Annotated in this window: 40 protein-coding genes; 29 read left to right on the forward strand and 11 right to left on the reverse strand. The window is 67.0% G+C overall.

From position 1 onward, the window contains the following. Positions 1–353: 353 nt before the first annotated feature. A complete protein-coding gene (locus ASD86_RS14185; protein WP_056111550.1) occupies positions 354–2,423 on the reverse strand; it encodes a 3-hydroxyacyl-CoA dehydrogenase NAD-binding domain-containing protein in 2,070 nt (689 codons plus the stop codon). Between the two features lie 288 nt (positions 2,424–2,711). Here ASD86_RS14185 and rpoE point away from each other — a divergent pair, with 288 nt between their 5' ends. The 10 genes from rpoE (at position 2,712) to recO (ending at position 13,354) form a co-directional block, all read left to right on the forward strand. Continuing rightward, positions 2,712–3,332: an RNA polymerase sigma factor RpoE gene (gene rpoE, locus ASD86_RS14190; RefSeq protein ID WP_046657182.1), complete on the forward strand. Its 621-nt coding sequence runs from the start codon at positions 2,712–2,714 to the stop codon at positions 3,330–3,332. After that, positions 3,332–4,309: a sigma-E factor negative regulatory protein gene (locus ASD86_RS14195; protein ID WP_056111553.1), complete on the forward strand. Its 978-nt coding sequence runs from the start codon at positions 3,332–3,334 to the stop codon at positions 4,307–4,309. The genes rpoE and ASD86_RS14195 overlap by 1 nt, the downstream gene beginning before the upstream one ends. 202 nt (positions 4,310–4,511) lie before the next feature. Beyond that, the gene (locus tag ASD86_RS14200; protein WP_082578344.1) at positions 4,512–6,080 is read left to right on the forward strand and encodes a Do family serine endopeptidase; all 1,569 of its coding nucleotides are present in this window, start codon (positions 4,512–4,514) and stop codon (positions 6,078–6,080) included. 244 nt (positions 6,081–6,324) lie between these two features. Further along, on the forward strand, positions 6,325–8,118 hold the full coding sequence (gene lepA, locus ASD86_RS14205; RefSeq protein ID WP_056111556.1) for a translation elongation factor 4: 1,794 nt from the start codon (positions 6,325–6,327) through the stop codon (positions 8,116–8,118). A gap of 193 nt (positions 8,119–8,311) precedes the next feature. Further along, positions 8,312–9,097 carry a signal peptidase I gene (gene lepB / locus ASD86_RS14210; protein WP_056111559.1) on the forward strand — a complete coding sequence of 262 codons (786 nt, stop codon included), beginning with the start codon at positions 8,312–8,314 and terminating at the stop codon, positions 9,095–9,097. A 99-nt stretch (positions 9,098–9,196) separates the two neighbouring features. Then, positions 9,197–9,571: a DUF4845 domain-containing protein gene (locus ASD86_RS14215; RefSeq protein ID WP_056111562.1), complete on the forward strand. Its 375-nt coding sequence runs from the start codon at positions 9,197–9,199 to the stop codon at positions 9,569–9,571. 1 nt (position 9,572) lies between these two features. Further along, positions 9,573–10,226, forward strand: coding sequence for a ribonuclease III (gene rnc, locus ASD86_RS14220; protein ID WP_235567779.1), 654 nt, complete (start codon positions 9,573–9,575; stop codon positions 10,224–10,226). Between the two features lie 238 nt (positions 10,227–10,464). After that, positions 10,465–11,361, forward strand: coding sequence for a GTPase Era (gene era, locus ASD86_RS14225; protein WP_036112168.1), 897 nt, complete (start codon positions 10,465–10,467; stop codon positions 11,359–11,361). A gap of 88 nt (positions 11,362–11,449) precedes the next feature. Then, positions 11,450–12,508, forward strand: coding sequence for a hypothetical protein (locus ASD86_RS14230; protein WP_056111567.1), 1,059 nt, complete (start codon positions 11,450–11,452; stop codon positions 12,506–12,508). Positions 12,509–12,580: 72 nt separating this feature from the next. After that, positions 12,581–13,354 carry a DNA repair protein RecO gene (recO, locus tag ASD86_RS14235; protein ID WP_056111570.1) on the forward strand — a complete coding sequence of 258 codons (774 nt, stop codon included), beginning with the start codon at positions 12,581–12,583 and terminating at the stop codon, positions 13,352–13,354. A 197-nt stretch (positions 13,355–13,551) separates the two neighbouring features. Here the strand turns inward: recO and ASD86_RS14240 are convergent, their stop codons facing one another. Next, a complete protein-coding gene (locus ASD86_RS14240; protein WP_082578345.1) occupies positions 13,552–14,277 on the reverse strand; it encodes a response regulator in 726 nt (241 codons plus the stop codon). Positions 14,278–14,322: 45 nt separating this feature from the next. On the opposite strand from ASD86_RS14240, the gene ASD86_RS14245 reads away from it, so the two are divergent. The 3 genes from ASD86_RS14245 to rlmD all read left to right on the forward strand — a co-directional run bounded on the left by ASD86_RS14245 (position 14,323) and on the right by rlmD (position 18,659). Next, positions 14,323–16,356 carry a hypothetical protein gene (locus tag ASD86_RS14245; RefSeq protein WP_157476631.1) on the forward strand — a complete coding sequence of 678 codons (2,034 nt, stop codon included), beginning with the start codon at positions 14,323–14,325 and terminating at the stop codon, positions 16,354–16,356. 122 nt (positions 16,357–16,478) lie between these two features. Further along, complete coding sequence (locus ASD86_RS14250) at positions 16,479–17,117, forward strand: DUF1318 domain-containing protein (protein WP_056111579.1); 639 nt, start codon at positions 16,479–16,481, stop codon at positions 17,115–17,117. Between the two features lie 192 nt (positions 17,118–17,309). Next, complete coding sequence (gene rlmD, locus ASD86_RS14255; protein ID WP_056111582.1) at positions 17,310–18,659, forward strand: 23S rRNA (uracil(1939)-C(5))-methyltransferase RlmD; 1,350 nt, start codon at positions 17,310–17,312, stop codon at positions 18,657–18,659. Positions 18,660–18,917: 258 nt separating this feature from the next. Here the strand turns inward: rlmD and ASD86_RS14260 are convergent, their stop codons facing one another. Then, positions 18,918–19,541, reverse strand: a complete 624-nt coding sequence (locus ASD86_RS14260; RefSeq protein WP_056111585.1) for a hypothetical protein — start codon at positions 19,539–19,541, stop codon at positions 18,918–18,920. A gap of 93 nt (positions 19,542–19,634) precedes the next feature. Between ASD86_RS14260 and ASD86_RS14265 the strand changes: the two genes are divergently transcribed. The 9 genes from ASD86_RS14265 to ASD86_RS14305 all read left to right on the forward strand — a co-directional run bounded on the left by ASD86_RS14265 (position 19,635) and on the right by ASD86_RS14305 (position 27,307). Then, positions 19,635–20,162: a CYTH domain-containing protein gene (locus ASD86_RS14265; protein ID WP_056111589.1), complete on the forward strand. Its 528-nt coding sequence runs from the start codon at positions 19,635–19,637 to the stop codon at positions 20,160–20,162. Positions 20,163–20,435: 273 nt separating this feature from the next. Beyond that, positions 20,436–21,431, forward strand: a complete 996-nt coding sequence (gene nagZ / locus ASD86_RS14270) for a beta-N-acetylhexosaminidase (RefSeq protein WP_056111592.1) — start codon at positions 20,436–20,438, stop codon at positions 21,429–21,431. After that, a complete protein-coding gene (locus tag ASD86_RS14275; protein WP_056111595.1) occupies positions 21,431–21,997 on the forward strand; it encodes a hypoxanthine-guanine phosphoribosyltransferase in 567 nt (188 codons plus the stop codon). The genes nagZ and ASD86_RS14275 overlap by 1 nt, the downstream gene beginning before the upstream one ends. A 140-nt stretch (positions 21,998–22,137) precedes the next feature. After that, positions 22,138–22,920: an S-methyl-5'-thioinosine phosphorylase gene (locus ASD86_RS14280; protein WP_056111600.1), complete on the forward strand. Its 783-nt coding sequence runs from the start codon at positions 22,138–22,140 to the stop codon at positions 22,918–22,920. A gap of 172 nt (positions 22,921–23,092) precedes the next feature. Continuing rightward, positions 23,093–23,299, forward strand: a complete 207-nt coding sequence (locus ASD86_RS14285) for a cold-shock protein (protein WP_031373678.1) — start codon at positions 23,093–23,095, stop codon at positions 23,297–23,299. Between the two features lie 814 nt (positions 23,300–24,113). Beyond that, the gene (locus ASD86_RS14290; protein WP_157476633.1) at positions 24,114–25,751 is read left to right on the forward strand and encodes an acyl-CoA dehydrogenase family protein; all 1,638 of its coding nucleotides are present in this window, start codon (positions 24,114–24,116) and stop codon (positions 25,749–25,751) included. Next, entirely contained in the window at positions 25,748–26,254 is a 507-nt protein-coding gene (locus tag ASD86_RS14295; RefSeq protein WP_056111605.1) for a L,D-transpeptidase family protein, read from the forward strand. The genes ASD86_RS14290 and ASD86_RS14295 overlap by 4 nt, the downstream gene beginning before the upstream one ends. Before the next feature lie 172 nt (positions 26,255–26,426). Next, entirely contained in the window at positions 26,427–26,618 is a 192-nt protein-coding gene (locus tag ASD86_RS14300; RefSeq protein ID WP_056111608.1) for a hypothetical protein, read from the forward strand. Positions 26,619–26,806: 188 nt separating this feature from the next. Continuing rightward, positions 26,807–27,307, forward strand: coding sequence for a YfbM family protein (locus ASD86_RS14305; RefSeq protein WP_056111611.1), 501 nt, complete (start codon positions 26,807–26,809; stop codon positions 27,305–27,307). Between the two features lie 35 nt (positions 27,308–27,342). Here the strand turns inward: ASD86_RS14305 and ASD86_RS14310 are convergent, their stop codons facing one another. Further along, positions 27,343–27,570, reverse strand: a complete 228-nt coding sequence (locus tag ASD86_RS14310; RefSeq protein WP_056112745.1) for a hypothetical protein — start codon at positions 27,568–27,570, stop codon at positions 27,343–27,345. Between the two features lie 157 nt (positions 27,571–27,727). On the opposite strand from ASD86_RS14310, the gene ASD86_RS14315 reads away from it, so the two are divergent. The 5 genes from ASD86_RS14315 to ASD86_RS14335 all read left to right on the forward strand — a co-directional run bounded on the left by ASD86_RS14315 (position 27,728) and on the right by ASD86_RS14335 (position 32,359). Continuing rightward, positions 27,728–27,928 carry a hypothetical protein gene (locus ASD86_RS14315; RefSeq protein ID WP_056111614.1) on the forward strand — a complete coding sequence of 67 codons (201 nt, stop codon included), beginning with the start codon at positions 27,728–27,730 and terminating at the stop codon, positions 27,926–27,928. A 151-nt stretch (positions 27,929–28,079) separates the two neighbouring features. Continuing rightward, a complete protein-coding gene (locus ASD86_RS14320) occupies positions 28,080–28,496 on the forward strand; it encodes a DUF4279 domain-containing protein (RefSeq protein ID WP_056111619.1) in 417 nt (138 codons plus the stop codon). A 200-nt stretch (positions 28,497–28,696) separates the two neighbouring features. Beyond that, on the forward strand, positions 28,697–29,134 hold the full coding sequence (locus tag ASD86_RS14325) for a DUF4279 domain-containing protein (RefSeq protein ID WP_056112747.1): 438 nt from the start codon (positions 28,697–28,699) through the stop codon (positions 29,132–29,134). A gap of 377 nt (positions 29,135–29,511) precedes the next feature. Next, positions 29,512–30,708, forward strand: a complete 1,197-nt coding sequence (locus tag ASD86_RS14330) for a S1 family peptidase (protein WP_056111622.1) — start codon at positions 29,512–29,514, stop codon at positions 30,706–30,708. Positions 30,709–31,165: 457 nt separating this feature from the next. Further along, positions 31,166–32,359, forward strand: coding sequence for a S1 family peptidase (locus ASD86_RS14335; RefSeq protein WP_162253668.1), 1,194 nt, complete (start codon positions 31,166–31,168; stop codon positions 32,357–32,359). Between the two features lie 3 nt (positions 32,360–32,362). Here ASD86_RS14335 and ASD86_RS26810 read toward each other — a convergent pair whose 3' ends face one another. Next, positions 32,363–32,809 carry a hypothetical protein gene (locus ASD86_RS26810; protein ID WP_157476637.1) on the reverse strand — a complete coding sequence of 149 codons (447 nt, stop codon included), beginning with the start codon at positions 32,807–32,809 and terminating at the stop codon, positions 32,363–32,365. Between the two features lie 152 nt (positions 32,810–32,961). On the opposite strand from ASD86_RS26810, the gene ASD86_RS14345 reads away from it, so the two are divergent. After that, complete coding sequence (locus tag ASD86_RS14345; RefSeq protein ID WP_056111633.1) at positions 32,962–34,161, forward strand: S1 family peptidase; 1,200 nt, start codon at positions 32,962–32,964, stop codon at positions 34,159–34,161. Positions 34,162–34,322: 161 nt separating this feature from the next. Here ASD86_RS14345 and ASD86_RS14350 read toward each other — a convergent pair whose 3' ends face one another. From ASD86_RS14350 to ASD86_RS14370, 5 genes are all read right to left on the reverse strand, one after another. Further along, a complete protein-coding gene (locus tag ASD86_RS14350; RefSeq protein ID WP_056111636.1) occupies positions 34,323–34,913 on the reverse strand; it encodes a hypothetical protein in 591 nt (196 codons plus the stop codon). A gap of 265 nt (positions 34,914–35,178) precedes the next feature. Continuing rightward, positions 35,179–36,981 carry an ABC transporter transmembrane domain-containing protein gene (locus ASD86_RS14355; protein WP_056111638.1) on the reverse strand — a complete coding sequence of 601 codons (1,803 nt, stop codon included), beginning with the start codon at positions 36,979–36,981 and terminating at the stop codon, positions 35,179–35,181. 10 nt (positions 36,982–36,991) lie between these two features. Further along, positions 36,992–37,612, reverse strand: coding sequence for a YigZ family protein (locus tag ASD86_RS14360; protein WP_056111640.1), 621 nt, complete (start codon positions 37,610–37,612; stop codon positions 36,992–36,994). An 89-nt stretch (positions 37,613–37,701) separates the two neighbouring features. Then, positions 37,702–38,862, reverse strand: a complete 1,161-nt coding sequence (locus tag ASD86_RS14365) for a hypothetical protein (protein ID WP_056111642.1) — start codon at positions 38,860–38,862, stop codon at positions 37,702–37,704. After that, complete coding sequence (locus tag ASD86_RS14370) at positions 38,859–39,413, reverse strand: RNA polymerase sigma factor (RefSeq protein ID WP_036112363.1); 555 nt, start codon at positions 39,411–39,413, stop codon at positions 38,859–38,861. The genes ASD86_RS14365 and ASD86_RS14370 overlap by 4 nt, the downstream gene beginning before the upstream one ends. Before the next feature lie 216 nt (positions 39,414–39,629). Between ASD86_RS14370 and ASD86_RS14375 the strand changes: the two genes are divergently transcribed. Beyond that, positions 39,630–42,686, forward strand: a complete 3,057-nt coding sequence (locus tag ASD86_RS14375; protein WP_082578349.1) for an EAL domain-containing protein — start codon at positions 39,630–39,632, stop codon at positions 42,684–42,686. Here the strand turns inward: ASD86_RS14375 and ASD86_RS14380 are convergent. Then, the coding region (locus tag ASD86_RS14380; RefSeq protein ID WP_235567761.1) for a YfbK domain-containing protein at positions 42,676–43,842 on the reverse strand (1,167 nt) is incomplete at its 5' end. The genes ASD86_RS14375 and ASD86_RS14380 overlap by 11 nt on opposite strands.

Genomic DNA, 43,842 nt, shown 5'->3' on the forward strand with positions numbered 1-43,842 from the left:
CGACGCAGGCACGCGCCACACGGGACATCCATGTCCCGGTGGCGCGCGACGCGCATCCATGCGCGTCGCCCTTCGGGTGTGCGTTTGCTAACGCGAGTCCGTGGTTTCGCAGCGCTGGATGAACTGCGCGGCTTCAAGCCCAATCAAAAGCCGAATGGCCTACCTGTAGGAGCGGCGCAAGCCGCGACCGCGGGAGTGCGGTTACGGCATAGGTTTCGACGCTGCCGTAATGGCGCGGTCGCGGCTTGCACCGCTCCTACAGGCAGGCTATGTCGCTACGTTAGCTGGCAGCACTCAAAAACGAAGAAGCCGCGCAATGCGCGGCTTCTTCGTCTGCGATTCGCCTGGCGCGCCTACTTGCGCAACGCCGCCGAATCCCAACCCGGTCGCGGCGCGAACCGATCGCCGTAACGCGCCTGCAACTGCTGCAGACGCGCGAGCACGTTCTCCACGCCGGTCTCGCGCACGTATTGAATCGGACCGCCGCGGAAAGGAGCGAAACCGGTGCCGAAGATCACCCCGGCGTCGAGCAGGTCGCCGTCGCTGACCACGCCATCGTGCAGGCAGGCCACCGCTTCGTTGATCAACGGCAGGATCAGGCGATCTTCCAGATCGGTCGGCGCCTTGTAGTCCTTCGGCAACTCGGGCTTCTGCGCGCGGCCGTTTTCCCACTTGTACAAACCCTGGCCGTCCTTCTTGCCGCGCTTGCCCGGCTCGACCGTGCTCAGCGCGGCCGGTACGGTCAGGCCGAGGAACGGCGCCAATTCCGCGCCGACCCCGGCGGCGACGTCGAGGCCGACGGTGTCGATCAACTCGATCGGACCCATCGGCATGCCGAACTTGATCGCGGCCTTGTCGATCGCCGGGCCCGGGATGCCTTCGGCGAAGGCATTGCCGGCTTCGAGCAGATACGGGAACAGCACGCGGTTGACCAGGAAGCCCGGGGTACCGGCGACCGGTACCGGCAGCTTGTCGATCGCCTTGCAGAACGCCGCGAGACGTTGCTCGGTTTCTGGTGCGATCTGATCGTGGCGGATGATCTCGACCAGCGGCATCAACGCGACCGGATTGAAGTAATGCAGGCCGCCGAACTGGGCCGGACGGCGGATGTGTTCGCGCAGTTCGTCGAGCGGAATCGAGGAGGTGTTGGTGGTCAGCAGCGCATCGGCTTTCAAACGCGGTTCGACCTGGTCGTACAACTCGCGCTTGGCTTCGGGTTTTTCGATGATCGCTTCGATCACCAGGTCGGCGATGTCGGCGCCGGCTCCGCCCAGATCGCCTTTCAAGCGCGCAGCCACGGCCGGGCGCTTGGTTTCGTCTTTCACCTTCTTGGCGAACAGTTCCTGCGCGCGTTCCAAGGCACCGTCGATGAAACGCTGCTCGCGATCGGCCAGGGTGACTTCGAAACCCTTGTAGGCCGACCACGCGGCGATGTCGCCGCCCATCACGCCGGCGCCGACGACATGCACGTTCTTGATCCCGTGCTCCTTGCCGCCCTGGCCCTTGAGCCGTTCCTGCAGGAAGAACACGCGAATAAGGTTGCGCGCGGTCGGGGTGCCCGACAGTTTCACTACCGACTTGCGTTCGGCCGCGAGCTTGGCCTGAATGCCGCCGCCGGTACGCTCCCAGGTCGAGATCAGCGCGTACGGCGCGGGGTAGTGATCTTTCTTGGCTTTGCGCGCGACCTGCTTGACCAGCATCGGCGCGAGGATCTTGCGCGCGAGCCAGGTGTTGGTCGCCCAGCCCATGAAGCGCTGCTTGAACGGACGGTCCGCACCGCGCAGGGCGAGGCCGGCGGCGGTGTCGACCAGCACCGCCGGTTCGGCGATCTTGTCGACAAGACCGATCGCGCGCGCGGCCGAGGCCGACAGGGTGCGGCCGGTCAGCATCATGTCGAACGCGGCCGGTGCGCCGACCAAGCGCGGCAGACGCACGCTGCCGCCCCAGCCCGGGTAGATACCCAGCTTCACTTCCGGCAGGCCGATCCGGGTCGACGGGTCGCTGCTGGCGACGCGGTAGCGGCAGGCCAGCGAGATCTCGGTGCCGCCGCCCATGCAGAAGCCGTGGATCGCCGCGACCGTGGGGCAGGGCAGTTCGGCCAGACGTTGGAACACCTGCTGGCCGCGACGGATCGCATCGCCGACCGTGCCCTTTTCGTCGAAGGTCTGGAATTCCTTGATGTCGGCGCCGGCGATGAAGCCGCTGCTCTTGGCCGAGCGCAGCACCAGGCCCTTGGGCGGGTCCAGCGCGAGGCGCTCGAGCAGGCCGTCGAGTTCGATCAGCACGTCCTGCGCGAAGGTGTTGACCGGCGATCCCTCACGGTCGAAAGAAAGCACCAGTACGCCGTCCTCGCGCAGTTGGGTGTGCCAGTGCCGGGCACGGAGCCCGGCAAACGCGGGGAGGCCGTCGAGGGCTGCAGTCATGCCGCACCATCCGTTCAGGTATGGAATAGGTCGCTATCATCCCGATCTTGTTTCGTCGCCGTCAAATCGGCACCGCCGAAGTGACCCGGGAACCCGACAAGACCGCGACGCAAACGAGGGGATTGGCGACCACAATGGACCGTCCCGGCCGGCGGCGCATCGCCTATGTGACACTTGGCGGTTGCGCGAGGTCGCCGGTGGCCCCATTAATCCAGCGATTGAACTTTCCCCCGACAGGGTTGTCCCATTGTTCGGCCATGGCCGAGCTGACAGGAGTGCCGGCGCGGTATGGCCGAAAATGAGTTGTTGGACCAGGAGCTGGTCAGGCGTGTCCAGCGCGGCGACAGCACGGCCTTCGATGTATTGGTGCGCAAGTACCAGCATCGGATCACCGCGTTGATCGGGCGCTACATTCCCGACTGGAGCGAATGCCAGGACGTGGCCCAGGAAACCTTCATCCGCGCGTACCGCGCGATGGCGAATTTCCGCGGCGACGCCCAGTTCTATACGTGGTTGCACCGGATTGCCGTGAATACCGCCAAAAACTACCTGGTAGCGCAGAACCGGCGGCCGCCGACCGACGATATCGACGCCGGCGACGCCGAGCAGTTCGATACCGGCATCCGTTTGCGCGACACCGATACGCCGGAACACGAACTGCTGCGGCAGGAAATCGAACGCACCGTGATGAAGGTGGTCGATTCGCTGCCGGAGGAATTGCGGGCCGCGATCACCCTGCGCGAGGTGGACGGCCTGAGCTACGAAGAGATCGCGCAGAAGATGGCTTGCCCGATCGGTACCGTGCGTTCGCGGATTTTCCGCGCCCGCGAGGCGATCGATACGGAACTTCGGCCCCTGTTGGACAATCAAGACCAGGGTAACCACCGCCCCCGGGAGCGCGCCCACTGATGACTTCGACCCCATTCCATAGCGATGCCCACCGCGACGAGCGCGAGAACCTCAGCGCCTTGTTCGACGGCGAGCTCGATGCCGACGCGGCGCGTTTCGCGCTCAGGCGGCTCGGTCACGACGTGCAATGGCGCGACACCTGCGGTCGCTGGCAGCTGTGCGGCGACCTGCTGCGCCGCCAGGCCGGCGCGGGCGTGACGCCCGGTTTCGCCGATCCGGGTTTCGCCGATCGCGTCGCCGCGGCGATCGCCGCCGATGCGGCCTTGCAGAACGTGCGCGATACCGCCGCGGCTCAGGACGTCGGGATCAAGCCGCGCCGGGCCGCCGGTTCGCGGCGTGGCTGGATCGGGGGCGCGGCCCTGGCGGCTTCGGTCGCGGTCGCGGCCTTGTTCGTGGCGCGGCCGTTCTCCGACGAGGCCGGCGGCAACGCCGACCCGGCCCAGATCGCGGCCCAGACCACCACGGTAACGCCGGCGCAGAACACCCAGCCCACCCAGCAGCCCGCCCCGCAGCCCATTCCGGCCGAGCCGGCGCAGGCGCTCGCGACGGCGGCCGAGGCCGAGCCGTCGCTGACCTCGGCCGACGCCTCCGGGCTCGCCGCCGGTGCGGTCGCGGTCGCGGAAATTCCGCGTCGCCTGGCCGAGCGCCGTTCGCGCGGCCAGAGCCAGCGCGCCGCGCTGCGCGCTTCCGAGCGCCAGGCCGATGCGCCGTTGCAGGTCGCCGCGGCCGGCGGCGCCAGTTCGCCGGTGCTCGCCGACGCGACCCACGCCAACCCGTTCCGTCCGCAGCCGCAGAACGAATCGCCGGCGGCGCGTCCGTGGCCGCGCGCGGCATTGCCGAACTATCAGACCGCGGGCAGCGGTTACACCGCCAGTTACGGCAACTCGCCGTCGTTCTATCCCTTCGAGCCCGCGACCCAGGCCGAAGAGGCGCGAACCCGGCCGCCGGTCCAGGAACGGCCGCAGCCCTCGCCGTAAGCTGGTCCGGTCGAGGTCGGCCTTGGCTGCTCCGTCAGCGCCAGGTCGACCCGCGCCGCAGCCGAACGCGTCGGGCCGGCCCCTCGCTCCAACCTCCAACGCAATGCGCGGCGTCGCCGCGCAACGGGTTCTTGTTGTCTTTTCCCAGCCTTTTTCCCGAACTCCACGTCGTATCGAGGCCGCTTCCATGACCCCATCGCCGATGAATCGCTCCTCCATCCGCACTGCGCCGGCCCATCCGCGGCGCGCGCGTCCCCTGCAGTCGCTGGCCTTGTTCGGCGCGATCATCGCCGCGTTGCCGGTCGCCTGCACCGCGCAGGCGCCGACCACCCCGATCGCGCCGCCGCCGGCGGCGACCCCGGCCGCGCCGCTGGTCGCCGGCCTGCCGGACTTCACCAACCTGGTCCAGCGGGTCGGGCCGGCAGTGGTCAATATCAGCGCCGAAGTCACGCCCAAGCGTGAGCGCGCGACCGCCCGCGGCGGCATGCCCGACGAAGACCAGATTCCCGAATTCTTCCGCCGCTTCTTCGGTCCCGACGGCATGCCGGGCGGTCCAGGCCAGCAGGGCCCGCGCCAGCCGCGCGGCGGCGGCCGCTCGATCGGCAGCGGCTTCCTGATTTCGCAGGACGGCTATGTGCTGACCAATCACCACGTGGTCGACGGCGCCGACACGGTCACGGTCAAGCTGACCGACCGGCGCGAGTTCAAGGCCAAGGTGATCGGCAGCGACGAGCAGTCCGACGTGGCCCTGCTCAAGATCGAGGCCAAGGGCCTGCCGTTCCTGCGCGCCGCCGCGGCCGGACAAACCAAGGCCGGGCAGTGGGTGGTCGCGATCGGCTCGCCGTTCGGCCTGGATCACTCGGTCACCGCCGGCATCGTCAGCGCGGTCGGGCGTAGCAACCCGTATGCCGATCAGCGCTACGTGCCGTTCATCCAGACCGACGTGGCGATCAACCAGGGCAATTCCGGCGGTCCGCTGCTCAATACCAGCGGCGAGGTGGTCGGCATCAACTCGCAGATCTTCTCCAACTCCGGCGGCTACATGGGCGTGAGCTTCGCCATTCCGATCGATGTGGCGATGAATTCGGCCGAACAGTTGCGCGCCAGCGGCAAGGTCAGTCGCGGGCAGTTGGGCGTGGTCGTGCAGGTGCTCGACAGCAAGGGCGCGCAGGCCTTGGGCCTGCCCGACAGCAACGGCGCGCTGGTCAATCAGGTGCTGCCGGGCGGTCCGGCCGACAAGGCCGGCATCCAGTTGGGCGATGTGATCCGCACGGTCAATGGCACCCAGATCCGCGAATCCAGCGACCTGCCGCCGCTGATCGGCAACATGGCGCCGGGCTCGAAGGCCAAGGTCGGGCTGTTCCGCGACGGCAAGACCATCGAGATCAACGTGGCGGTCAGCGAACTCGACACCGATGCCGCCGCCGGCCTGGCCGGCGATCCATCGGCGCGTCCGGGCGAGAAGGCGGTGCCGCGCGCCAACGGCAATCCCTTGAACCTGATCGCGCAGGACGTCGATGCCGCCGCGCGTCAGCGCCTGGGCCTGAAGCCGGGCGAGGGCGTGGTCGTGCGCGATCCGGGCGATGCCGCCGGCGACGCGGGCGTGCGCCCAGGCGATGTGATCCTGTCGGTCGGACGCAGTCAGGTCGGTAATGTGGCCGCCCTGGACCGGGCCCTGGCCGGGGTCAAGCCCGGTCAGACCGTGATGCTGCTGGTCCGGCGCGGCGCGACGACCCAGTTCATCGCGGTCGAAGCCGGTGAGGACAAATAAGCCACTGCGCGGACCGGCCCGGGCCGTCTAACCCACCCGGGCCGGATCGGTGACGCTTATGGAGGTTGCATGCGACGCCCGCCGCTGCCACGGCGGGCGTCGCCGCATCCCNNGTGCCCTGGTCGACCGGCGCTTCAGCTGCGTGGCGAAGATTCGCCGTCGAGGGCGGGGGCTATGCGATAATCCGCCGTTAATTTTCCTGTCCGCTCACTCATTGGAGCCGGCGAGCTTCAAGTCGCCCCGCATGCACCTGATCCGAAACTTCTCCATCATTGCCCACGTCGACCATGGCAAGTCGACGCTCGCCGACCGCATCATCCAACTGTGCGGAGGTCTCGAAGCGCGCGAGATGGAAGCGCAAGTGCTCGACTCGAATCCGATCGAGCGCGAGCGCGGCATCACCATCAAGGCTCAGTCCGTCTCGCTGCCGTACAAGGCGAAGGACGGCAATACCTATCAGCTCAACTTCATCGACACCCCGGGCCACGTCGACTTCAGCTACGAAGTCAGCCGTTCGCTCGCCGCCTGCGAAGGCGCGCTGCTGGTGGTCGACGCGGCCCAGGGCGTGGAAGCGCAGTCGGTCGCCAACTGCTACACCGCGGTCGAGCAGGGCCTGGAAGTGGTGCCGGTGCTCAACAAGATCGACCTGCCGACCGCCGACATCGAACGCGCCAAGGCCGAGATCGAAGCGGTCATCGGCATCGACGCCGAGGACGCGGTCGCGATCAGCGCCAAGACCGGCCTCAACGTCGATCTGGTGCTCGAAGCGATCGTCAAGCGCATTCCGCCGCCGAAGCCGCGCGACACCGACAAGCTGCAGGCGCTGATCATCGACTCGTGGTTCGACAACTACCTCGGCGTGGTCTCGCTGGTGCGGGTCATGCAGGGCGAGATCGTGCCGGGCAGCAAGATCCTGGTCATGTCGACCGGCCGCACCCATCTGGTCGACAAGGTCGGCGTGTTCACGCCCAAGCGCAAGGATCTGGCGCGGCTGGGTCCGGGCGAGGTGGGCTGGATCAATGCCTCGATCAAGGACGTGCACGGTGCGCCGGTCGGCGACACCCTGACCCTGGCCAGCGATCCGGCCGCCAAGCCGCTGCCGGGCTTCCAGGAAATGCAGCCGCGCGTGTTCGCCGGCCTGTTCCCGGTCGACGCCGAGGACTATCCGGCGCTGCGCGAAGCGCTCGACAAGTTGCGCCTCAACGACGCCGCGCTGCGTTTCGAGCCGGAAAGCTCCGAGGCGATGGGCTTCGGTTTCCGCTGCGGCTTCCTGGGCATGCTGCACATGGAGATCGTGCAGGAGCGCCTGGAGCGCGAATACGATCTCAACCTGATTTCGACCGCGCCGACGGTGATCTACGAGGTCCTCAAGACCGACGGCACGATCATCCCCATGGACAACCCGGCCAAGCTGCCGCCGGTCAACATGGTGCAGGAAATCCGCGAGCCGGTGATCCGCGCCAACATCCTCACCCCGCCCGATTACATCGGCAGCGTGATCAAGTTGTGCGAGGAAAAGCGCGGCGTGCAGATCGGCATCACCTACATGGCCAGCCAAGTGCAGATCAGCTACGAGCTGCCGATGGCCGAGGTGGTGCTGGACTTCTTCGACAAGCTCAAGTCGGTCTCGCGCGGCTATGCCTCGCTGGACTATCACTTCCTGCGTTTCCAGGAAGGCCCGTTCGTGCGCGTGGACACGCTGATCAACGGCGACAAGGTCGATGCGCTGTCGATCATCGTCCACCGCAGCCACGCCGACCGGCGCGGCCGCGAGCTGTGCGAGAAGATGAAGGACCTGATTCCGCGGCAGATGTTCGACGTCGCGATCCAGGCCGCGGTCGGCTCGCAGATCATCGCCCGCAGCACGGTCAAGGCGATGCGCAAGAACGTTTTGGCCAAATGTTATGGTGGCGACATCAGCCGCAAGAAGAAGCTCCTCGAGAAGCAGAAAGAGGGCAAGAAGCGGATGAAACAGGTCGGCCGGGTCGAGATTCCGCAGGAAGCGTTCCTCGCGGTGTTGTCGACCGACAACAAGTAATTCGGACGGGAATAGGGAATGGAGAATCGGGAATCGTCGACGCGTCGGCCGGGATCCGGGTTTTCTGAAGTTTTCGTCTCCATCAACTAGCGCGGGAGGCGGGTGAGGCAGGTTCGGGAATGGGTGCAGCGGCTTTGGCCGATTCCCGGTTCCCGATCCCGACTCCCGGCCGTTCCCGCCCAAAGGAACAAGCATGCGTTGGTTCGAAATCGCCCTGGTCTCGCTGACCCTGATCACCGGCCTGGTCTGGCTGCTCGACAAGATGGTGCTGGCCAAGCGCCGCGCCGCGCGCGAGGGCCTGCTCGACGACGGCAAGGAGCCGGTCCTGGTCGACTACTCCAAGGCGTTCTTCCCGGTGCTGTTCGTGGTGCTGATCCTGCGCAGCTTCATCGCCGAGCCGTTCCGGATCCCGTCGAACTCGATGATGCCGACCCTGCTGACCGGCGACTTCATCCTGGTCAATAAATTCACCTACGGTCTGCGCCTGCCGATCAGCAACCAGAAGGTGCTGGCGATGGGCGAGCCCGAGCGCGGCGACGTGGTCGTGTTCCGGCCGCCGCACCATCCCGAACAGGATTGGATCAAGCGCATCATCGGCCTGCCGGGCGACAAGGTCAGCTACCGGGACGGCCGCCTGACCGTGAACGGCGAGCCGATCATCTATGCCCCGATCGGGACCTACCAGGGTCGCGGCAATGGCACCGAGATGACCGGCTCACAGGAATTGCGCGAACAGATCGGCAAACATGTGCATCGGATCCTGCTGCGCACCGAATCGCCGCTGCTCGACCAGGGCGAGGGCGATTGGGTCGTGCCCAAGGGCGAGTATTTTGTGATGGGCGACAATCGCGACAACAGCGAAGACAGCCGATACTGGGGCTTCCTGCCGGAGCAGAACCTGCGCGGCCGGGCGTTCCTGATCTGGATGAACTTCGATGGTGGCGTGGACTTTTCGCGCATCGGCAACAGCATTCCGTAACGGCCGGTAGCCGTCGCGGTGGGGACGCGGTTTGGACCTGGGCCAAATCCGGATCGGTAGTGGGATCAACTGCAGTGAGATCAACTGGGGATCGAAGGTATGAAGCGTAAGCAGAGCGGCATTACCCTGATCGGGTTCATCATCATGCTGGGCGTGGGTGGTGTGTTTGTTTACATGGGCATGAAGCTGGTGCCGATGTATTCGGAGTTCTACTCGGTCAAGCGTTCATTAACAGACCTTTCCAATGAGCCCGGCGCAGCTCAGATGGATGCGAACAAAATACGCGATCTTTTTTTCCGGCGGATGGAAATGAGCTACGTCGACAGCGTGAAGCCGACCAATTTTAAGATCATACGTGGCGACTCAGGCATGGAAGTCACCGTGGATTATGAAGTACGCCGTCAGTTGATCGGCAATCTCGACGTGATCGGTCACTTCCGCGCAGAACAACAGTTCCGCAGTAAAACCGATTGATATCGAAGTGCATCGCTTTTCCACCCCCGCACTGCTCGATCAAGCCCTGACCCACCGCAGCGCCGGGGCCCCGCACAACGAGCGGCTGGAGTTTCTCGGCGATGCGCTGGTGAATCTGATCGTGGCCGAAGCGCTGTACCAGCGCTGGCCGCAGGCCGATGAGGGCGCGCTGACCCGCGCCCGCGCCGAGCTGGTCCGCGAATCGGCGCTGGCGCCGATCGCGCGCACCCTGGAGCTGGGCGCGCGCCTGACCCTCGGCCCCGGTGAAATGAAGTCGGGCGGTCACCGCCGCGACTCGATCCTGGCCGACGCGCTCGAAGCGGTGGTCGCGGCGATCTACCTCGATGCCGGGTTCGAAACCTGCCGCGCGCAGGTATTGCCGTGGTTCGTGCCGGCGATGGAAGCGCTGCCGCCCGCGCACAAGGTCGGCAAGGACGCGAAGACCCGCCTGCAGGAATGGCTGCAGGGCCGGCAGAAACCCCTGCCGGTGTACGCGCTGATTTCGGAAAGCGGCGAGGACCACGCCAAGACCTTCCGCGTCAGCTGCACCCTCAGCCAGCCACCGATCAGCGCCGAAGGCGAGGCCGGATCGCGCCGCGCGGCCGAACAGCTCGCCGCCGACGATGCCTTGAGGCAGCTCAAGGCGGATGATTGAGGGGCCGGGATTCGGGAATCGAGAGGGCCGGGAATCGGGAATTGGGAGTCGGGAATCGTTCAAGCAACATCAAAGGCCCGCCACTGGTGGGCCTTTTGCTTAACGGTCTAACTTTCGCTTGACTGCCGACCCTGTGCCGCAATGCTATTCCCGATTCCCGATTCCCGATTCCCGATTCCCGATTCCCGATTCCCGGAATCGTTTGCCCTGCCGCCCCCAGGGGCGGACAATCCGCGCCATGACTTCTTCTTCGTATCGCGCCGGCCACGTCGCCGTCATCGGCCGCCCCAATGTCGGCAAATCCACCCTGGTCAACGCCCTGGTCGGGGCCAAGGTCAGCATCGTCTCGCCACGTCCGCAGACCACCCGTCACCGTTTGCTCGGCATCGCCACCTTTCCCGACGGCCAACTGCTGCTGGTCGACACCCCCGGCATCCACCGCGAACAGAAGCGGGCCATGAACCGGATGATGAATCGCGCCGCGCGCGGTTCGATCGACGGCGTCGACGCCGCCCTGCTGGTGGTGCGCGCGGGGCAGTGGGACGACGAGGACACGCTCGCGTTCGAAGCCCTGCGCAACGCCGGCGTGCCGGTGGTGCTGGTGGTCAATCAGGTCGACCGCATCACCGACAAGACCGCATTGCTGCCGTACCTGGCCAAGGTCAGCGAAGGCCGCGATTTCGCCGCGGTGCATCCGATCTCGGCGCTCAAGAACAAGGGCCTGGACGCGTTGGTCAAGGAGGTGATGGCGCTGTTGCCCGAGCAGCCGGCGCTGTACGGCGAGGACGAGATCACCGACAAGAGCCAGCGCTTCCTCGCCGGCGAGATGGTGCGCGAACAGCTGATGCGCCAGCTCGGCGAAGAACTGCCGTACGCGACCACGGTCGAGATCGAACGTTTCGTCGTCGACGGCGCGCTTCTGCGCATCGGCGCGGTGATCTGGGTCGAGCGCGACGGCCAGAAGGCGATCGTGATCGGCAAGGGCGGCGCGCGCCTGCGCGAAGTCGGCGCCAAGGCGCGCGTGCAGATGGAGCACTTGTTCGGCTCCAAGGTGTTTCTGGAAACCTGGGTGCGCGTGCGCGAAGGCTGGTCGGACGACGAGGCCGCGTTGCGCTCTCTTGGTTACCATGACTGAAACGGCGGTAGGCGCGGCGGCGCGATGTCGATCCGCCGCGCTGGCGCTGCTGCTCGCGCTCCCATGCCTGACGCCGGCCTGGGCGAACATGGGCAAACCCTGGCAGGACGCGCTGGTGAGCGCCGAGCCGCAGGGCTTCGATACGGTGCGAATCGACAGCGAAAGCCTGCACATCGACTTGAACGGTCTGTCCGACAAGTCGTCCGAGGCCAAGGTTTTCGTCGACTATTGGCTCGACAACCCAGGTCCGGCGATCCGACTGCGGCCGGTGTTCGCCACAGGCGCGCCCGATGTCAGCCAATTCGAGGCGACGCTCGACGGTCGCGCGATCACGGCGCGGCCTTTGGATCTGCCGGCGTTGCCGCGCAACTGGCAACCGCCCGAAACCACGCCTTCGCTGACCGGCGAACGACCGTTGTCGTACGAGGTCCAGGCGCCTTCGAGCCTGGCCCTGGATTTCGTGTTGCCGCCGGGACGCCACCGGTTCCGCGCGAGTTACCGCGCCGATGCGATGCAGCGCAAGGGCGATGGCCCGACTTTGCTGTACCAGTTCGCCTATGTGTTGGCGCCGGCGCGCAGCTGGGCCGGTTTCGGCAACCTGCATCTGACGGTCAGCGTGCCTGAAGGATGGCGGATCAAGACCTCGCTGTCCTTGAACGACGAGGACGTACAGCACGCCGATACATCCCGCGACACCTACCATGGCCGTTATCCGGGCTTACCTGCCGACTCCATCGCGATCACCACCCAGGCCCCGCCGGGCATCGTCTACCGCGTACTCATGGTGGCGAGCGTGTCGTGCCTGATCGCGGTGGTGTTCGGCGGCGGCGTGGTCTGCGCGTTGATCGGCGGCGCGATCGCGCGGCGACTGCGTCGCGACGACAAGCGGCAGCGCTATCGCGTATGGCCGTATGCCTTGGCGACGGGCCTCGCTTGGGGCGTGGCGACGCTATGCGCCGGGCTGGCGATGATCTACGGGCCGGACTGTTTTCTGCCGGCCGGGCAGGCATATCGCTACGGCTACGGACAGGCGCTGGGCACCTTGGCGATTTGCGCGCTGTCGTTGTTCCTGATCGGGATCGGCTGGCTGGTGACGCGGATGACCGCGATGCGGCATCTGCGCGACGTCGGCACCGATGCCGCTTGAGCGCGTATGTTTGCGCCGTCGCGATGACGTGGCGCGGTCTCGCGCGAGCAGCTTCTGAGCTAGTGTGAGCGCATGCGTCTGACCGCCGAATCCGCCTACGTCCTGCACACGCGCCCGTGGCGCGAAACCAGCTTGCTGGTCGAAGTGCTGAGCGAGCGGCAGGGCCGGGTCGGCCTGATCGCGCGCGGTGTGCAAGGCCCCAAGCGACAGGTCCTGCGCGCGGCCTTGCAGCCGTTCCAGCACATCCGCTTCGACGCGTTGCTGCGCGGCGAGTTGGCGCGATTGATTTCGGCCGAAGCGCTGGACGCGGCGCCGCGCCTGGACGGCGAAACCTCGCTGGCCGGCTTCTACATCAACGAGTTGTTGCTACGCTTGGTGCCGCGCGGCGATCCCTTGCCGGAGCTGTACGATCTCTACGCCCGCACCCGCGCGCAACTGCGCGGCGGGCAGTTGGCGTGGAGCCTGCGTTGCTTCGAGCGCGATCTGCTCGAAGCGCTGGGTTCGGGTTTCGATTGGAGCGTCGATGCCGACGGCGTCGCGATCGACCCGGCCGCGCGTTACCGCCTCGATCCGGAGCAGGGGCCGCGTCGTTTGCTCAGCGATCGCGGCCATGGCGAGCGCAGCGCGGCGGCGACCGGGCGTGCCTTGCTCGCGCTGACCGGCGACACCGCGCCGGACCCGTCGGACTTGCCCGGATTGCGGCATGCGATGCGCGCGGTGCTGAGCCATCACCTCGGCCCGCGCGGACTGAAATCCTGGGAAATGCTGGCCGAACTGGCGCGCGTCGCGCCCAGGCGTGAAGCCGCGGATTCAGGACCAGATTCGGCTGCCGACAGCGATCGCTGAGGTCACTGCATCGAGCGTGACTTCACGCTCGATGCGAACGCTGTAACCACCATCGATCAAGCGACGTCAGCCCCTGTAGGAGCGGCGCAAGCCGCGACCGCGAACTCCCGGACACCGCGAACCCATCGGTTCATGCCCGCAACCTGCGATCGAAGCGAAGCGGTACAAGACGCCACGCCCACACGCCACGGCAAACCTCAACCCGTCTGCTCAACCGTATCCAACGCCACCTGATCGAACCGCTGCAACAACGCGCTCGAATCCGGCTGCGCCTGCAACGCCTGCACCGCCTGGGCCAGGCGCGCGGCGCCGACGAAGCCGCAACTCGCGCGCAGCTTGTGCAGTTCCCCGCGCAACGCTTCGAGATTGCCGATCTGAGCCGCGGCACAGATCGAACGCCGCGCGTTGGGCAGCTCCTGGGTAAACAAACCGCGCAGGGTGGCGATGTGGACCCGGTTGCCGTTGAGCGCGCGCGCGGCGATATCGTCGTCCCATATCGGCGCTTCTTCCTGCGATGCCGCCGCCGACGACGCGGGCGCATCGTGTTCGGGCAGACCGAGCAGGCGCCGGATCGCGCAACGCACCGCGGCGGCGGGCAAAGGCTTCACCAGCACGTCGGAGAAACCCGAGGCGATCAGGCGGTTGCGTATGTCGCTCTCGCCGGTCGCGGTATGCGCCAGCGCCGGGGTCGCCGGATGCCGTTGGCGCAGGCGTTCGAGCAGATCGATGCCGCTGCCGTCAGGCAGGTGCGCATCGAACAGCCATAACTGGTAATCCTGGGCATCGCCCAGCGCCATCGCCGCGGCCAGGGTGGCGGCGCCGTCGACTTCGGCCGGCATCGCCTCGACCGCGGCGGTGAGAAAAGCTCGGCTGGTCGGGTCGTCCTCGACCAGCAATACGCGTGGGACCTGTGGATTCTTCATTGCCGGTTCGCTTCCGCCCGCTATCCTGCTTCCATGCTGCGGACCATGTTACGCCTCCTGATGCTGTTGTCGCTGCCCGCCTTGTGGGCGGCGCCGACCCATGCTGAAGCGTACACACTGAACGCCAGGATTCAGCGCGTCGCGACCGCGGTGGTGACGCTGGAGCAGGTCAAAGTGCGCCTGTCCTGGCCCGCGCGGGCCGAGCACGGCGAACTGGAATTGCAGGCCGGGCACATCCAGGCGCCGGATCTGGGCTATCGCTTCCGCGATGTGGTCTGGCGTTGCCCGCTGCAGCGCGACGGCCGCGGCGGCTGGCGCTGCGACGGAGAGTTGCGCGGCGCCGGCGGCAAGCCCTTTCGGCTGGCGCTGGACCTCGGCGTGGCCAGCACCGATCTGCGCTTGAGCCAGGGCGCCGCCGCGCTGGCCTTGCAGCGCGCGGCCGCCAGTCCCGATCTGACCCGGATCGACCTGACCCGCGTGCCGCTGGCCTGGGCCCAGGCGCTGGTCTCGCAGGCGTGGCCGGCCGGACGGATCAAGGCCGGCACGCTCGACGGCCGGCTCGACATCGCCGCGCCGCAACACAAACCGTTGAGCATCACCGGTCCGCTGCGCCTGCAAGGCGGCGCGCTCGACACGCCCGACGGATTGATCGCGGCCGAGAACCTCGGCGCGCAGCTGAACCTTTCAGCTCAGCTCGACCGTGCCGATACGGTCGCGATTGACGGACAGGTGCAAGGCGGCGAGCTGCTGTTCGGCAACGCCTACGTTTCATTGCACAAACGAGCGGTCGACTTGCGTGTGCAGGCCGAGCAGCGCGAAGGCGAGGGCTGGCGACTGCCGCAATTGATGTGGCGCGACGACGGCATCCTCGCGCTCGAAGGCAGCGCCGCGTTGACGCCGGACGCGAGTCTGGCCGCGCTCGATCTGGACCTGCGCAGCGCCGACCTCGCGCCGCTGCGCGACGGCTATCTGTCGGGTTTCCTAGGTCTCGCCGGCCTGGGGCAATTGGAGCTTTCCGGCGCGGCGCAGGCGCGCGTGCGCATGAGCGGCGACGAATTGCAGCTGGCCGAAGCCAGCCTGCAACAGGTGTCGACGAAGGACCCGCAGGGCCGGTTCCGCTTCGACGGTCTCGATGGCCAGGTGCGCTATTCGGCCGATGCGCCGGTCGCCAGCGAACTGGGCTGGCGCGGCGGCGCGCTGTACGGTCTGGAATTCGGCGCGGTGACCTTGCCGTTCTCCAGCGGTGGCGGCGAACTGCGGCTGCTGCGCGCGGTGAATTTTCCGATGCTCGGCGGCCGCGCCGGTTTCGACGGCTTGCGGCTGCGCCCGCCCGCGGGCGGCAAGGGTCTGGACGTGCGGTTCGGCCTCAATCTCGACCGCCTCGATGTGGGCCAATTGTCCAAGGCGCTGGACTGGCCGGCGTTCACCGGCGAACTCAGCGGGCGCATTCCGCAAGCGCATTACGCCGACGATCGGCTCGAACTCGATGGCGGCCTGACCATGCAGTTGTTCGGCGGCACCGTGGCGGTGTCGTCGCTGGCGATGGAGCGCCCGTTCGGGGTCGCGCCGACCCTGAGTTCGGACCTGGCGCTGGAAAATCTCGATCTGGAATCGCTGACCGGCGTGTTCGGTTTCGGCAGCATCACCGGGCGCTTGTACGGACGCATCGATCAAGTACGTCTGGTCGACTGGCAGCCGACCGCGTTCAACGCCGAACTGCACACGCGCAAGACCCCGGGCGTGCGCCAACGGATCAGCCAGCGCGCGGTGCAGGACTTGTCCAGCGTCGGCGATTCGTCCTTCGTCGGCAGCCTGCAGGATCGGCTGATCGGCTTTTTCGACGACTTCGGTTACGCCCGCATCGGCATCGCCTGCCGCCTGGCCGACGAGGTCTGCCACATGGACGGCCTGGGCCCGGCCAAGGCCGCGCCCGACGGCAGCCGCGGCTTCACCATCGTGCAGGGCTCGGGCGTGCCGCACCTGGACGTGGTCGGCTACAACCGCCGGGTCGACTGGGCGACCTTGCTCGAGCGCATGGAGGCGGTCAGCAAGGGCGAGGTGAAGCCGGTGGTGCAATAGCCTTGTCGTTCAACAGCGCCGTGGTTCAATAGGCGCCGTGCTTCAACAAACGTCGTTCGATCAACCCCCGCCCGGACCCGGCGGAACCCGCGCAGGACGCGCACAACCAGAAGGATTCGCTCATGCGCCGTTGGATGGGAATACCGGTCGCCGCCGTGATGTTGACGGCGTGCGTGACCATCAATGTCTATTTCCCGGCCGCCGAGGCCAAGGAAGCGGCCAAGGAGTTCGTCGAGAAGGTCATCGGCGATCAAGCCCCCGCGGCCACGCCGCAGGCCCAGCCCAGCGACGGTGGCAAGCCCGGCGGCAGTGCCTCGGTATCGCGCCCGGGTCTCGAATGGGGCCAACTGGCCAGCCGCATCGACTGGCTGTCGCTGGCCGGCATCGGCAGCGCCCATGCGCAGTCGCCGGACATCTCGATCAAGACCCCGGCGATCCAGGCGATCCAGTCGCGCATGGCGCAGCGCTTCGACAGCCAGTTGCGCGCGCATTTCGATTCCGGCGCGCTCGGTTTCGCCAGCAACGGCACGGTCGCGGTGCGCGACGCCTCGAAGATCCCGCTGTCCGACCGGGTCGGCGTCAACCAGGCCGTGGCCGACCAGGGCCGCGATTCGGCCGCGGTCTACCGCGAGATCGCGGTCGCCAACAACCACCCCGAATGGGAAGCGCAGATCCGCCAGGTGTTCGCGCGCCAGTGGGTCGACAGCGCCAAGGGCGGCTGGTGGTATCAGGATGCCGGCGGCGGTTGGAAGCAGAAGTGAGTAGCCGGGATTAGGGATTCGGGATTAGGGATTGGCAAGAGCAAAAGCCCGCGCAAGCGGGCTTTTGCGTTCCTGAAGCCCGGGTGCGGGATCGCTATGGAGCCAGCCCGCGGCGGCGGTTTTTTAGCCCTTGCCAATCCCGAATCCCCAATCCCCAATCCCGGCCATGCCACAATGCGCCCCCTTTGATTCCTGCCAGCAGCTGTGGCCCGCATCGATCAAACTCCCTTCGAGGCCGCCATCACCGGCCTCACTCACGATGGCCGTGGTGTCGCCCGGCGTCCGGACGGCAAGGCGGTGTTCGTCGCCGGCGCGCTGCCCGGCGAACGGGTCATGGCCAAGCAGACTTCGCGTTCGCGCAGCTTCGATGAAGCGGTGACGCTGGAGGTGCTCGAAGCCGCGGCCGATCGCGTCGCTCCGCGTTGCGCGCATTTCGGTGTGTGCGGCGGCTGCGCGCTGCAGCACATGGCCGAGGATCGGCAGATCCTCGCCAAGCAGAACGTGCTGATGGAAAACTTCGAACGCATCGGCCATGTCGCGCCCGAGCGGATCCTGCCGGCGCTGACCGATTCGGCCTGGGGCTATCGCCGCAAGGGCCGGTTCTCGGTGCGCCGGGTCGAGAAGAAGGACAAGACCCTGGTCGGGTTCCGCGAAACCGATCCGCGCTTCGTCGCCGAGATCGCGCGCTGCGAAACGGTGATCCCCGAAGTCGGCGATGCGATCGGCGCGCTCGCGCAGCTGATCGACGGCCTGCAGGCGCGCCGCGAAATTCCGCAGGTCGAGTTCATCGGCGGCGACCGCATGCATGGCGACAACGCGCACGGCGGCATCGCCTTGACCTTCCGCCATCTGTCGCCGCTGTCGCAATCCGATCGCGACGCGATCGTCGCCTTCGCCCAGCAGCACGAGTTCGCGGTATTCCTGCAGCCCGGCGGGATCGAGAGCGTGCATCCGCTGTGGCCGGCCGATCCCAGGCTCGCGTTTACCCTGCCGCAGTGGAATCTGGAACTGAAGTTCCGTCCGCTCGATTTCATCCAGGTCAACGCCGGCCTCAACGGCCACATGATCCAGCACGCGATCGATCTGCTGCAGCCGCAGCCGGAGGATCGGGTGCTCGATCTGTTCGCCGGCCTGGGCAATTTCACCTTGCCGCTGGCGCGCAGCGTGCGCGAAGTGGTCGGCGTGGAAGGCGAGGCCGGGCTGGTCCAGCGCGCGCGCGAAAACGCCGAGCACAACGGCCTGGGCAACGCCAAGTTCTATGCCGCCGATCTGGCCAAGGACCTCAGCGGCGAGCCGTGGATGCGCGAAGGCTTCGATCGCCTGTTGCTCGATCCGCCGCGTTCGGGCGCCGATTTCGTCCTGACCCAACTGCCGCTCAAGCAGTTCAAGCGCATCGTGTATGTGAGCTGCCATCCGGCGTCGTTGGCGCGCGATGCGGGCTATCTGGTGCGTGAGAAGGGCTGGAAACTGCGCGCGGCCGGGGTGATGGACATGTTTCCGCATACCGCGCATGTGGAATCGATTGCGATGTTTGAGCGCTGAGATGAGCTGAGGCGCGGTTGCGCTTGGTTAGCGCGGGGTAACCGGGTACTGCGGTCTTGCTCGGTTTCACCATAGTCGTTGGTTCGCGGTCGCAGCTTGCGCAGCTCCTACAGGGGCAGCCGTTGCCGACGCGGCGATCGTTGGGATTCCGACTGTAGGAGCTGCGCGAGCTGCGACCGCGCACTCGCCCGGCCCGTCGAAACTCACGGATTCAATGAGGCGACGCAGCCGACGCACGCCGCGCGGATCCCTCGCGACTCAACGTTCCAACAACGACCAAACGCTTCCATTCAATTGGAAACGCTGCGTCGCCGAAGGCTCGCTGCCGTCGGGCAAGCGCAGCCGCACCTCGCATTCCACCGCGCCGCTATCGTCATCGAGCTCGCACGAATTCATCGCGCTCACCGTCGCTTCGGCGGCGGCGCGTTCGAATTCGGCCTTGCGCGCGGGGTCTTGCTGCCGCGCGCCTTCTTCGCCCAGACGCTGACGGATCAGGCCTTGCGCTTCGGCCAGGCTCGGCGCCGGTATCGCGGCTTCGACGCTGTTCGCCAGCGTCCAGGTCGCGCCGTCATGGCCAAACCGGTACGCCTGATAGCCGCGGCGCATGCCCGCATCGACACCCACGATGCAGGCGACGAAGACGGCATCGACGCGTTGGCAACCTTGCACGGCGTCGATCTTCATCGCCGCGAGCAGCGAGGCCGAGACCAGCGACGGCGGCGCGGATTTCGCGCGGACGTCGGCTTCCAGCGCGCGCCGATACGCCGCGTTGGCTTGTTCGACATCGGGCATCGCGTCGGCGGCGAACGCGGCGCCGGCCGCGCCGAGCAGGGCGATGGCCAGCGCACTCGGAAACAACACTGCGGAAAACGGGCGCTTCATGGCGGCCTTGCCGATTCGGCGAATTCGCGCGCGCTGCGCGGGGCGCGCATTCTACAGGCGCGACTGCATCCGGCGTCTGGGCCATAATGGCGCATGGGCATCGAAATCGAACGCAAATTCCTGGTCGTTGGCGACGGTTGGCGCGCGCAGGCGCAGAAGGTCGTGCCGATGGCGCAGGGCTATCTCAACGATCTGGCGGCGATGGACGCGGGCGGCGACGGCCGCGCGGCGATGAAGGCGTCGGTGCGCGTGCGCATCGCCGGCGACGAGGCCTTTCTCAATCTGAAATCGCGCGAGCTCGGCCACACCCGCCAGGAGTTCGACTATCCGATCCCGGTCGCGGATGCGCGCGATCTGCTCGCGCTCAGCGTCGGTGGATTGGTCGACAAGCGCCGGCATTACGTCGAGCACCAGGGTCATCTGTGGGAAGTCGACGAATTCCTCGGCGACAACGCCGGCCTGGTCGTGGCCGAGATCGAACTGGCCAGCGCCGATAGCGAATTCGCACGGCCTGATTGGGCCGGCGCCGAGGTCACCGATGCGGTGCGTTACTACAACCTGGCGCTGGCGACCCGGCCGTATGCGCAATGGAGCCAGGCCGAGCGCGACGGCGCGGTTTGAAGGCGTTGACCTAGTCGCGAGGTCGGTGTGGGCGAGCTTTCCGCCGCCGCGAGAATTTTTCCGATCGGGTGTGTTTATGTTCAGCGCCTCCGAGCCGAGAACGCCGGGGTAGAAGCACCGCGAATATTTCACGTCGCGCACGGCGCCCTCGGGCCGCGACGGCGCCGGAACCGGCCTTCCGGCCGCCCGGGCCGGGCAGGGTGCCCCCGCCGCACCATCTGCGCGACAATGCACCCTGCGCATACCGCGCTGTTTCTCCCTCAGGAGTTCCGCATGCTCGTGATCGGCGTCGCCGGTACCGAACTCACCGCGCAGGAACGCGACTGGCTGCAGCACGATGCCTGCGCCGGCGTGATCCTGTTCAGCCGCAACTTCGCGTCCAAGGCCCAGGTCGCTGAGCTGTCGGCCGCGATCCGCGCCGCCGCGCCGCGTCCGCAGTTGATCTGCGTCGACCAGGAAGGCGGGCGCGTGCAGCGCTTCCGCGAGGGCTACAGCGCCTTGCCGCCGCTGGAGGTGTTCGGCAAGCAGTACGCGCACGACCCCGTCGGCGCGCTCAAGCTGGCCGAGGAACACGCGCAGCTGATGGCCGCCGAAGTGCAGGCCAGCGGCGTCGACCTGAGCTTCGCGCCGGTGGTCGACCTGGGCCGCGGCAATCTGGCGATCGGCAACCGCGCCTTCGATCCCGATCCGCAGGTCGTCGCCGAGTTCACCCGCGCCTACGTGCGCGGCATGCACGCGCGCGGCATGGCCGCGACGATCAAGCATTTCCCCGGTCACGGCTCGGTCCTGGCCGACACCCACTTCAACGACGCGGTCGACCCGCGCACGCTGGAGGAATTGCGCGCGACCGACCTGATCCCGTTCGTCGCAGGCATCGAGGCCAAGGCCGACGCGGTGATGATGGCGCACGTGTCGTACCCGGCGGTCGCGCCGGAGCCGGCCGGGTATTCGCGCCGTTGGATCGAAGAAATCCTGCGCCGCGAGATGGGCTTCCGCGGCGTGGTCTTCAGCGACGACATCGGCATGGCCGCGGCGTTCTCGGTCGGCGGGATCAAGGCGCGCATCGACGCGCACCTGGATGCCGGTTGCGACGTCGTGCTGGTCTGTCATCCGCAGTTGGTAGAAGAGTCGCTGGCCGCGGTCGAAGGCCGCCGCCTCAACACCGCCGCGCTGCTGGGCCTGATCGGCCGCGGCGCGATGGGCTGGGACGGCCTGATCGCCGACAGCCATTACGGCGAAACCCGCACCCGCTTGGAAGGATTGGCTTGATGAACGTGAAACACGAGTCCGGGCACGACCTGGCCCAGGCGCTGGAAAACGCCGATCTGATTTTCGATCGGCGCACCCTGGAGCGCGAGATCGCGCGCATGGCGGTGAAGATCCGCAGCGACTACGCCGGCAGCCGTCCGGTCTACCTGACGATCATGCACGGCGGCATGCCGTTCGCCGCGCAACTGGCGATGGAACTGGGCGAGCGCGGGCTGGATCTGGAATTCGATTACCTGCACGCCACCCGCTACCGCGGCGCGACCACCGGCGCCGACCTGGTCTGGAAGCATCGCCCGGCGACCCCGCTGCGCGGCCGTCGCGTGTTGCTCGCCGACGACATCCTCGACGAAGGCCACACCCTGCACGGCATCCGCGAATGGTGCCGCGAACAGGGCGCGATCGAAGTCCGCATCGCCGCGCTCGCGGTCAAGGCCCACGACCGCTGCGTCGAAGGCGTATGCGCCGACTACATCGGCGTGGAAGTGCCCGACCGCTACGTGTTCGGCTACGGCATGGATTACCACGAGCAGGGCCGCAACCTGCCGGCGATCTATGCCTTGAAGTGAGGCCGCAGCGGGGCGCGGGAAGCGGCGAATCGAAGTGCGTCAAGGCCCGATAAGCTCGCATCGCCACAACGCCCCGCGTACTCGACTATTTCCTCACTCCTCTCAACTCATTCCTGTTTCTCATCCCCGGACTTCCCGCAATGACCCAACCCATCGACCTCGCCCTGATCGGCGGCACCGGCCTGTACCGCATCGCCGAACTGCAGGACGTGGAATCGCATCAGCCGGTCACGCGCTACGGCGCGCCGTCGGGTCCGGTGCGGATCGGCACCCTGGGCGGGCGCCGGGTGGCGTTTCTGGCGCGTCACGGCGAAGGCCATTCCTTGCCGCCGCACCAGATCAACTACCGCGCCAACCTCGCCGCGTTGCAGGCGCTGGGCGCGCAACGCGTGCTCGCGCTCAATACGGTCGGCGGCATCACCGAACGGTTTGGCCCGCGCGTGCTGGGTTGCCCGGATCAGTTGATCGATTACACCTGGGGTCGTATCTCCACCTTGTGCGAGGAGCCCGGCACCGAGGTGCTGCACGTCGATTTCGGCGAGCCCTATACGCGCGCGTTGCGCGCCGACGTGATCGCCGCGGCGGCGAGCGCGGGCGTGAGCCTGGTCGACGGCGGCTGCTACGGCGCCACCCAGGGCCCGCGTCTGGAAACCCGCGCCGAGATCGCGCGCATGCGTCGCGACGGCTGCGATCTGGTCGGCATGACCGGCATGCCCGAAGCCGGGCTGGCGCGCGAATTCGGCCTGGATTACGCCTGTTTGGCGATTGTCGCCAACTGGGCCGCGGGCGCCGGTCCGGACCTGGACGAAGTGATCACCCTGCAGGATGTGCTCGACAACGTGGCCGCGGCGTCCGCGGGCCTGCCGGCCTTGCTGGTCGCCGTGCTCGACCGCCTCGGCGCTTCGGTGACCCCAGTCGCATAACTGCGATTTGGGTGCATCCGGCGTGGCCGGATATCGCTTCAAAACACGTGCTGGATGTTGTCACGCTGAGCCGTTGTCATCTTGCGGCACAGTTTGCATACTCGGTAGTGCGTCTCGCGCCACATCCGGCGGCGACGCACGTCAACGCATCCAGCATGAGGTCAATAAGGATATGCAGTACGGCACCGTGAAGTGGTTCAACGACGCCAAGGGCTTCGGTTTTATTTCTCCCGAAGATGGCAGCGCGGATGTATTCGTGCATTTCTCCGCGATCAACGCAAAGGGTTTCCGCAGCTTGCAGGAAGGCCAGCGTGTCAGCTATCAGCTGACCCAGGGACCGAAGGGCGCGCAGGCGTCCGAAGTGGCTCCGGTGGTTTGATTCGCCTTTGCCCCTAGGGGCAATGTCTGGCCGAATCGCATCGGACAGTTTCCAAGGCTCCGCTTCTGGCGGGGCCTTTTTTCTTTTTGGCTTGGTGGTGGTGGGGTGGGTTGGTCGTGCGGGGGTTGCGATGCAGGCTTGTCGCAGTGCAACAGTGCGCACGCGCTGGACGGGTTGCGTACGAACGGTCGGTGTTTGAAGCGCGCCCATGTAGAACTCCGGTGTCGTGCGGCGACCAGGATCAGTCGGCAACACGGACGCATTACATCCTCCAATTCCGTCATCCCCGCGCAGGCGGGGATCCAGGGCTTCACCGCGGCATGACTGTGAAGTCTCTGGATCCCCGCCTGCGCGGGGATGACGAGCAAAGGCGAATGCGTGCTGCCGTGATTGCAGCACGGCAGTGCAGCAGAGTGCGACTGTGCGGCGGTGCGACAGGGCAACAAGGCAACAGAGCAACAGAGCAACAGAGCAACAGGGCGATGGCGTGACAGGGCGACAGGGCGAAGTGGCGTGACGACGCCAACCATGCGGCGCCCTTGGAACATGCAGCCGCCGTGGCGATACGGCAATCGAGGCTGCGGGACGATCCAGACCCACGCAGCAGCCCGACGTTAGGTAACCAAGGCAGCGCAACAACCCGCGCGCATGGCATCCCTCATCACCGTCATCCCCGCGAACGCGGGGATCCAGTGACTTTAGCGTCATGTCGAGGTGAAGCCCTGGATACCGACCTTCTCGACGAACACGAGCGACAGCGCAGCCGCCACAGAATCACTAGAATCGGTGCATAGCCCCACGGAGAGTCACCCTCATGGACACGCTGCCCCCGTTCGCCACCCATCGGGTCGAGAATCAGCCGCCGCCGTTCGCGCCGCGCGACCTGTGGCGCGACGACCTCGCGCTGCGCGAAGCGGTCGAGCGCGAAGGCGGGGCAGGGTTCGCCGACAATCTGGCCGCGTACGGCGCACTCGCCGGCAGCGAACTCTACGAACTGAGCTTCGACGCGCATCGCGACAAGCCGCGGCTGCGCAACTACGACGCTTACGGCCATCGCATCGATCGAGTCGAATTCCATCCGAACTACCACGCCATCATGGGCCACGCGATTGGCCACGGCGTCGCCGGCCTGTCCTGGCATGATCCGCGCCCGGGTTCGCACGTCGCGCGCGCGGCGCTGAGTTATCTGCACCATCAGGTCGAACCGGGCACGAGTTGTCCGCTGACCATGACCCACGCCAGCGTGCCGGTGTTGCGGCACGCGCCGGCGCTGCACGACTGGATGCGCAAGGCCGCCGCGCCGCACTACGACGGCCGCGATATCGGTTACGGCGACAAGGCCGGGTTGACCCTCGGCATGGGCATGACCGAGAAGCAGGGCGGCTCGGACGTGCGTTCCAACCAGACCGTCGCCACGCCGATCGGCAACGACGAATACGAACTGGTCGGCCACAAGTGGTTTTTCTCCGCGCCGATGTCCGATGGCTTCCTGGTGCTGGCGCAGGCGCCGGGTGGGCTGAGCTGTTTCCTGATGCCGCGCTGGCATCCGCACGGCGGCAAGAACGCGATGCGGCTGATGCGGCTCAAGGACAAACTCGGCGACTGGTCCAACGCCTCGTCGGAAGTGGAGTTCATCGGCGCCTGGGCGCAGCGTATCGGCGAGGAAGGCCGCGGCGTGGCGACGATCATCGAGATGGTGATGCTGACCCGCCTGGACTGCATGCTCGGTTCGGCCGGCGAGATGCGCATGGCCCTGGCGCAGGCGCTGCATCACGCGCGCCATCGCCGCAGTTTCGGCAAGCCGCTGATCGAGCATGCGCTGATGCGCAACGTGATCGCCGACCTAGCGATCGAATCCGAGGCCGCCACCGCGCTGGCGATCCGCGTCGCCGGCGCGATCGATCGCGCGCCGTCGTCGGCCCACGACGCCGCGTTCGCGCGCATCGCCACCGCGATCGGCAAGTTCTGGATCTGCAAGCGCGCGGCGGCGTTCGTCAATGAAGCGCAGGAATGCCTGGGCGGCGCGGGTTATGTCGAGGAATCGATCCTGCCGCGTTTGTACCGGCAGGCGCCGCTGAATTCGATCTGGGAAGGCAGCGGCAACATCCAGTGCCTGGATGTGCTGCGCGCGCTCGGCCGCGAACCCGAGGCCGGACGCGCGCTGTTGGCCGAGTTGGAACGCGCGCGTGGCCGCCACGATGCGCTGGATGCGCGCATCGACGAACTGGCGCCGGCGCTGACCGGCGCGGCGGCTTTGCACGAGGCGCAGATGCGCGCGTTCGTCGAACGGCTCGCGCTGGCCTTGCAGGCCGCGCTGCTGTTCGTCGCCGACAGCCCCGCGGCGATCGCGTTCTGCCGCAGCCGGGTCGGTGGCGCGCATGGGCTGGGGTTCGGTACCCTGCCGCACGACTTGGAATTGGATGCGATCGTGGCCAGGAGCCTGCCGGTATGAAATGGATTTCCGTGAGTGTTTTCGCCGCGCTGCTCGCTTGCGTGTTGGCCTGGGTGCCGGCCTGGGCGAGGACCCCGCCGGCGATGGCGCCGGCCGCGCAACGCGCCGACCGCATCGTGGTCGACAAGGCAAAGCGGCGCATGCAGCTGTTCAACAACAACATGGTGATCCGCACCTATTCGATCCTGCTCGGCGACGCGCCGAGCGGGCACAAGCGCCAGCAGGGCGACGAACGCACGCCCGAAGGCGATTACCGCATCAGCGGCCGCAATCACAACAGCCGCTTCCATCTGTCGTTGCGGGTGTCGTACCCGAACGACGCCGATCGCAAGCAGGCGCGCGCGCGCGGGGTCGACCCCGGCGGCGACATCATGATTCACGGCGGCACGCCGGCCGGGTACCGGCGCGACTGGACCGACGGCTGCATCGCGCTGACCAATCAGCAGATCGAGGAAGTGTGGAGCCTGGTGCCGACCGGAACGCCGATCCGGATCAATCCCTGAGCCGCCGCGTTCGCCGCGGCCGCATATCAGCGGTTGCGATGACGACTTGCTAGGCTGCTCGTGTCCGCGACGACGGCAGGATGCGGCAACGCGCCGCGTAAGGGCCGGTCACGCGGACGCGATGTTGTCGTGTGCTCATCGGTGAAAACCCACTGACAAGGAAGACAGACCCATGAAGAAGATTCGCCTCGCTCCCGCGCTGTTGTCGCTGGCCCTGGTGCTGCTGAGCTTCAGCGCCTCGGCCTTCATCGTCCAGGACAAGGACGGCACCTGGCTCGACTGCAACTGGATCACCAATTCGGCCGGCGAATCCAGGCTGCAATGCGAGCCGCTGGTGTCGCAGCCGCCGGATCCGAATCCCTGAACCTCGCTTCGATCGCAAGGCGCGGCCGGGGCAACCCGGCCGCTTCGGATCGACTCGCGATTGCAACGACCAATCGGGCCGACGCGCCTATCGTCACCGGCGAACGACGCTTTCGCGGCAGCGACGCTGAGCGCCGATAAACCTTCAATCAGACCTTGATCCAAATCTTCATTACGGAGCGCGTTCGAATGGGCATGACATGGAGCGCGACCGCGGTCGACGCGGAACGCACGGCCGCGTTGTTGCGCGCGCCAGGGCAAATCGTCGAGGCCCTGTACGCGGACTACGACGCCGACGAGGCGACCGGGCGCGTGGCGTATCTGGACAAGGCCTGGCATGCGATTCATTTCGTCCTCAACCAGTCGGCGTGGGAAGGCGTGCCGCCGTGGAACTGGGTGATCTTCGGCGGCGAGCCGGTCTCGGACGATCCGGATGAGGACGCACCGCGGCATGTGCCGGCCGATCATGTCCGCCAGATCGCCGCCGCGCTGGCCACATTGCCGGCGGACGAATTCGGCCGTCGCTACGACGCGCAGGCGCTGGCGGACGCGGACATCTACCCCGATGTGATCTGGCTGCGCGACGGCGATGAGGCCAAGGATTACGTCGTCTCGTATTACACGGTGCTGACCGCGTTCTACGCCGATGCGGCCGCGCGCGGCGACAGCGTGTTCACTTCGATCGGTTGAGGCGGGTCGATCGGACAGGCGTGCGCCCGCGACGGTCAGCGCAGGCGTTCGGCATAACCCTCGCGAACGTAGCGGTTGATGTAAGTGTTCAACCCGCGTCCGCCGCGCGCCAGTTCGTGCATGCGCGCGATCGCCTCGGTGCCTGCGCTGTCGGCGGTATACAGATAGACCGAGCCGTCGCCGAACTCGACCGCGATCGCCTGCGGCCCGATCGCATAGCCGCGTACGCCCGAGTCGCCGTTGAGATTGAGATAAGGCTGGATTAACGCGTCGTCATGCATGGGCTCGCCGATCGCCGGCCGCGCGTACACGAACGCGTTCGCCGGCCGTCGCCTGTCCGGGGCAGGGTGGTCCATCCTGGCCCGGATGGGTGTAAGGTCCGGTGAGGCGGCCATGCGGGCCGTCGCGGGAGGTGCAGCCATGCGTGGTTCGCGTAAATCCCAGGCCCTGGCGCTGATCGCGCTGGCCGCGATTCCGCCGCCGGTACACGGCGCGGACTTTTCCCTGGCCTTGTTCTGGCTCGGCCGTGGCGCCGGCGTCGTCGCCGTGGGCTTGCTGACGGTGTGGCTGTTGAGCGAATTCAAGCGCGCGCAGTCGGGCCGCATGCATAGCGGGCCGTAGTCGTAGCGCGCCATCGTCCGGCTTCGATCTGTACCGCCGTATCGCCCAACCGCTGCATCCCGCGCTCCGTTTGGATTGCATGCGGCGCCGATCTGGGATTAGCTGTTGCGACCGCGGGCACGACGTCGGCGGCTAACCGCCACGGCCCTTCATGTCCGAACCCTCCAGCACGGCCTGCCTGCGAATCTGGGGCGATACGCTGATTCCTGACGAAGTGAGCCTGCTGCTGGGTGCGCAACCCACGCATGCCAGAATCAAAGGCGAAGTCACCGTCGGTAAGGCGCTCGGCCGGCAGTATGTGGCCAAGACCGGTACCTGGCATTTCAACGCGTCGCCACGTTCTCCCAGCGATCTCGATGCGCAGGTCAGCGAGATTTTCGCCGCCCTCAGTCACGATGCGCGGGTCTGGGAGCAATTGAGGCTGCATTTCGAACTGGATCTGTTCTGCGGTGTGTTCATGGTGGAAAGCAGTCACGGTATCGGGCTGTGCTCGGAGAATCTGCGGCTGCTCGGTGAGCGTCGCATCTCGATGGAGTGCTGTGTCTACGCGCCTTGCAGCGAGGATTGACGACCCACTTTCAGCCGATCTTCAAAATGCATCGTTGAACGGCACTGGTTGCTCGCGTCCGCCTACCGATCGATGAAAACAATTTTCATCGTGATGCGGTACCGATGCGAACGATCGATCGCGGTAATGCCGTGCATTGATAGCGTGAACAATTCATCGTGCCACTGCCTGCCGCGTTGCCTTCATTCACTGGATCCATGATGCCAGCACTCAAAAAAACCAAGGCGACCTTGCGCATTCACGGCGACGATCTGATCCCGGACGAGGTCAGCCGCTTGCTCGGCGCGCAGGCGGAAAACGCGCAGACCCGGGGCGAGATCCTGATTGGCAAGGTCACCGGCCATCGTCGCGTCGCCCGCACTGGTGTGTGGTCCGTGCAAGCGCAGGACCGATCGCCCGGCGATCTGGATGCGCAGATCGACGACATCTTCGCCCGACTGAGCGACGACCCGGCGGCGTGGGCGCAGTTGCAATCGCGTTTCGCCATGAATCTGTTCTGCGGCTTGTTCATGGGTGGCCGCAACGAAGGCGAGGTGATCAGCGCGGCCAAGCTTCGCCTGCTCGGTGAGCGCGGCATCGAGCTGCAGTTGGACATCTACACGCCGGATCCGGATGAGGTGAAAAATTACGTCGAGTAATTAAGGTCGTGCGACAACGCGGAACATCGACGACATCATCATGGAGTCGTGCTTATTTTGAGATGCGACATTGCACTGCAGCAAATTTTTCGCGACGCGCACGATACGTAGGCGCATCGAACGCGTGAACTGTTCATATCCTTATGCCAATACCTCGTCTTGTGACGTGGCTCGGACTCTGCGTGTGATCGCGCCTTGTGTGCACACCTTGCGCATTAAGCGCAGTTCTTTTTAGCTGGAACGGCCTCGCGAACACAGTGTGCATCCGGATTGCGCGCGGGTTCGCCGACGAGAGGCCGCCGCCACGCCGCGGCGTCGAGAAGCCGCTCGGCTTCATTCCATCGATCCCATGTCAGATTCCTTCAGGAGTTCTTCGCATGTCCGTATCGAAGTCCAATGCGCGCGGTTTCGTGCGCGCTTCCGTTTTCTGCGTCGCGGCCGCGGTCGCCTCGCTGTCTTCCGGCGCCGCGTTCGCCGCCGATGAAGTGAGCCCGGAGCTGAAGTTCGCGATGCAGCGCGATCTGGGCATTTTCCCGGGCCAGATCGCCCAGTACCTGCAGACCGAAAAACTCGCGCGCACCCAGGCCTCGGCGATCGAACGCGATCTGGGCAGCCAGTTCGCCGGCAGCTGGATCGAGCGCAATGCCGACGGCTCGTTCAAGGTGGTGGCCGCGACTGCGGGCGCGCGCAAGGCCAGCGCGATCGGCGGGGTCGAGCTGCGCACTGTGCGGCATAGCCTCAAGCAGTTGCAGAACTCGATGGCGCAGCTCGATGCCGCGTCCAATGCGCGGGTCAAGGGCATCAGCAAGCCGCTCGACGGCGTGCAGAGCTGGTACGTCGATCCGGTCAGCAACGCGGTGGTGGTGCGGGTCGATCAGGGCGCCAGCGAACGCGCGGTGGATTTCGTCGCGGTCAGCGGCGCCGATGCCGGCGCGGTGCGGATCGAGGAAGTGCCTGGCACCTTGCAGACTTCGGTCAACGTTCTGGGCGGCATCGAGTATTCGATCAACAACGCCACCTTGTGTTCGGTCGGCTTCTCGGTCACCCGCGGATCCACCAAGGGCTTCGTCACCGCCGGTCACTGCGGCGGAGTCGGCGCGATCGTGCGCATCGGCGGCACCCAGGTCGGTTCGTTCGCCGCGCGCGTGTTCCCGGGCAACGATCGCGCCTGGGTCAGCGTGGGCAGCGCCCACACCCTGCAGGGCGCGGTCAGCAACTACAGCGGCGGCACGATCGCGATCCGCGGCAGCGCCGAGGCCGCGGTCGGCGCGGCGGTGTGCCGTTCCGGTCGCACCACCGGTTATCGCTGCGGCAACATCACCGCTAAGAACGTCACCGCCAACTACGCTGAAGGCGCGGTGCGCGGCCTGACCCAGGGCAATGCCTGCATGGGCCGCGGCGATTCGGGCGGCTCGTGGTTCACCAGCGCCGGTCAAGCGCAGGGCGTGATGTCCGGCGGCAACGTGCAGTCGAACGGCAACAACTGCGGCATCCCGGCGTCGCAGCGCAGCAGCCTGTTCGAACGCGTGGGACCGATCCTGAGCCAGTACGGACTGAGCCTGGTCACCAGCTGATCGTAGCCACGCTGCTTCATGTGCAATCGCAACGCCCCGCCCCGCGCGGGGCGTTGTTTTTTCTACGCGTCGGTCGTGCGCATCGGATTTCTGAGAAAAAGCATGTGCGCCAGGTGAGTTTTTGTCGTATGCAATGAGTGTGGCGACACCATAAATATGGCTTGTTTTTAGGCTTAAACCGCGATTTTCTGGTTTGGCGTCGTTGCGCAAACTTCATTCGGATCATTGCATTCGCGATCTTGTGACGGCATCGCGTGTTTGTCGCGGACGCAACGCACGTTGGGCCCTGTCAATGCGAAACACCTCGGCGTTATCTGGCCGCGCCGCTCGACCGGCGTTGCGCCCTCCTCCGATCGCAGCCGGTTTCGCGGCCATCGTCCAGCGCGGCGATGTCGTTACGGTCGTGCGCCGCTGGCGCATCGATCGCATCCGTGTACTCACCCAATGGAGTTTCGTCATGTCCGTATCGAAATCGCGTCTGCGCCTGCATGCCCGCCTGATCGCATCCGTCGCGCTGTTGTCCGCGGGCGGCGCCATCGCCGCCGACGATGTCAGTCCGATCCTCAAGACCGCCATGCAGCGCGATCTGGGCGTGTCGTCGAGCCAATTGCAGCAGTACCTGCAGACCGAACGGCTGAGCCAGTCGCTGGAAGCGCGCGCCAGGCAGCAACTCGCCTCGAACTTCGCCGGCAGCTGGATCGAACGCAACGACGACGGTTCGTTCAAGGTCGTGGTCGCGACCTCGGGCACGGCCAAGCGCGCCGATCTGACCGGCGCCGAGGTCCGTTATGTGCGTCACAGCCTCAAGCAGCTGCAGCTGATCCAGTCCGCGCTCGATCATCAGGCGAACACGCGCGTGCCCGGCGTCAGCAAGCTGCTGAGCGGCGTGAATTCGTGGTACGTCGATCCGATCAGCAACGCGGTGGTGGTCTCGGTCGCTCCGGGCGCCGACGAGCAGGCGGTCGACATGATCGCGTCGAGCGGCGCCGACACCAGCGCGGTGCGCGTGGTGACCGACGTCGGTACGCCGCAGACCACCGCGGTCGTCCGCGGCGGCATCGAATACCGCATTCCGACCTCGCAGGGCACCTTCGTGTGCTCGGTCGGCTTCCCGGTGAGGCGCGGCACGGTCAACGGTTTCGTCACCGCCGGTCACTGCGGCACCGCCGGCCAGAACGTCAACATCGGCAGCGCCGCGCTCGGCCGCTTCACCGCGTCGAACTTCCCCGGCACCGATCGCGCCTGGGTCACGGTCAACTCCACCCACACCCTGGCCGGCAACGTCAGCAACTACGCCGGCGGCACGGTCGCGGTGAAGGGCAGCACCGAAGCGGCGGTCGGCGCGGCGCTGTGCCGTTCGGGCCGTACCACCGGCTACAAGTGCGGCACCATCCGCTCCAAGAACGTGACGGTCAATTACCCGCAGGGCGCGGTCCGCGGCCTCACCGAGACCAATGTCTGCACCGGCGGCGGCGATTCGGGCGGTTCGTGGATCACCACGCCCGGCCAAGCCCAGGGCGTGACCTCGGGCGGTGCGTTGCCGGCCGGTTCCAACGACAACTGCTCGGTGCCGTCGTCGCAGCGCCGGACCTGGTTCGAACGTCTGAATCCGATCCTGAGCCAGTACGGCCTGACCCTAGTTACGAGCTGATCTTCAATCTCGGGTCTTGACCTCGAAACGCCCCGCGATCGCGGGGCGTTTCTTTTTGGCGGCAATCGATGAGCGGTGCGGTCGATTGGTATCGAACGGCGGGTTTTGCGCCTGCTTAGGCACCGCCGCACGCGCAATCGAATTGCGTCGATGCATGGACAGGTCGCGCAGACGATCGCGTCCGCGCAACGCTCGCGGAGGCGAGGACGGCAGCGCGGTTCGAAGATGCGCTACGACGCGCTGGATGAGACCGAAACGTACGCATCGGATGAACGCTCTCGGTTTCGAGGCACGTCGGGTACGCCCATTCGATATCGCCAAGTTCAAAATCATCTGCTGCATTGAATGCACAGGAAGTGTGCGATTTTCCTCTGGATCGCCGTTCCTGTGATGCGTGTTGGGTATGCGACGACGGTAATTCGCGCTTTCGTCTTGCGCGTCGCGGGGCATCGTTTTATCTGGTGATGTCGTTTGATTCCGCTGCGCGATTCATTCGCGACCGCGCACCGGGCCGCGACCATCGTCGAGGACGGCGATGTCATTGCGATGGTCCGCGTCTTGCGCGGCCGTTGCTTTCGCGTACCAAATCAAGGAGTTTTTCCATGTACGTAACGAAATCTAATCTGCGCCTGCGCGCCTGCCTGATCGCATCCTTCGCCGTGTTGTCCGCCGGCAGCGCCACGGCCGGCAACGCTCCCGACCCAGTCCTTCAGGCCGCCATTCAACGCGATCTGGGCCTGTCGTCGAGTCAACTGCAGCAGTATCTGCGGGTCGAACGGCTGAGTGAGTCGCTGGAAGCACAAGCCAGGCGCGAGCTCGCTTCGGGTTTCGCCGGCAGTTGGATCGAGCGCGGCGACGATGGCTCGTTCAAGGCGGTGGTGGCTACCTCGGGCAGCGGCAGGAATGCGAATTTGCCGGGCGCCGAAGTGCGTCACGTGCGCCACAGTCTCAAGCAACTGCAATCGATCCACGCATCGCTCGACGCGCAGGCCGGCGCCCGCGTGCCGGGCATCAGCAAGATGCTGGCCGGGGTGAATTCGTGGTACGTCGATCCGACCACCAACAGCGTGGTGATCGCCGTGGCACCGGGCGCCGAGGCGGCGGCGATCGACATGGTCGCGCTCAGCGGCGCCGATACGAGTGCGGTTCGCTTCGTGACCGACACCGGCACGCCGCAGACCACCGCTACCGTGCGCGGCGGCATCGAGTACCGCATTCCGATCGGCGCGGACATTTACGTGTGTTCGGTCGGTTTCGCGGTCAAGAAGGGTACGGTCAAGGGGTTCGTCACCGCCGGTCACTGCGGCGAGGCCGGCCAGGCGGTGAACATCGGTAACGTCGCGCTGGGCCGGTTCACCGCGTCGAAGTTCCCCGGCAACGATCGCGCCTGGGTGACGGTGCGCGGCGAACACACGCTGGCCGGAAACGTCAGCAAATATGCGGTAGGCGGCACCGTCGCGGTGAAGGGGAGCGCCGAGGCCGCGATCGGCGGGACGTTATGCCGTTCGGGGCGTACCACGGGCTACAAGTGCGGCACCATCCGCTCCAAGAACGTGAGCGTCAATTACGGCGGCGCCGGGGTGGTCAGCGGTCTGACCGAAACCAACGTGTGCACCGGCAGGGGCGATTCGGGCGGGTCGTGGATCACCCATTACGGCAACGCCCAGGGCGTGACCTCGGGCGGTGCGTTGCCGGCCGGTTCCAACGACAACTGTTCGGTGCCGGCGGATCAGCGCAGGACTTGGTTCGAACGTTTGAATCCGATCCTGAGCCAGTACGGGCTGACCCTGGTCACGAGCTGATCGTCAGGCTCGGGTCTTGACCTGGAAACGCCCCGTGATCGCGGGGCGTTTCTTTGTGGGCGCGGTTCGATGGCCGTAGGTTTCGATCGATCGTCGACCTGGTCCGGCGAAGGATGGCGCGGCGAGCGCTCAGTGGGGGATCGAAAGGTGCCGGCCAGGCATCACCATTGCGGGCCCATCGGCACGTCTTCGGCTTGCCAGGCCTTGCGACTGGCTGGTGCGAACTCGCGCGCCTGCGCGCTGCGCTCGCGGTCGAGCGTGAGGGTCACGGTTTCGCGTTCGCCCGGCTCGCTCGGGCGATAGCCATCGCGGTGGGTCAGGCGGCCGCTCAGGCGCTTGCCGTCGAGCGTGCCGTCGAATTCGAACAGATCGCGCGAGGGACGGCCGTCGGGGCCGGTATCGCGGTTGATCTCCTGGCCGAGGGTGAGCTTGGCTCGGAAGAACAGCGTGCGCTTGACCGGGTCGTAGCGAACGTCCTGCAGGCGTCCGCGCGGGGTGTCGCCGACCATGCCCTGCGAGGAATAGAACAGGCCGAACACTTGGCCATTCTCGCGGTACAGCTCGCAGTCGTAGCCCTCGGCGTGCGGGTCATCGCCGCTGCCGGTGATGCGCACGTTGCTGTAGACGCCGAGGGTTTCCACGCTGGGTTGCGGCGGCGCGGCCCAGGTGGTCAGCGGCAGGGCGAGGGTCGCGGCGAGGAGCCAGGGACGCAGGCATTGGAGCGAGTGGGGTGCTACGGCGATATCGGGCATGGCGGCGGCCGCGGGGAGTCGCGGCGATCTTCGTCGATGCGAGCAGCCATGTCAGCCGCTGTGGCGTTGAATATGCGGGCGCTTAGTTGTACGGGTTGCGATCAGGTTTCGCCGGTGATTGCATTGGCGTGGTCGCGGCTTGCGCCGCTCCTGCAGTCGCTTCGTCGATGCGGCGCGAAAGGGCTTGGCGGAACGACTGTAGAAGCGGCGCAAGCCGCGACCACGAACCCGCGTCTATCGACGCGCGCCGCGAAGCCCCCGCGCTTCAGTCCAGGAACTGCAACTTCGCCAGTTCCGCATACAACCCGCCTTCGGCCAGCAACTGCGCATGGGTGCCTTCGGCGACGATGTTGCCGCGGTCCATGACCACGATCCGGTCGGCCTTGAGCACGGTCGCCAGGCGGTGGGCGATGACCAGGGTGGTGCGGCCTTCCATCAGCGTTTCCAGCGCCTGCTGCACCGCGCGTTCGCTTTGCGCGTCGAGCGCGCTGGTGGCTTCGTCGAGCAGCAGGATCGGCGCGTCCTTGAGCAAGGCGCGGGCGATCGCGATGCGTTGCTGCTGGCCGCCGGACAGACGCGCGCCGCGTTCGCCCAGTTCGGTCGACAGGCCCTCGGGCAGGGCGCGGATGAAATCCTCGGCATGCGCGGCGCGCACCGCCTGATCGATTTCCTCGTCGCTGGCGCCGAGCCGGCCGTAGCGGATGTTGTCGCGCGCGGTGGTGGCGAAGATGGTCGGTTGCTGCGGCACCAGCGCGATCGATTCGCGCAGGTCGGCCGGATCGGTGTCGCGCACGTCGATGCCGTCGACCCGCACCGCGCCGCTCTGCGGATCGTGGAAGCGCAGCAGGATCGAGAACACGGTGCTCTTGCCGGCGCCGGACGGGCCGACCAGGGCCACGGTCTCGCCGGGATTGACCCGCAGGCTGAAGTTCTGCAACGCCGGCAGATCGACGCGTTGCGGGTAGTGGAAGGCGACACGGTCGAACACGATCTCGCCGCGCAGCGGTCGTGGCAGCGCGAGGGGCTGCGCCGGCGCCTGCACCGCGTTGTCTTCGTTGAGCAGTTCGCTGATCCGGCCCATGCCGCCGGCCGCGCGCTGCAGGTCGTTCCAGACTTCGGCCAGTGCGCCGATCGAGCCGCCGCCGATCAAGGCGTACAGCACGAACTGGCCGAGGGTGCCGCCGCTCAGGCGGCCGGCGACCACGTCGTGCGCGCCGGACCACAGCACCAGGGTGATCGCGCCGAACACCAGGGTGATGGCGGTCGCGGTGACCAGGGCCTGGGCGGTGATGCGCTTGCGCGCGGTCTGTACCGCGATCCGCAGCGATTCGCTGAAACGGCCTTGTTCGTAGGGTTCGCGCGCATGCGCCTGGACCGTGCGCACCGCGCCGAGGGTTTCCGCGGCCAGGGTGTTGGCGTCGGCGATGCGGTCCTGGGTGGAGCGCGAGATCTTCTGCAGCTTGCGTCCGCCGATGATGATCGGCAGCACCGCCAGCGGGATGCCGACCAGGGCGTAGGCGGCCAGGCGCGGGCTGGTATAGAACAGCATGCCCAGGCTGCCGATCACCGTGACCGAGCTGCGCAGGGCCACCGACATGCTCGAGCCGACCACGCTGCGCAGCAGTTCGGCGTCGGCGGTCAGGCGCGAGACCAGTTCGCCGCTGCGGGTGCGGTCGTGGAAGCCCGCGTCCAGCGCGATCACATGGCGGTACAGGGTTTCGCGCAGGTCGGCGACCACTTTTTCGCCGAGCAGCGAGACCAGGTAGAAGCGCAGCGCGGTGGCCAGGGCCAGCGCGATCGCGACCAGGAACAGGATCAGGAAAGCCTGGTCGATCGCGCCGCTGCCGCCGCCGGTGGCGCTCTGGGCGAAGCCCTGGTCGATCATTTTCTTGAACGCCAGCGGCATGCTCAGGGTCGCGGCGCTGGACGCGGCCAGGGCGAACAGCCAGGCGATGAACAAGCCGCGGTACTTGCGAACGAACGGCCACAAGGTGCTCAGGCTGCCGATCGGGGCTTTCTGCAGGTCGCGGCGGGTGTCGGCTCGGTAGCCGGCGCTTGAGTCTGTCATCGGGTGGCGTTCATCGGCTTGGGCTCCGTTCGCCGGGATCGTCCAGGCGCACGCGATTACGAGTGGCGTCGCGCAGCTGCGCTTTCAAGGCGGGCAATTGCGACGTAGGCAGGCGAATCCGCACGCGCACCCCGTCGGCATCGAAGCGTTCGTGGTCTTTGTGCGCGCCGAAGGCGTTCAACGCGGCATGGACCGCGCCGATGTCTTCGAACGGATAGGCCAGGTCGAGTTCGTCGTATTGGACCAGTTCGCGGCGTTCGGCGCGGCGCAGGCATTCGGCCGCGCTGCCGCCGTAAGCGCGGACCAGGCCACCGGCGCCGAGCTTGATGCCACCGTACCAGCGCGTCACCACGGCCACCACCTGGTCCAGGCCCTGGCCGTCGATCGCGGCCAGGATCGGCCGCCCGGCGGTGCCGGAGGGTTCGCCGTCGTCGTTGAAGCGGTATTCGCCGCCGATGCGGTAGGCCCAGCAGTTGTGGGTGGCGTCGGGGTCGGCGACGTCCTGCACGAAGGTCAATGCGTCGGCGGGGGTGGTCACCGGCGCGGCCACGGCCAGGAAGCGGCTGTGCTTGACCTCGATCTGGTGGCTGGCGCGCGCGGCGAGGGTCGCGGTCGGGGCGCCGTCGCTCATCGACGTGGGCTCATCGGAGCGGGCTTATGACAGCGAGCTCATGCGCGCGCACGGCTGCATGCGTCGGACCGCGCCGGCAACGGCCGCGCTCATTTCAGCAGCGCGCGCAGATCGTCCGGCACCCGCGTGTGCGGATGGGCGCGGCGGAAGCGTTGCAGGCTCTCGCGTGCGCGCTCGGTTTCGCCGGCATCGCGGTAGCCACGGATGCGGTCGAGCCATTCGCCCGGGGCCAGGCGGCTTTCGTTGCCGGCGTCGTTGCCGATGCGGCTGCCGGTCACTTCAACCCGATCGAGGGTCGGCGAGGCATTGCTGCTCTTGCTCGATGGCTCGGGCGCGGCCTGGACGTCGGCGCGCTCGCTGTAGCCTTCGGCCTTGCCCAGGGTCGCCGCGTCCGCGGCGACGGCCGCGGCCTTCGCGGCGCGCTTGCTGCTCAGGTTGTCCGCAGGCGAGGCCCATCCAGCGTTGGCGGCGGGCGCGGCCTCGACCGGCGCGGGCGCCGACATCACGCCCATCGGTGCCGGCGGCGGCGGGGGCGGTGGCATCGCGGGAGCGGACTTGAGTTCGCGTTCGGCGGGCGCAGGCTTGATGCGACGCAGGGGGTTGGTCGCCCGTGCCTCGGTTGCAGCGGCCTGCGCGCTGGCCGGGGCCTCTTCGGCGCGGCTGCGCTTGGCGGCTTCGTCTTCGACGATCGCCTTGGGCGGCGCCGCCGGTGCGGGTGGTGCCGACTGGGCGGTCACCGGAGCGGGTTTCATCGCCACCGGCGCGGCGGCCTCGGCCGCGCGGTCGGCGGCCATGCCGGCGCCGGGCGCTACCTCGGCCGGTATCGCCGGCGCGGCGACCGAATCGGCGGCGGACACCGCTGCCGGCGCTGCCGCGGCCGCTTCGGCCTGGATTTCGGCGGATTGGGCACCGCCGCTGTCGGCGACCGGCTCGACCTGGGCGCTCGCGACCACGGCGACGTCGTGTTCCTGCTGAGCCGCTTCCATCTCCGTCGCCGCCGGCCGCAGTTGCCAGGCGATGCCGACCGCCAGGCTCAGCGAGGCGGCCACGCCGATCCACATCGGCCAGCGTTGCTTAGGCTTCGCGCGCAGGCGAGGCTGCTCGGTCGCCACCGCGGCGTGCGCGGCGGCGAGGATGCGCGCGTCCAGCGCCGGCGAGGGGCCGTCGCTCGGGCCCAGCCGCAGCAGGCGCTGGGCCAGCTCGCGTTCTTCGGGCGACAAGGGGTCGGGAGCGTCGGGACGGCGGTTCATTCGGTCAACCTCGCGCGCAACTTGTCCATCGCGTAGCGCAGCCTGGATTTGACCGTCTCGCGGCCGGCCCCCGTGATCTCGCCGATCTCCTCCAGACTCAGTTCCTGTTCCAGGCGCAGCAATACCACTTCGCGCTGCTCCTCGGGCAATTCCTCGATCGCGCGCTGCAGGCGGCGGCGCTGTTCGAATTCGGACAGTTCGCGCTCGGGCGTGGTCGGGTCGGGCACGCGCGCGGCACGCTCGTCGCCGTCGTCGGGCGCCGGCGGGCGGTGCTTGAGGCCGCGCCAGTGATCGTTCAGGCGATTGTGGGCGATCCGGAACAGCCAGGTGCTGAACTGCGCATCGGGCTTCCAGCCATGGCGCGCGCCGATCACGCGCTGCCAGATGTCCTGGAAGAATTCGTCGGCGAGCGCCGAATCACGGATCTGCCGCAGCAAGAAGCGGTACAAAGGGCCGCGATGGCGCGCGTACAGAACCTCGAACGCGGCGACGTCGCCGCCCGTCCAGGCCAGCATGAGTACGTCGTCGCTCGCATCCGCAGCGGAATTCATCCGCGGCAGGGTACGGCCTGGCGGCGCCGACGGGAAGCGGTTGCGCGAGGAAAGCCGGTCGTATAGCGAAGGTTGCAGGGCCAGTTGCATGCAGGTAACAACGGCCCGAGGCCGGGGATGGGGTTGCCGGCCAGGCCCCGGCCTGCGGCGCTGGCGTGAAGCTCGCGTTATCCTGCGTCCTGCGTAGAAGGCGGCGAACCGGTGCGGAACGAAGTAATGCAAGGGGCAACGGTCAGCGAGACCTCCACCGACGAGGCCTTGGCCTGCGCGCTGCAGGAAGCGCTGCCGGCCGGTACCCAGGTGGTGGTATGCTGGCGCGCTGCGCCGCACGGCCACATTTCCGAATCGTGCACCCCCGGCGGCGAGCACGCGCTGCGCGATGCCGCGCGGGTCCTGCTCGAACGCGATCCGCCCGCGATCGGCGCCTCCGACGATCGTTACGGCGATCGCATCGAGGCGGCGTGGTGGCTGGAGGACCGCAGCCGCGCCAGCATTGTCGCGCACCTGCCGCAGGCCCTGCCGACCGCGTTGCGCGCGGCCTGGCTGGCGATGGCGCGGCGGATCGTCGCCGCCGACCTGTCGGCGGTGCGCGCGCATGCCCGCGCCGAGGCGCTGGAAAAATCCGAGCGCCTGCAGCAGGCCCTGTACGGCATCGCCGATCTGGCCGGTTCCGGGCTGGAGATGACCGACCTGCTCAGCCGCATCCACGGCGTGGTCTGCGGGCTGATGTACGCGGAGAATTTCTACATCGTGCTGTACGACGACGTGCTCGACACGATGCGTTTTTTGTACTTCGCCGATTGCAACGATCCGTACGTGGCCGATCCGGCGAAGGCGATCCGCGGCGACGAGATGCCCAGCAGCCTGACCCTGGCGCTGCTGCGCCATGGCGAAGCGCTGCAAGGCAGTTCGGCCGACCTGCGCCAGCGCCTGGGCGTGGCCGACGACGATTACCACGGCCCCGACAGCGCCGACTGGCTCGGCGTGCCGATGCGCCGCGACGAACGCGTGTGCGGCGCGATCGTGGTCCAGCACTACGACAGCGCCGGCAGCTACGGCGACGAAGACCGCGCGCTGTTGTCGTTCGTCGCCCAGCACATCCTGACCGCGCTCGACCGCTTCCGCGCCCGCGAGGAACTCGAACGCCGGGTCACCGAGCGCACTTACGCGCTGCAGCTGAGCAACCGCGATCTGCAGGCCGAGATCATCGAACGCCAGCGTTCCGAACGGCTGCAGCGCGCGCTGTTCCGGATCGCCGAGCTGACCATCACCTCCGACACCCTGGAACGCTTCTATTCCCAGGTCCACGACGTGGTCAGCGAGCTGCTGTACGCGCGCAATTTCTATATCGCGCTGCTGTCGGACGACGGCGAGCGCCTGCAATTCCCGTATTCGATAGACGAACGCGACGTGATCCGCGAAACCCGCCGGCTCGCCGACGGCCTGACCGAATACGTGATCCGCCAGGGCCGGCCGCTGCTGGCCGATCGGCACCGCATCGCCGAGCTCAACAGCCGCGGCGAAGTGCGCAGCCACGGTTCGGCCGCGCATTGCTGGCTCGGCGTGCCGCTGTTCCGCGACGACACCGTGGTCGGGGTGATCGCGATCCAGAGCTATTCGCGCGCGATCAGCTTCAACGCCCGCGATCAGGAACTGCTGACTTTCGTCGCCCACCACATCAGCATCGGCCTGGCGCGCAAGCAGGCGCAGGACCGGCTGGTCACCGCGCACGGCGAACTCGAGCAACGCGTCGCCACCCGCACCCGCGAACTCGCCCACACCAACGCCGAACTGGTCGCCCAGATCGGCGAGCGCGTGCGCGCCGAGCAGAAACTTACCCACCAGGCGCTGCACGACGCGCTGACCGGGCTGCCCAATCGCGGCCAGTTGCTCGAACGCCTGGATTACGCGATCGCTCACGCCCAGCGCGACAACCGCCCGTTCGCGGTGCTGTTCCTGGACCTGGACCGGTTCAAGCTGGTCAACGACAGCGTCGGCCATTCGGCCGGCGACGAACTGCTGATCGAAAGCAGCCGGCGCATCGTTGCGACGGTGCGCAGCGCCGACATGGTCGCGCGTCTGGGCGGCGACGAATTCGCGATCCTGATCGAAAGCATCGACGGCCTGATCGTCGCCGAAGACCTCGCCCAACGCGTGCTGCGTTCGCTCGGCGAGCCGTGCTGGGTGGCCGGGCGCGAAGTGTTCCCGTCGGCCAGCGTCGGCATCGCCATGTGGCATCCGCGCTACCGTAGCGGCATCGAGCTGCTGCGCGACGCGGATGCGGCGATGTACCGCGCCAAGGGCGCTGGGCGTGGCCGTTTCGCCGTGTTCGACGAGGAGATGCGCGAGCAGGCGCTGCGCATCCTCGACCTGGAAGCCGACCTGCGCCGCGCGATCAACGGCGACGCCTTCATCGCCCACTACCAGCCGATCGTGCGGCTCGACGACCAGACCGTGATCGGTCACGAGGCGCTGCTGCGCTGGCGCCACGAAAAACGCGGGCTGTTGTTGCCGCGCGAATTCATCGGCCTGGGCGAGGACAGCGGGCTGATCGAAGAGGCCGACTGGATCTTGTATGCGCGGGTGATCGCGCAGCTCGCGCGTGGCGGCCATGGCTATATCTCGGTCAACGTGTCGCCGCGGCATTTCCGCGCCCACGATTTCGCCGATCGCCTGTTGCGCATGATCGACGAGGCCGGCGCCGATCCGCGCCGGCTGCGCATCGAAATCACCGAGGTGGCGCTGCTCGACGACGTGCCGCGCGCGCTGCGGATGTTGCAGACCTTGCGCAAGCACGGGGTGTTGGCGCAGTTGGACGATTTCGGCACGGGATTTTCGGCGTTGTCGTATTTACATCGATTCCCTATCGAGTGTCTCAAGATCGATCAGAGTTTCGTCGCCGGGTTGGTCGGCGAATCGCGTCTTGAAAGCATCGCGGTGGTACGCGCGATCCAGGCATTGGCCGGCACGCTCGGCATCCACACCATCGGCGAAGGGGTCGAAACCCACGCGCAACGGCTGGTCCTGCGTGAACTCGGCTGCACCTACGCCCAGGGCTATCTGTTCGGGCGTCCGGCCGAGGCGATCCGCGCTGAATCGCGAATCTTCGACGGCGAAGACGTGCTGGACGGTTCGGCCGATGCATCAAGCGACGCATCGGGCGAGGTCGCGCCGCTCGATGGCGGAGAAAAAGAGGGTGCCGTCCGCGCGCAGTTCGACGAGCCTGACATCGTCGAACCCGCCACGGACGACACCCGCAGCCTTACTCGCTGATCGCCACGCCGCTGCTCGGCTTGAGTTCGCCGATCTGGGCCTTGGCGCGTTCGACCAGACGCACGAACTCGGCGCGCTGACCGGTGGGATCGGCCTGCTTGAGACCGCGCGCGGTGGCGGCGATCTGATCCCAGCCCCAGCCGTCGTACTGGCTGGCGCCGCGCAAGCCATCGGCGAACGCGGCGACCGATGCGGCCATGCGCATCGGTTCGCTCGCGACCACGCGCAGGCTGGAGCGCTGCACCGGGGTTTCGATCAACACGCTGCGATCCTCGCCCGGGCGCTTGTAGCGCAGCTTGAGGTTGGCGATCTCGTTGCCGCCGCCGCTGCTCGCGGCCTCGTTGGCGTAGCGCAGCGCCGGCAACCGGGTCGCGCTGGAACCGACCGGGGTCAGCTCGTACAAGGCGGTGACTTCGTGGCCCGCGCCGATATCGCCGGCGTCGACCTTGTCGTTGGCGAAATCCTCGCGCTTGAGCAGGCGGTTTTCGTAGCCGATCAGGCGGTATTCGGCGATCAGCGCCGGGTTGAACTCGATCTGGATCTTGACGTCGCGGGCGATGGTCATCAGGGTCGAACCCATTTCCTCGACCAGCACCTTGCGCGCTTCCTGCACGGTGTCGATGTAGGCATGGTTGCCGTCGCCGACATCGGCCAGCTTCTCGGACAATTCGTCGTTGTAGTTGCCGCTGCCGAAGCCGAGCGTGGTCAGGGCGACGCCGCTCTTGCGCTGATCGGCGACCATGGTTTCCAGCGCGTTGTTGTCGACCGTGCCGACGTTGAAATCGCCATCGGTGGCCAGGATCACCCGATTGACGCCGTTCTTGACGTAAGCCTGCCTGGCCGTCGCATAGGCCAGGCGGATGCCGTCGCCGCCGTTGGTGCTGCCGCCGGCCTGCAGGCGGTCGAGCGCGGCGAGGATTTCTTCCTGACGGTCGCCCGGGGTCGGCGGCAACACCAAACCAGCCGATCCGGCGTAGACCACGATCGAGATCCGGTCCTGCGGGCGCAACTGCCGGGCGAGCATCGAGAACGCGCTCTTGAGCAGCGGCAGCTTGTCGGGCGAATTCATCGAGCCCGAGGTATCGATCAGGAACACCAGGTTGGCCGGCGGCAGATTCTTCTTCGGCACTTCATAACCCTTGATGCCGATCATCAG

This window comes from Lysobacter sp. Root690 (genome assembly GCF_001427785.1).
GTDB lineage: Bacteria > Pseudomonadota > Gammaproteobacteria > Xanthomonadales > Xanthomonadaceae > Lysobacter.

What these genes read in the sequence shown, in the direction of transcription:
- ASD86_RS14185 (WP_056111550.1), bottom strand. Translation starts at nt 2,423, where the DNA reads ATGACTGCAGCCCTCGACGGCCTCCCCGCGTTTGCCGGGCTCCGTGCC.
- rpoE (WP_046657182.1), top strand. Translation starts at nt 2,712, where the DNA reads ATGGCCGAAAATGAGTTGTTGGACCAGGAGCTGGTCAGGCGTGTCCAG.
- ASD86_RS14195 (WP_056111553.1), top strand. Translation starts at nt 3,332, where the DNA reads ATGACTTCGACCCCATTCCATAGCGATGCCCACCGCGACGAGCGCGAG.
- ASD86_RS14200 (WP_082578344.1), top strand. Translation starts at nt 4,512, where the DNA reads ATGAATCGCTCCTCCATCCGCACTGCGCCGGCCCATCCGCGGCGCGCG.
- lepA (WP_056111556.1), top strand. Translation starts at nt 6,325, where the DNA reads ATGCACCTGATCCGAAACTTCTCCATCATTGCCCACGTCGACCATGGC.
- lepB (WP_056111559.1), top strand. Translation starts at nt 8,312, where the DNA reads ATGCGTTGGTTCGAAATCGCCCTGGTCTCGCTGACCCTGATCACCGGC.
- ASD86_RS14215 (WP_056111562.1), top strand. Translation starts at nt 9,197, where the DNA reads ATGAAGCGTAAGCAGAGCGGCATTACCCTGATCGGGTTCATCATCATG.
- era (WP_036112168.1), top strand. Translation starts at nt 10,465, where the DNA reads ATGACTTCTTCTTCGTATCGCGCCGGCCACGTCGCCGTCATCGGCCGC.
- ASD86_RS14230 (WP_056111567.1), top strand. Translation starts at nt 11,450, where the DNA reads ATGGGCAAACCCTGGCAGGACGCGCTGGTGAGCGCCGAGCCGCAGGGC.
- recO (WP_056111570.1), top strand. Translation starts at nt 12,581, where the DNA reads ATGCGTCTGACCGCCGAATCCGCCTACGTCCTGCACACGCGCCCGTGG.
- ASD86_RS14240 (WP_082578345.1), bottom strand. Translation starts at nt 14,277, where the DNA reads ATGAAGAATCCACAGGTCCCACGCGTATTGCTGGTCGAGGACGACCCG.
- ASD86_RS14245 (WP_157476631.1), top strand. Translation starts at nt 14,323, where the DNA reads ATGTTACGCCTCCTGATGCTGTTGTCGCTGCCCGCCTTGTGGGCGGCG.
- ASD86_RS14250 (WP_056111579.1), top strand. Translation starts at nt 16,479, where the DNA reads ATGCGCCGTTGGATGGGAATACCGGTCGCCGCCGTGATGTTGACGGCG.
- ASD86_RS14260 (WP_056111585.1), bottom strand. Translation starts at nt 19,541, where the DNA reads ATGAAGCGCCCGTTTTCCGCAGTGTTGTTTCCGAGTGCGCTGGCCATC.
- ASD86_RS14265 (WP_056111589.1), top strand. Translation starts at nt 19,635, where the DNA reads ATGGGCATCGAAATCGAACGCAAATTCCTGGTCGTTGGCGACGGTTGG.
- nagZ (WP_056111592.1), top strand. Translation starts at nt 20,436, where the DNA reads ATGCTCGTGATCGGCGTCGCCGGTACCGAACTCACCGCGCAGGAACGC.
- ASD86_RS14275 (WP_056111595.1), top strand. Translation starts at nt 21,431, where the DNA reads ATGAACGTGAAACACGAGTCCGGGCACGACCTGGCCCAGGCGCTGGAA.
- ASD86_RS14280 (WP_056111600.1), top strand. Translation starts at nt 22,138, where the DNA reads ATGACCCAACCCATCGACCTCGCCCTGATCGGCGGCACCGGCCTGTAC.
- ASD86_RS14285 (WP_031373678.1), top strand. Translation starts at nt 23,093, where the DNA reads ATGCAGTACGGCACCGTGAAGTGGTTCAACGACGCCAAGGGCTTCGGT.
- ASD86_RS14290 (WP_157476633.1), top strand. Translation starts at nt 24,114, where the DNA reads ATGGACACGCTGCCCCCGTTCGCCACCCATCGGGTCGAGAATCAGCCG.
- ASD86_RS14295 (WP_056111605.1), top strand. Translation starts at nt 25,748, where the DNA reads ATGAAATGGATTTCCGTGAGTGTTTTCGCCGCGCTGCTCGCTTGCGTG.
- ASD86_RS14300 (WP_056111608.1), top strand. Translation starts at nt 26,427, where the DNA reads ATGAAGAAGATTCGCCTCGCTCCCGCGCTGTTGTCGCTGGCCCTGGTG.
- ASD86_RS14305 (WP_056111611.1), top strand. Translation starts at nt 26,807, where the DNA reads ATGGGCATGACATGGAGCGCGACCGCGGTCGACGCGGAACGCACGGCC.
- ASD86_RS14315 (WP_056111614.1), top strand. Translation starts at nt 27,728, where the DNA reads ATGCGTGGTTCGCGTAAATCCCAGGCCCTGGCGCTGATCGCGCTGGCC.
- ASD86_RS14320 (WP_056111619.1), top strand. Translation starts at nt 28,080, where the DNA reads ATGTCCGAACCCTCCAGCACGGCCTGCCTGCGAATCTGGGGCGATACG.
- ASD86_RS14325 (WP_056112747.1), top strand. Translation starts at nt 28,697, where the DNA reads ATGCCAGCACTCAAAAAAACCAAGGCGACCTTGCGCATTCACGGCGAC.
- ASD86_RS14330 (WP_056111622.1), top strand. Translation starts at nt 29,512, where the DNA reads ATGTCCGTATCGAAGTCCAATGCGCGCGGTTTCGTGCGCGCTTCCGTT.
- ASD86_RS14335 (WP_162253668.1), top strand. Translation starts at nt 31,166, where the DNA reads ATGTCCGTATCGAAATCGCGTCTGCGCCTGCATGCCCGCCTGATCGCA.
- ASD86_RS26810 (WP_157476637.1), bottom strand. Translation starts at nt 32,809, where the DNA reads ATGCCCCGCGACGCGCAAGACGAAAGCGCGAATTACCGTCGTCGCATA.
- ASD86_RS14345 (WP_056111633.1), top strand. Translation starts at nt 32,962, where the DNA reads ATGTACGTAACGAAATCTAATCTGCGCCTGCGCGCCTGCCTGATCGCA.
- ASD86_RS14350 (WP_056111636.1), bottom strand. Translation starts at nt 34,913, where the DNA reads ATGCCCGATATCGCCGTAGCACCCCACTCGCTCCAATGCCTGCGTCCC.
- ASD86_RS14355 (WP_056111638.1), bottom strand. Translation starts at nt 36,981, where the DNA reads ATGACAGACTCAAGCGCCGGCTACCGAGCCGACACCCGCCGCGACCTG.
- ASD86_RS14360 (WP_056111640.1), bottom strand. Translation starts at nt 37,612, where the DNA reads ATGAGCGACGGCGCCCCGACCGCGACCCTCGCCGCGCGCGCCAGCCAC.
- ASD86_RS14365 (WP_056111642.1), bottom strand. Translation starts at nt 38,862, where the DNA reads ATGAACCGCCGTCCCGACGCTCCCGACCCCTTGTCGCCCGAAGAACGC.
- ASD86_RS14370 (WP_036112363.1), bottom strand. Translation starts at nt 39,413, where the DNA reads ATGAATTCCGCTGCGGATGCGAGCGACGACGTACTCATGCTGGCCTGG.
- ASD86_RS14375 (WP_082578349.1), top strand. Translation starts at nt 39,630, where the DNA reads ATGCAAGGGGCAACGGTCAGCGAGACCTCCACCGACGAGGCCTTGGCC.